Consider the following 57,671-nt stretch of genomic DNA (forward strand, 5'->3'; position numbering starts at 1 on the left):
CGTAATTTCCAGTTCCAGACTGTTACCTGAAATCTGGTGGTCTGCAATGGCCTGATCCAGATCATCCAGCAACTGACCGCGACGCAACTGCTGGGCCACGACATTGACTGATACACAAATATGATTAAAGCCCAGATCATTCCATTGGCGAATCTGTTTAGCAGTCTGCTGAATGACCAGACGGCCAATATCTGAAATCAGGCTGGTTTGTTCGGCTAAAGGAATAAATAAATCGGGTGCAATAATTCCTTTTTCTGGATGGGCCCAGCGAATCAGCGCTTCAAAGCCATAAATGCTGTGATCACTGAAATTGATTTTTGGCTGATAATAGACAATCAGTTCATTATTCTGGATTGCTTTACGCAGATCCCGTTCCAGGAAGATTCCATTTTTCTGCAAGGCATCATTTTCACTTGAATAAAAATGAATGGTATTGCCGCCTAGGTTCTTGGCTTCTTTTAATGCCTGTTCAGCACAGTTATTTAAATAATCCAGCTGGCGGCCATGATCTGGATAAAATGCCACGCCCATAGACAGGGTAATTACATGATCCTGACCGTAAATATTAAACGCTTGGCTAAAGGCTTGGGCAATGCGTTCACAATGGTGCTGAACAGAAGGACGAATATGTGAAATTTCATAGAGAATGGCAAAATCATCACCATTCAGATGGGCAACAAACAATGCTTCTGCATTGGTCATGCGCAGGCGCTGTGCCACCTGACGTAAAAGTTCATCACCGCCATTATTGGACAGGTATTCATTCAACGGCCGGAAACGGTCGATATTAAGTCGAATCACAGCCATCTGCTTAAGAGAGTCTTTTTGTGAAACCAGATATTGGTGCAGCTGATAGTTATAATAGAAACGGTTGGGCAAATCGGTCAAGGTATCGTAATTTTCCAGATAGGACAGGCGCTGTTCCTGTAATTTGCGTTCAGTCAGATCCGATACGATGCCAATGTAATGGGTAATCCGGCCTTCATCATCGGTAACGGCATTGATGTGCAGCCATAAGGTTGACTCCTTGCCAGACAGAAATTTTGCGTTGACCTCTCCATCATAAGAGCCAATTTTCTGGATCTGCTTGACGATGCTGGCCTGAAAAGCGCGTTGCTGGGATTTATTTTTCGCTACAATATCAAATAGGGATTTACCAATAATCTGATGTCGCTCAAAACCGCTCAGGTATTCGTAGTGAGGATTCACATCGATATAATCTAAATCAGGATTCAAAATGAAAATCCCTTCTGCGGCCTGTTCCAGTACACTGGCTACCAGCTTTAAACGCTCTTGAGACAGCCGTTCCTGTTGAATATCACGACGGATACCAACCATTCTTAAGGGCTTATTATTGTTAGGGTCGCGGCTGATTACCCGACCAATGTCATGTACCCAGCTCCAGCCACCTTCACTGAGCCTGATCCGGTAGGTAGCATCGTAGCGTTCAGTCTGACCGCGTAGGTGCTGTTTCATATTGCGTTTAAAATGGTCCAGGTCGTCCGGGTGGATCAGATGCTGTAATTGCAGATGATGATCTTTGGAATCACGCAGAATCTTTTCATCTTTATGATTGGTGAGGGTGATGTTGCGTGCTTGAATATTCCAGTCCCAAGGGCGGATACCGGCAATTTTATGTGCCAGTTCCAGATCTTGCTGCTTATTCTTCAGATCCTGATTGATCTGCTCGATATCATAGGTGCGTTCCCGTACTTTCTGTTCCAGCAACTGATTGCTGAGCTGTAATTGAAGTTCAATATCTTTAGATTTATTAACTTCAGTTTTGAGTTGCTGACAAAGTTCATCCGTCCAATGAATCTGCTGTTCTGCATTTTTTACCAGAATATCATTTTCTACATACAGACGTGAGGTACGGCTATGAATACGGTAGCTGCTTGTTGCACATAGCAAAATCACAATCATGGAAAAATTTAAAGCCAGTGCAAAGAAAGGATTGGAATCACCTGTCGGATAAATTTGCGACAGTAAAAAGGGCAGTAAAGACGGAAAAAATGCCAGACAGAAATAGCTCAGTTTCTGGGTTAAATAGGTTAAACCGAAAGCTTGGGTAACAATCAGCAACAAGGCGGACAAGGTCAGTGCTTCAATATCGTTAAAGGCTGGGTTGGCTTGAGGCAAATAATAGTAAATGGTAAAAATACCTGCCGCGATACAGATCCCCACAGCCAGACTTTGAAACTGTAACCAGCGATGCGCATTCTTCTGGTTATAGTGCTCAGGTTTAAAGTACAGCGTACTCGCCAGCCAGCACATGCTGACAAGGAGCTCTGTCAGAATAAACCAGATATTAAAATAGGTATTAGAAGGTCTGTATTGAATGTGATAAATACAAAAAATATAAAGACAGATCACCATTATGCTGAGCAAAAAATAGCGACTATGACGCAGCGTGTTCGCAATCTGAGCATCATGTAGGTGCTGCTGAATATAATCGTCTGGATTATCAACCATGTGAGTCAATGCCTGTATTCATCCTATACGGTTTTCGTCCTTGTGCATTGTTATTATAAAAACCCCCAGGAAATGTGTGAAAATCAATTAATAAGTAGTTGTTATTCTTTAGTCGAGATTAGTTGTCTTAAAAATAAAAATCAACAAAATTAAAGACAAAATTTTACCTACCCGATGAACTAAAGTACATAATTTAAAATAGACAGGGCTACAACAGGGGCAGTTTCAGTACGCAGTACACGCTCGCCTATACACCAGTTACGAAAACCTTTGTGGTTGGCGGCATTAATTTCCGCTTCACTCAGACCTCCTTCGGGACCAATCAATAAGGCAAGATCCAGGGTCGCCTCTGCCAGTACATCTGTTTCATCTTTATTAGGTGCTAAAACCAGTTTGGTGTCTGGCAATTCATTTTCCAGCCATCTTTCAAGGGAAATGGGTGCTAAAATCTTGGGTACAATATTTAGACCACACTGTTCACAAGCGGCAATAGCAACACCTTGCCAATGTTCCAGTTTTTTCTGGTCGCGATCATACTTTAAACGCATTTCGCAACGTTCCGAGGTCAACAGCTGAATCTCGGATACGCCCAGTTCGACAGCTTTCTGAATTGCATAATCCATACGGTCGCCTTTGCTCATGACCTGACCGAGCAAAGCCTGAAACTTGGGTGTGCGATTAGCGGGATTGAATGCATTGACCGAGACCGTAGCTGATTTTTTAGCAACTTCAGTAAGGGTCACGTCATATTCGCCACCCTGCCCATTAAACAATGTTGCAGTTTCGCCCACTTGAGCACGTAATACCTTCACCCAATGATGAAAAACGGTTTCTGTTAACTCGACCGCAGTATCAACATTTAAGTCTGCTTCAATAAAAAAACGTGGCATGGGGTGATTACTCTCAGGTAGAACAAAACAGGACTGCATTGCTGTTTTCCCTCTTTGAATTTCTTCCAGAGAAAGAAAGAGTGGGGAAGCTCAATGCAGCCTAGAAACTTATGCGAGACCTAAGTCTTTCACAAGCTTGCGTGTAGGATCAGTAGTATTCATGGTGTAAAAGTGCAGGCTTGGCGCCCCACCTGCAAGCAGGCGCTCACAGAATTTCACCACAACTTCGTGGCCAAAGGCTTTAATACTGGCCGTGTCATCACCATAGGTAGCCAGTTGTTTGCGAATCCAGCGTGGAATTTCAGCACCAGTACCATCAGCAAAACGAATCAGATTACTGGCATTGGTAATTGGCATGATGCCAGGGGCAACCGGAATATCGATTCCTGCTTTCTGGATACGATCTACAAAATAGAAATAAGCATCTGGATTGAAGAAGAACTGGGTTAATGCCGCATTGGCGCCCGCATTGACTTTATCAACAAAGTGCTGAATGTCTTTGTCAAAGCTTTCAGCCTGTGGATGCATTTCCGGATAAGCTGCCACTTCAATCTTGAAATGATCACCTGAATGTTCACGGATAAAGCGGACCAGATCCTGTGCATAAGGTAATTCACCCAAACCGACCTGACCAGAAGGTAAGTCACCACGCAGGGCAACAATACGGTCAATACCTTGAGATTTGTACAGGTCTAGAAGTTCTGCAATACGTGCCTTATCATCGCCAATACAAGACAGGTGAGGGGCAACAGGTGCACCTTTGCCATTAAAGTCATTGATGGTAGACAGGGTGCGTTCACGGGTTGAACCGCCAGCACCATAGGTCACAGAAAAGAATTCTGGATTTAAGAGTTGTAACTCTTGATGTACAAGCTTGAGTTTTTCCGCGCCTACATCTGTTTTGGTTGGGAAGAATTCAAATGAAATTGGAATCTGTTTAGACATGTTCAAATCCTTTTTTTATAAATACTTGTAATTTTGGATTGCCCTCATCCTAACCTTCTCCCAAAGGGAGAAGGGACTTCCATTATGATAGTTAAGGTCTTTAAGGCTTACCCTCTAACTATTTTCACAATAGAAGTTTCCCTCTCCTTTTAGGAGAGGGCTAGGGAGAGGTAAAACAAAAATTAGTATTTATAAGCATCCGACTTGAATGGGCCTTCAACAGGTACACCTAGGTAGTCTGCCTGTTCTGGAGTCAGTTGAGTCAAGACACCACCGAAACCAGCAACCATCGCAGCAGCAACCTCTTCATCTAATTTCTTAGGAAGAAGTTCTACACGAATTTGTGCAGCTTTTTCAGATTCTGGAAGGTCAGCAAATTTCTCAGCGAACAAATGCATTTGGCCCAATACCTGGTTGGCAAATGAACCATCCATAATGCGTGATGGGTGACCAGTCGCATTACCAAGGTTCACCAGACGGCCTTCAGAAAGAAGGATCAGGTAATCATTTTCATTTTCTGAACGATACACTTGGTGTACTTGAGGTTTAACTTCAACCCACTTGTAGCCACGTAGGTAAGCTGTATCAATTTCAGTATCGAAGTGACCGATGTTACATACAACAGCGCCTGCTTTTAATGAATCAAGCATTGCTGAATCACAAACGTGGTAGTTACCCGTAGTCGTTACGATCAGGTCAGTGTTTTGAAGAAGATCAATATTGATGTCTTCTTTCTTGCCAGTTTGCACGCCATTTTTGTATGGAGATACAACTTCATAACCGTCCATACATGCTTGCATTGCACAGATTGGGTCAACTTCAGTTACGCGTACAATCATGCCTTCTTGACGAAGGGATTGAGCAGAACCTTTACCTACGTCACCGTAACCGATTACCAGCGCACGACGGCCAGATAAAAGCATATCTGTACCACGTTTGATTGCATCATTTAGTGAATGGCGGCAACCGTATTTGTTGTCGTTTTTAGACTTGGTTACTGAATCGTTTACGTTGATTGCAGGAACTTTTAAAGTGCCATCACGAAGCATTTCGTACAGACGTTGAACACCTGTCGTTGTTTCTTCAGTTACACCGTGAATTTTTGCAATCACTTCTGGGTATTTTTCGTGAACAAGTAGCGTTAAGTCACCGCCATCGTCAAGAATCATGTTGGCATCCCAAGGTTTGCCATTTACATTGATTTGTTGTTCAAGACACCACATGTATTCTTCTTCAGTTTCGCCTTTCCAGGCAAATACAGGAATGCCCGCAGCAGCGATAGCAGCAGCAGCATGGTCTTGAGTAGAGAAAATGTTACATGAAGTCCAGCGAACTTCAGCGCCTAATTCAACCAGTGTTTCAATAAGAACAGCAGTTTGAATGGTCATATGGATACAGCCGAGAATTTTCGCGCCTGCCAGTGGTTTTGCTGCTGAGTAGCGTTTACGCAGACCCATTAGGGCTGGCATTTCAGCTTCAGCAAGTTTGATTTCTTTACGGCCGTAATCAGCAAGTGAAATATCAGCAACTTTGTAATCTGTAAATGAAGCAGTAACCGCGTTCATCAGGATCTCCTAGGAAAAAATAGATTGGATCGTTCTGTTCGCGGATGCCGTTGTTGATCAGAACGAATGTCTGACCGATGGTCGAGCCTAGCGATTTTACATTTAGTGCCTGTAAAACGTCGCAGCATCCCTCGACTAGCGCAGTATTGTACTTGGAATCTAAACATGAGCCAAGTTGAAAAAGATAATATTATTTATTTTCTGTATTTTGAGCTTTTAATTGATCAAAAGCCTATCAATATAAATACGGTAAATTAAATGTTTTCTTTTAAGATTCTTCTGCATCATGTAGGAGGGAGTATGAGAGTTAAATAAAAAGCCTATCATTTGACGGGCTTTTCGTTTTATTTAGCTTCTTGCTCAGCAGCATCCGCTTTTTGGGTCCAGAACTCAGCTAGTTCTTCATCACCATCTACACCTAAACCATTGGCATAAATAAAAGCAAGATCGCGCATGGCCTGAACTTCACCCCATTCCGCAGCCTGTTTCACTAAAGAAATTGATTTCTCTACATCTTTTTCAATCACATCACCGCGACGGTAGAAACCCGCCAGCTCTAAAGTCGCAGCAGGGTGCTTCTCGATATTGGCCTTGCTTAACCAGTAATAGGCTAACTCAAAGTGAGCTTTGGATTCTTCCGGATCTTCTTCTGCTAGTTCTTTGGCATAAACGGTATAACCTTCACCTAACCAGTACATTGCATCCACCAGCCCGCCGTTGGCAGCTTTCAACGCCCATTCTTCAGCAAGAATGATGTCATCATCATGCTCGCTTTGCATATACAGTTCAGCCAGTTCAAATTGCGCTTCAGCATTGCCGGCTAAGGCAAGATTAGTCAAGGCAGCAGGGGGAGAAACACGCTGGGTCATATCAACATCTCAAAAATATTGTGCGTAGACTAAAAGGTTTAAAGCAAAAAAGCCAATCCGAAGGTCAGCTTTTTAAAGAGATTGGTCAATCCAATGATTAGATTAAGCAAATAATCCCTGAGATCGAGGCGATGAACACACAGAACATTACGATCACTTTAATTTTACTTGCCAGATAACTCAGGCTTAAGCCGACCACCAGTGCTGCAAAAGTCAGACTACCCAGCCAGTAACTGATCATATTGCTGACAGCTCCTGTTAACAGACACAGAATCAGGGAAATTATTAACAATATCCAACCGAGAATAGTCGCAAGTTGTGTTTTTGCAGGGTCAAGTTCTCTGTCAAAAATCTGTTTTTGATGTTTGGACATCGACGTGGCAAGCGCAAAGAAACCCAGTGAAGTTAAAGCCCAAATCATTAAGAAGAACATCATGCGTGATTCTCCTTGAGAGCAGCCTTGGCTTTTTTAGACGGCAAACCTTTATGGTTTTTTACTTTTTTAAATGAAAACCAGAACAGGATTGCAACAACCCACATCGCCAGATCAAAAGAAGCAATGACCCATTGACCATGCAAGATGCTATTCCAGATCGCCTGACCGCCGGTCATGAAATTCACGATTGGGAGCAAGGTAAATGCGGCAGTGGCGAGCAGTAATAGTTCCAGCCAGGCCTGACGATGACTGCGAATCATGGCATAAAGCAACGTCAGCAACCAGACAATAAAGAAGCTACGAATTTCCCAGTTCAAACGCATCTCCATGTCTGCCGGAATAAAGCGGTTGGCATAGAAATAGGCAGCACAGGCAATAGGTAAACCAATAATGGCAGCGATATTGGTGACTTCAACCACGCGATAGCCAAAGGATTTATAGCCTTGCTTCTGTTGCTGTGGTGCACGTTTAACACACCATAGAATCAAACCAGTCGCAATCATCAAGGTGCCGACCACACCTGACATGAACAATAACCAGCGTAAAGCCAGATCCACGCCACGTGCTTCATGCAATGTGGTGAATACATTATAAATACCATTTGCAACCGAAGGTGTTTTCAGTGTGGTTTGATCCGACTTTAATTCACCTGTTACGCCATTGAAAGCAAGGCTCGGATAAACATTGCGATAAGCTACGCTGACTCCGTTTAAAGCACGAAGTTCAATTTCAGCTTTTACGGTATTTGGCTGGATGATAGTTATCGTACCCACTGGATTATTTTTCCATTCTTTTTCGGCTATTGCCAAGATCGGAGTCAAATCGGTTAATGGTGCAGGAGGTGCAGCTTGCATTTCATCACGAGAGTGGCGACCTGTACCACGTGCAGACATTTCACCGCGCTCGTCACGATTTTCTCTCTCAGCTTGCGGTCGACGTTCTTTACTCTCACTACGGCCTTCACGGGATTCAGCTTGAATACTGGTGTTCTGAATCAAACTTTTACGTTGATCTTGAAGGAAAGCACCACGATTTTCATAAATCTGGTTTACGCCCCAAGGCATCAGGGTAAAGAGCAATAGTAATAAACCACTGAAGGTAATCATGATATGAAAGGGCAGGGCAAATACCGCAGTAGCATTATGTGCATCCAGCCAGGAACGCTGACCTTTGCCGGGACGAAAAGTAAAAAAATCCTTGAAAATTTTCTTATGGGTAATTACACCGCTGATGATTGCCACCAGCATGAGCAGGGTCGCAATGCCGACAATCCAGCGCCCCCAGATCCTTGGCAAACCATACAATTCAAAATGGAAGCGGTATAGGAAGGAGCCACCGCGTGTTTCACGCGCTTGCAAAACTTCGCCCGTGGCGCTGTCAATCGTCACGCGGGTACCGCCACGACGGGCACGCGGATCTTCGCCGGTACTACGAATAGTCAGGGTGGTGGTATTTTGGCGTGTGGTAGGAAGCTGGATCGCCCAGCTGCCAGCATTCCGATGGTGCTGTTGCAGATAAGCCAGTGCCACACGGGTTTGTTCGATTTGAGTCTTTGGTGGAACTGACTGATGAAATTCTGGTTTCATCCAGACGGTAATTTCGTTCTGGAAAAAACTTAAGGTTCCCGTTAAAAATATCGCATATAAAAGCCAGCCTAAAATCAGACTGGCCCAAGTATGCAACCATGCCATCGACTGGCGCGGCCCTTCGGGTTTTGCATCTATTCTCATTTTAATTTCCTAAAAGCTTATAGGCGATATAGAGCAAAACACCGGGAATCGCGATCCCGAGCGTAGCTTTGAGCGTTTTATTCACCATAAATACCCAAATAAATGCAGCGGTATTCAAGCTAAAGCCAATCAGGGTCGCGGACATGGCAGCACTGCTTCCACTGTCGATAAAAAGTTGGGCAATCACGATCGTTGCCAGTGTAGCCAGTAGATAACCGCCCACACCCGCCAGAATAAAGCGATATAAAATCATCCCACGGTAAGCCTGCATATTGGCTTTGACTTTATTTTTGCTTGATGGTTTCGGTGCAGTGACTGTTTCAGTCGCTATAGCTTGCATATTCGGACTATTCATCATCGAAAATTCTGTCTGTATACTTAAGAAAGTTATTTTATGAGAATGATAACAATTATTGTTTAGATTTTAAATATAGGTTGCTGAACTATTTATATGAAAAATAAGTAAAACTGGAAGTTGGGTTAAAAAGAGAGAAGGGAATAGAGTTAAAATAGATCAAAATATAAGGCTTAAAAATAAAAACAGCGGCTCGAGGGCCGCTGTCTACACTTCATTTATTCACGATTAGTCTTGCTGAATACCTGCAACCACCCAGTCCTGATTTGAACCTGCTGGTTTGGTGAAATGCCAGATTTCTGCGAACGGTTGCGGCAAGCTGTTTAAGTCTTCGCTTACCGTACCGGTAAAGCGTACGCTGACAATATACTGGCCATTGTCAGTCGATGAGTCGACGACCATCGCATTCAGATTTGAAAACTCGGCAACATCCTGATCCTGATTGCTCATGATGTCGTTATACATTGACTGATAAAGATCAGGAGTCAGATAACGCTGAATTTCAGAAATGTTGCTTGCTGTATTCATGGACTGAATATGGTTAAAACGCTGACGCGCTACACGCAAGAATGCAGCAGGTTCAGTACCATCCGGTAACTGGCTGCCACTTTGGGTATAAGCTGCACCAAAAGGCGCATTATTTACCGGAGCGGAACCAAGCGGAGCATTATTGCTTGACGTTTGACCACCCACGTTCTGGCCAAAAATATTGGTACTGTCACCACCGCGAGGTGCAGTCGGTGCCTGACCAAAAGGTGCTGTATTACCAGCACCGCTATTTGGTGCAAAAGGGTTAGAAGCTACTTTTTTTTTTGCGCTCATTTTACGGAAAATGAAGAAGGCAACAGCAGCAGCAAGAAGGATCCAGATCCAGCCCGGAATACCACCTTTTTCCTCTTCTGCTTGAGCAGCCTGAGCTTCAGATGCTGCTACACTTTGATCATCCGCCAAGGCATTGGCAGCAACTGCACCAATCGCAGCACCGGCTACACCCGCGGCCACCATACCGCCGACACCCGGACCAGATTTTTGCTGGGTTGCAGCACCGGCAACTGGCGCTTGTTGAGCAGGCGCAGTTTGACGAGGTTGTTGATAAGATTGAGTAGGTTGTGCAGAACGTTGCATGCCGTGACTTTTACCGCCACCGGCACGTTTTGCTTCAGCTGCAAAAGGCGCAACCAATAAAACTGCTGTCAAGAGACCTGTGATCAAACCGCGCTGTCGAACTTCCATTCATTTTTCCTATGAGAATAAAACCTGTTTGTACAGTCTATTTATATAGGCTTTGTGTGGAATTTCAATCAAAAATCTGTATTTTTTTGCTCTTTGTACCAAATAGGCCAGTTTACAGTTAGTTGAGTTCATCACTCAGCGCCATCGCCTCGCTTAAGGCTTCATGTAAACGCGCAACTGCAATAATTTGCACGCCTTCAATGGGTTTTTGCGGTGCATTGCCGCGAGGGACAATAATATATTTAAACCCATGTTTAATCGCTTCTTTTAGGCGTTCCTGGCCGTTCGGCACAGGACGAATCTCTCCAGACAGGCCGACTTCACCAAAAACCGCCAGCTGTTGCGGTAAGGCTTTGCCACGAATGCTGGAGGCGCAGGCGAGAAGTACCGCCAGATCCGAACCGGTTTCGGTGATTTTCAACCCACCGACGATATTGACATAAACATCCTGGCCGGAGGTTTGCACACCACCATGCCGATGCATGACTGCAAGGAGCATATTCAAGCGATTCTGATCCAGGCCAAGCGCTACACGTCGTGGTTGGCCATGTGCATCATCGACTAGGGCCTGAACTTCAACCAGGAGCGGGCGCGTACCTTCCCGGCTGATCATTACAATTGAGCCGGGAATCGCTTCATCATAACGGCTTAAAAAGATGGCTGAAGGATTGGAAACTTCGCGTAGACCTTTGTCGGTCATGCCGAACACACCGAGTTCATTAACCGCACCAAAACGGTTTTTGACCGCTCGGATCATCCTGTAACGTGAATCCGACTGGCCTTCAAAATACAGTACACAGTCGACCATATGTTCCAGTACACGTGGGCCGGCCAGTGCGCCTTCTTTGGTTACATGACCGACCAGAAACAAAGACGTGCCACTGTTTTTGGCAAAACGGGTCAATAGGGCCGCTGATTCACGAATCTGTGAGACACCACCCGGTGCAGATTGCAGGGTTTCGGTATACAAGGTTTGGATCGAGTCCAGGATTGCCACCGCAGGACGTTGCTGGGCCAGCACTTCACAAATACGTTCGACGCAGGTTTCTGCCATGACTTTGAGCTGGTCGGTCGGCAGATCCAGACGCTGGGCACGTAAAGCCACCTGAGACAAGGATTCCTCACCTGTCACATACAGGGCCGGATTTTTGGCAGATGCCATGTGCGTGGCTGTTTGTAGCAAGATGGTAGATTTACCAATCCCGGGATCACCGCCGATCAGGACCACCGAACCGGTCACCAGTCCGCCACCCAAGACCCGGTCAAATTCGCTGATACCCGTCGGAAGACGGGTTTCATGAGAGACTGAGACCTGATTTAAGGTAGTAATGCTAGACGCCTGGCCGGCGTATCCACCACCAATTTTTGGCTGGGCGCGATGCGTCACTGCCGGTGCAATGGTCACCTCAACCAGGCTGTTCCATTCCCCGCATTCAGAACACTGCCCCGACCATTTGGGATGATCGGCACCACATTGTTCACAACGATACACACTTTTTGCTTTAGCCATATTTGAAGATGAAGCGATTGAAATTGAGTGACAGCATAGCGGTGAATGCTATCGAAAACCAAGCCTTTCACCTGAAAAATCATGGTTTTTACGACAAGGTTTGTCGCTTTTATTTATGCTGATTTGAATACTGTGCGGTAACGCCGTCTATAATGCCCGTCTTGTTATGCTGGAATGGAACAGATCTTGTCACAATTGCTGAAACATATTGATGCGATCGCACGTGAAAAAAACCGTGATGTGTTATTTGTGCATTTTGATCATTATATACATCCAGATCGGAACGCAGACTCGGTTCGCCAAATGTTGATCGGCTGGCTAGAGCAACAGGGGATTGCCTATATGCCGTGTTTAGGTCTGGATCAAACCGTCCATAGTGAAATCTACCTGGGTGGGCTTTATCTGGATGTACCTTTTGATCTGCATCATAAAACCTATCAAAAACTGAGTGGATATCTGGAAGATGAACAGGGCAATATGAAAATTGAAGGCATTCAGTTCTTTGTTTTATCTTTAGGACTGGCACTGGAGCTTGAATCTGAGCGGGACAAGCTCGCCTGTAGTGGTTTACGTTGCTAAAATTTCATAATGAAAAATGGGAAAACTGAAGTATAAAAAAGCCACGATTTACGTGGCTTTTTTATATGTGAATTGAGTATTTACACAACTTATCTATTAATACAGCTCACCAGATTTACGTTTTGCAATGAAGTCTTTCGATTCTTTGACAATGACACCAGACAGTAATAATAATGCGATTAAGTTCGGCACCGCCATGAGGCCATTAAAGGTATCGGCGAATAGCCAGACCAGATCCAGGGTTGCAATGCAGCCGATAAACACTGAGGCAATATAAATAATGCGATAGGGCAAAACGAATTTTTCGCCAAGTAAATAGCTGGTACATTTTTCGCCATAGTAGCTCCAGCCCAAAATGGTGGAATAAGCGAAGAAAATGATCCCGAAAGTAACCACCCAGCCACCAATACCGGGTAGCAGCTTGTCGAATACACCGATGGTCAATACGGCACCGGTTTGGCCTCCGAATGAATTGCCTGCCATGATATAGCCCATGACCAGAACAATACCAGTGATTGAACAGACAATAATAGTGTCAATAAACGTACCGGTCATAGACACTAGACCTTGACGGGCCGGATGATCAGTTTTTGCTGCTGCGGCCGCAATTGGCGCAGAACCCATACCCGCTTCGTTGGAGAATACGCCACGTGCTACACCATAACGAATCGCCGCACCAATTGCACCGCCTACTGCAGCCTCTCCAGTAAAGGCATAGGTAAAGATGATTTTAAGCGCAGGAACGACCAGTTCGAGATTATTAAAAATAATAATTAATCCCCCTGCCACATAGCCTATAGCCATAATAGGAACAATCAGTGATGCTGCTCTGGAAATTGATTTAATCCCGCCCAAAATCACCAGTGCCGAAAAAGCGGTAATAATAATACCTGTCATCCAGGTTTCGATGCCCAAGCTGTTTTGCACTGCCAATGCTACGGTATTGGACTGTACGGAGCTACCAATACCAAAAGAGGCGATTGCCCCGAAAAAAGCAAAAATCAGCGCCAGCCATTTCCATTTCAGTCCGCGTTCGATGTAGTACATCGGGCCACCGGACATTTCACCTTTCTCATTTTTAATTCGGTATTTGACTGCCAGAACACCTTCACCGTATTTGGTCGCCATACCAAAAAGGGCCGTCATCCACATCCAGAACACAGCCCCTGGACCACCAAGAACACAGGCAGTGGCCACGCCGGCAATATTACCGGTACCAATCGTGGCAGAAAGTGCGGTCATGAGTGAAGCAAATTGGGAAATATCACCTGCGTGGTCTGGGTGCTTGCCAAAGACCTGTTTAAAAGCCAGTGGCAACATGCGGAACTGCCAGAACAATAAACGGAAGGTGAGGAATACCCCGGTACCGACAATCAGTACCAACATATAAGGGCCCCAGACCCAGCCGCTTAAAGTTTCCATTAAACTTTGTAAATTTTGCATAAAATTCTTCTTATGGATCCATGTTTGCGTCGTTCGAGATATTGATTAAAAAGCAATTGCTATGCCAGATGCCTTCATCCTGAGTGCATAAAATGGCTGAATAGTGTTCTATTTTTTACATAATTTTAGGGGTTTGACAAGAAATTACTGAAATCTTGCAGGTCGAAAATAAGGTAGAAATGGGTTTGGAGGGCGATATAAGAAAAATAAATTAACTTCTTCAATTAATCAGGAAATACAAATGATGTGATTTTTATTTTTGTATTCAGCATTTTTTACGTTAATTTGTCGCAAGTAAAATTCGAAGTTGTAATTAATAATGTCAGAAAACTATAACAATTCGTCGGCGGAGCACGATGAATTAAAGCGGAGTCTATCCAACCGGCACCTACAGCTAATTGCCATTGGGGGTGCCATCGGAACCGGCCTGTTTATGGGATCGGGTAAAACTATCAGTCTCGCAGGACCTTCGATTCTGGTGATCTATATGATCATCGGTTTTATGGTCTTTCTGGTGATGCGTGCACTGGGCGAGCTGTTACTTTCCAACTTGCAATATAAATCATTTATTGATTTTGCCACGGATCTGATTGGGCCTTGGGCGGGATACTTTGTTGGCTGGACCTACTGGTTGTGCTGGATCACCATCGGGATCGCAGATCTGTCCGCCATCATTTACTATCTGCAATTCTTTAATAATGGCTTGCCCTTTAGTCCTGAAGAGGGGGTAATGATCAGTATTGCCTCGATTGTGTTTATCATAGGCCTGAATCTGGTCACGGTAAAACTGTTTGGTGAAATGGAATTCTGGTTTGCCCTGGTCAAGATTATTGCCATTGTGGTGCTGATTGCCGTCGGCCTCTGGATGATCTTTACCGGATTCACTTCTGATGCTGGAACGGTCGCTTCATTTAGTCATATCTGGGATCATGGTGGGATATTCCCTACAGGTGCCATGGGCTTCCTTGCCGGTTTCCAGATTGCCATCTTTGCCTTTGTCGGGGTGGAGCTGGTGGGGACTACTGCGGCTGAAACCAAAGATCCAGAAAAGAACCTGCCAAAAGCGGTGAATTCTATTCCGATCCGTATCATTATTTTCTATGTTTTGGCATTGCTGATTGTGATGTCAGTGACACCCTGGAACCAGATTGACCCGAATGTTTCGCCCTTTGTAAACCTGTTCAGTCAGGCTGGCATTGCAGCGGCTGCGATTATCATGAATCTGGTGGTGTTGTCCTCGGTAATGTCATCAATGAACAGTGGCGTATTCTCGACCAGTCGTATGCTGTTTGGCCTGTCACGTGAAAAGCAGGCACCGGTGGCTTTTGGTCGCCTGAACCGTCGTGCGGTCCCTGCCAACGCCCTGTATTTCTCAGCGGTATGTTTGTTGCTGGGAGCAGCACTGCAGTATTTTGTTCCAAATACTGTCCGGGCATTTACCTTGGCCACGACTTTGTCCACGATTCTGTTTATCTGTGTCTGGATCATTATTATCTGGAGCTATATCGTGTATTACAAAACACGTCCGGAACTGCATGCCAAATCAACCTTTAAGTTGCCGGGCGGTCTGGTGACATGCTGGATGGTAATTATCTTCTTCCTCAGCATGATTGTGGTCTTGGCGCTGGAAGAAGATACCCGCCAGGCCCTAATGGTCAGCCCGATCTGGTTTATTTTGCTAGTCATTGGCTATTTTGGCTTCTATAAACAGAAACATAAATAAACCTTATCAATAAAAACGTCAGCGATCTGCTGGCGTTTTTTTTTGTCTAAAGATACTCTCTAGCGTTTAACGCTTGGGTCATGCTGAATGATCGCGTTATACTTCATCGAAACTATTACATTAGGTGGTCAGATGCGCCAAGTCATTTGCTACATCAGTATCTTAGCGACAGGTCTCGTTCTTGCAGGTTGTGGACAGTCAGGTGCTTTGCACTTGCCAAATGATCCGAATTACGACAAGCGGACCAAGTATCTGCTATACAAAAATACTGAAAATGAGTCCAAAGCGTCCGATGAAGAACGCGAGATACCCATGCCACAACAGTTTGCTGCACCTGCCGATTCAGACGTTAAAACCACACCATAACGCTTTCACAGAAAGGATACCTTCATGAGTTTCACCCGCATTAATGGGGTATTGCACGCTGAGCAATGTTCATTACAACAGCTCGCGGAGCAATTTGGCACACCACTCTATGTTTATTCCAAAGCCACTTTGGAAAAACATTTTTTAGATATGGACCGTGCTTTTAACTTTATCGATCATCAAATCTGTTTTGCGGTAAAGTCCAACTCTAATCTTGCGGTATTGAATGTATTGGCAAAGCAAGGTGCAGGTTTTGATATTGTGACCGGTGGTGAATTGGCCCGTGTGCTAAAAGCCGGTGGTGATGCATCGAAAATTGTATTTTCCGGTTTGGGTAAAACTGAAGCAGATATCAAAAAAGCTTTGGAAGTCGGGATCGCGTGTTTCAACGTAGAATCTTATGCCGAGCTGGATCGTATTCAAAAGGTGGCGGCTGAATTGAATGTCAAAGCACCGATTTCATTGCGCGTGAATCCGGATGTCGATGCCAAAACCCATCCTTATATTTCAACCGGTTTAAAAGAAAATAAATTCGGTATTCCATCGGATAGCGTGTTTGAAACCTATCAATATGCGGCATCATTGCCAAATCTGGATGTGGTCGGAATTGACTGCCATATCGGTTCACAGCTGACCGAAACCCAGCCATTTGTCGATGCACTGGATCGGGTTATTGTCATGATTGAGCAGTTAAAAGAGCTGGGCATCCACCTTAAGCACATCGATATTGGTGGCGGTCTGGGCGTGACGTATAAAGATGAAACCCCGCCGTCGGTTGAAGAATATGCCAACGCACTGCGTCCAGCTTTAGAAAAACTGGGCTTGAAGGTGTATATGGAGCCGGGACGCAGTATTTCTGCCAATGCGGGGGTGCTACTGACCAAAGTGGATCTACTCAAACCGACCAGTCACCGCAATTTCGCGATCATTGATGCAGCGATGAATGACCTGATTCGTCCAGCTTTGTATGAAGCATGGATGGACATTCAACCTGTTAGGCCGCGTACTGATGTCGAAAGCAAAGAATGGGATGTCGTGGGTGCCATCTGTGAAACTGGTGATTTCCTGGGTAAAGAGCGCAAGCTTGCGATCAAGGAAAATGATGTGCTGGCAGTGCTTGGTGCGGGTGCATACGGCTTTGTCATGAGTTCAAACTATAACAGCCGTGGCCGTGCTGCTGAGGTGATGGTCGACGCCGATCAGGCGCATCTGATTCGTGAACGTGAAACGATTGAATCCCTCTGGGAACGTGAGCGTTTATTGCCTTAAGGAGTAAATCAGGATGTTATTAGAATTTACCAAGATGCATGGCTTGGGCAATGACTTTATGGTAGTGGACCTGATCAGCCAGCGTGCTTATCTGGATACCCTGACGATTCAACGCCTGGCCAACCGTCACTTTGGGGTTGGTTTTGATCAGTTATTGATCGTTGAGCCGCCTGATATTCCGAGTGCAGACTTTAAATACCGGATTTTTAATGCTGATGGTTCGGAAGTGGAACAATGTGGCAACGGTGTGCGCTGTTTTGCCAAGTTTGTGCATGATCGGCAGTTGACCGCCAAAACCAAAATCAAGGTACAAACCAAGTCAGGTATTGTAGTACCAGAATTGGGCGCGAATGGCTGGGTGCGTGTGAATATGGGCTATCCAAAATTCCTGCCTCAGGAAATTCCATTTGTGGCTGATGCGCCGGAGAGCCTGTATGACATCGATCTTGCTGGCGGTGAAAAGCTGACGATTGATGTGGTGAATATGGGTAATCCGCATGCGGTGACGATTGTACCGGATGTGATTACTGCAGATGTCGCACGTATTGGTCCGCAGGTCGAGTCGCATGCGCGTTTCCCGGCACGGGTCAATGCCGGATTTATGCAGATTATTGATGAGAAACATGCACGTTTACGTGTATATGAACGTGGTGTAGGCGAGACCTTGGCCTGTGGTACAGGTGCCTGTGCAGCCGCAGTGTCTGGTATGCGCCGTGGTCTGCTGTCGAGCAAAGTCGAAATCGAACTTGCAGGTGGAAAGTTGCAGATTGAGTGGAAAGAAGGTGATGTGGTCTGGATGACTGGACCAACGGCTACCGTGTATGAAGGTCGTCTGGATTTACGTTATTTCCAGAGTTAAATTTCGTGCCGCTTGAGAAAAAAGCACTGTCTGATCGACGGTGCTTTTTTTATGCTAGGATGGGAAAAACCTTAGAATTTGAATGAGATGAATAAGCTTGTTTTCCTGCCGGGTGCCTCAGGAAGCCAGCACTTTTGGCAGCCATTAAAGGCAGCATTAACCGAATATACAGATCAGCAAGTCATTGCCTATCCAGGCTTTGATGGTGTAGCACCAAATTTAGCTATTCAAAACCTGCATGATCTGCAAGAATTCGTGAAAAAGCAAATTGAAGATGATTCCATTCTGATTGCCCAGTCTATGGGCGGGGTCTTGGCCATTGGGTTGGCACTTAAGCATCCACAGAAAGTCAAAGGGTTGGTATTGTTGGCGACATCTGGTGGTCTGGATTTAAAAACATTTCATTGTGCAGACTGGCGAACAGATTATCGTGAACTGTTTAAAACAGCACCGGACTGGTTTGAACAAGACCAAACTGAATTTAGCCGCCTTCAGCTCGCAAGTCTGGACGTTCCGATCTTGCTGATCTGGGGCGATCATGATCCTTTAAGCACTGTTCAGCTTGGACAATACTTGGCAGGAATTTTTAAAAATGCAAAATTGCATATTATTAAAGGTGGAGATCATTTCTTTGCTAGCACTCATGCAGATCAGGTTGCAATGCTGATTCAAGATTATCTGGAGCAACTCTAAATGGAGCAAGCAGTGATTGTCCCACCTCAACTCTTGCTTAACATGTGGCTGAAAGAACGTGAAATTCAAAACCAGTCCAAACATACCTTGCAAGCTTATGGGCGTGATGTCTCGGATTTTTTAGAGTTTTGCCAGCGTGAACAGCTCAATTTAAACGATGTGGAAGCCACCGATTTACGCCAGTTTCTGGCTGAGAAAGTCGAACAGCATCAACTGAGTCCCAGCAGCATGCAACGTATGCTTTCGGCCATTCGCCAGTTTATGAAATGGGCCGAGCAGGCTCAGCATATGGCTTTTAATCCTGCGGATGATTTTCAGTTAAAACGTCAATCGCGCCCTTTGCCGGGCATGGTGGATATTGAAACCGTCAACCAGATTATTGATCAGCCTGCGCCTGACAATGAAATACAGCAGCAAATGTGGCTCCGGGACAAAGCGATTTTGGAATTGCTTTATTCGAGTGGGTTGCGTCTGGCAGAACTGCAAAGCCTGAGAATTAAAGATATTGATTTCAACCGGCAGTTATTACGCATTACTGGTAAAGGCAATAAGACCCGGATTGTGCCTTTTGGCTCCAAGGCCAAAGACAGCGTGATGGCCTGGTTGCAAGTCTATCCCTTATGGAATGGTGATTTTGTGCCGGAGGCGAACGTATTTATTACCCAGAAAGGCAATCCGCTCGGTGCAAGACAGATTGAGAATCGGGTCAAATTTCAGGCGCAGCGTGCAGGCGTCAATGTGGATCTGCATCCGCATTTGTTAAGACATTGTTTCGCGAGTCACATGTTATCCAATAGCCGGGACTTACGCGCCGTGCAGGAAATGCTGGGTCACAGCAATTTAACCACTACGCAAATTTATACCCATGTCGATTTTGATCATCTGGCTCAAATTTATGATCAGGCTCATCCGCGTGCGCAACATAAAGAAGATTGATCATATGCCAGGTTTTAAGGAATAGAGATCATAAAAAATGTATTTTTGGCACAAAACTTTCATATATAAACCTTAAAATGGAATTCAACTGAACATTGGCGTTGGGATGGGCATTTCACTATTGTCTTATTCGTTAAATGCGCCATTTCAGGTATAACAATAAATACTATTTAATATTTAAAATGAAATATTACTGAGCAGAGTCTCAGTATTTGACCGATGGGAGGCAATATGGATACACTGGTAATTGCGGACATAGAACAAAAATATGCACAGTTAAGTGAGGCTCAAAAAGAAATGTTTGCCGGTTATGGTTTGCGGCAAATCAAGCATTTTGTGGACATTAGCTTACCCAATCTTGAAGCGACTTTGCCTGAAGGTGCCATTATTCAAGGCATTAATGCCGATGGTAAAGTTCAGGCATTTAACGCGAGCACCGGACAATACTATTTATGGATTTCTGACCTGCAATGGCAATTGTCGAATCGTGCGACACAGGCAGTCGACTTAAAAGAAGATGCAGTTGCGATTTGGCAAATTTTTGAGTTGGCAAACTATGAACTGGTGGATTTAAGCCATGTACATCGTGATTTTTTGGCACAAGAAACTCATTAAATGTTCCTACAGCTACCATAATATAAAAAATTAAGACTCGGGCTGTATTCTGGTTTTGCTCAAGAGGAGAGGGTTGTCTTTAAGCATATAAGCCCAGGCAACCTCACTTTTATCTTTTAATAAAACTTGCAGCTTAGTTAATTTCAGTCCAGCTTCGGATTAAAGATACTGTTCAGAATTAAAATTAAACCTATGCCAGCGTCGCTACTTGTAATTCATTCTTTTATAGATCTTCTAAAGGCAGCTGGAAACTCTGTTTGATAATCTGGCTGGGTAAATCCGTTTTGACACTGGTAATGCCATTTTTTTTGGTCAGATGAGTCGACTGGAATTTCCGGTAACTTTCCAGATCAGGCACCACGACTTTCAGCATCGCATCACTTTCCCCCAGAATAATGTAGCACTCCATCACTTGCGGCAGTTCTTTCATTGCTTCAATAAAGGTGTCGATGGTTTCGGCATCCTGACCGACCAGCCAGATGCGCGAAAATAGGATCAACTGAAACCCAATTTTTTGTTGATCAACGATAGTGGTGTAATTCTGAATGACACCTGCATCTTCCAGTAATTTTACCCGGCGCAAACAGGATGATGGTGAAAGTCCGATTTCCCGTGCCAGATCATTATTCTGAATACGGCCGTTGGCTTGTAAGTAACGAATGATATTTTTATCAATCCGATCAAGTTTTACCCGCACAGACTTGGTGGATATTTTCATAAATTAGAATAATATTCGAAAAATGAAATTTATTATAGAATAAAAAGAAAGCCAATTTTATAAAAAATCACAGATACTTATTGCATTTTCTGGAGTTTGAAAGGAAAAGGAAATGTCTGTATTTGCACTCTTTGCACTGACCGTGCTTCCCCTGGTTTTTACGCCTGGACCCGATATGTTGTTTATCCTGTCTCAAGTGATGGGTAAAGATGCAAAAGCAGGCATGATGGCAACCGTAGGAGTGTGTTGCGGTTATCTGGTGCATTCGATCCTGGTAGCGCTAGGTATTGCCGCCATCATTGTTTCTTTTCCTGTACTGTTTGAAACCATTCGCTGGCTCGGGATCGCGTATCTGTTGTATCTGGCTTTTGGTTTGCTTAAATCGGTATTCAGTAAAAATGCGCTAAATATTGAGAAAAAAACTTCGCCCAATCCGATTCAAAAAGGATTTTTTACTGCCCTGTTAAATCCAAAAGGCATGCTAATCTATTTTGCAATTTTACCGCAGTTTATTGATAAGTCGGCCAATACAGTGAGCCAGGGTTTGATTCTTTCTTTTATTTTTATCAGTCTTATTTTTGTGGTGTATTGTGGCTTAAGTATTCTATTCAGCAAAATCAGCCAGAAAACTCAAATAGATGAACGTAAACAAAAATGGGTGGATGGAACTTCGGGTGGTTTACTGGCACTTGCCGCAAGCTGGCTCATCATCAATTAATTGGATCCCGAAAAGCATACTGTTCGCAGTATGCTTTTTTATGATTGAGAAAATTTGAAAAGAAGTAATTACTTTTGTCAGAGTCGGATGAATGTACTGGTTTATTATTTATTCAATTTGTCTATATATTGGGTTTAATTCGCTCTCAATAAGATTTCTGTCTAAAGTGACAAAAGCTGACCTATCTATATTCCGGCTGTTTTGCTTCAAGCGCCTTTAAATCAATTTAAATTTAAAATCATCAATCAAAACTTCTGATGTGATTAATCAGATAAAAAAATAATATAAATCAATGGTTAAATTTTAAGTAAATATCGATAAATTTCATTGTAATAAAACGATAACAATTAATTGTGAACGCATCGTTCAGGGAAAATTACGCATTTTTACAGCTCTTTGTTGAATTGTGACTTGACCGAAATGCCGTACACATTGCAAGATAGGGCACCTAAAAAAATTTAAGTGAAGAGTTACACTAACTTTTCTCAACATTTACATTTGCTAAAACAGCCGAGGATTACATGAAGGCTCTTGTTGCTGTAAAACGTGTGGTTGATGCCAACGTTAAAGTTCGTGTTAAACCGGACAACAGTGGTGTTGACTTAACTAACGTTAAAATGTCAATTAATCCATTCTGTGAAATCGCAGTGGAAGAAGCGGTTCGTTTAAAAGAAAAAGGAACTGTTTCAGAAATCATTGTTGTTTCTATTGGTCCTAAAGAAGCTCAAGAACAAATCCGTTCTGCAATGGCGCTTGGTGCTGACCGCGGTATTCTGGTTGAAGCTGATGACAGCCAACTAGGTGCGCTGGAAGTCGCTAAAATTCTGAAAGGCGTTGTTGATGCTGAGCAACCACAATTGATCCTTCTAGGCAAGCAAGCGATTGATGACGACTCTAATCAGGTTGGTCAGATGCTGGGTGCTTTATTGGGTGCAGGTCAGGGTACATTCGCTTCTGAAGTGAAAGTAGACGGCGATAAAGTACAAGTAACACGTGAAATTGACGGTGGTTTACAAACTGTTGAGCTGACACTTCCAGCAATCATTACCACTGACTTGCGTTTGAATGAGCCACGTTATGCGGCACTTCCAAACATCATGAAAGCGCGTAAAAAACCGCTTGATACCAAGTCACCTGCAGATTTCGGTGTAACCACTACAACTAAACTGAAAACAGTGAAAGTTGAATCTCCTGCAGAGCGTAAAGCTGGCGTACAAGTGAAGTCTGTAGACGAACTTGTAGAAAAATTGAAAAACGAAGCGAAAGTGATCTAATACAGAAGGATAAAAATCATGAGTATTTTAGTTATCGCTGAGCACGACAACAAAGCATTAAACGCTGCTACTCTAAACGTTGTTGCTGCGGCGCAAAAAATCGGTGGTGATATCACTGTATTGGTGGCTGGTTCTGGCGCTCAGGCAGTTGCTGACCAGGCGGCTAAAGTTGCAGGCGTAAGCAAAGTATTGCTTGCTGATGATGCGGCTTATGCAAACCAGTTAGCGGAAAACGTAGCAAAACTGATTGCAGAATTGGGCAAAGATTATAGCCATATCCTTGCTGCTTCTACCACGACTGGTAAAAACATTTTGCCGCGTGCTGCTGCGCTTCTTGATGTAAGCATGATTACTGACATCATTGCGGTAGATGGTCCTAAGACTTTTAAACGCCCAATCTATGCCGGTAATGCGATTGCGACTGTAGAATCAGGCGAAAACATCGTATTGGCGACTGTTCGTGGTACGGCATTTGATGCTGTAGCTGCTGAAGGTGGTTCTGCTGCGGTTGAAGCTATTGCTTCTACTGGTGATGCCGGTATTTCTAAGTTTATTAACGAAGAAATCGTAAAATCTGAACGTCCTGAACTGACAGCTGCACGTATTGTCGTTTCTGGTGGTCGTGGTGTAGGTTCTGGCGAAAACTATCACAAAATCCTTGATCCGCTAGCTGATAAGCTTGGTGCTGCTCAAGGCGCGTCACGTGCTGCAGTAGATGCCGGCTTCGTACCAAACGATATGCAAGTGGGTCAAACTGGTAAAATCGTTGCACCTGACCTGTACATCGCTGTAGGTATTTCTGGTGCGATTCAGCATTTGGCTGGTATGAAAGAGTCTAAAGTGATCGTTGCGATCAACAAAGATGAAGAAGCACCAATTAACGCAGTTGCTGACTACTGGTTAGTAGGTGACTTGAATGCTGTTATTCCTGAATTGGTTTCTAAAATCTAATTTCTGAATTAGCTTCAAAAAAACGCTTTTGTGCGAATAGTGAAAGTAATCTTTTACTGTTTTGTGCAAGGGCGTTTTTTATTGATTTTTTAAAAATACTCGGCAGTCGAAACTAGAGTATGTCATTTGGATGAAAAGTGATAAAATCCCGGTTTGATTTTTCTCCTGTTTCTCATCATGTCCTTTTCTAAAACCGCACATATCCTGTTCATTAGTTTCCTGCTGATCGCGCTTTATCTGGGGATCTGTATTCATACCGCCTTGAATGCACCGATTCCGGTGACCCAGTATTTGTTTAGTGAATCAGGTGCTTTTGAAGTTATGAGCCCATGGCTCTGGTACTTGCTGGCAGTGCTATGTTTGCTGAATGTTGAAATCAAGCCTGATACCCGGGTGTTTGCAGCTTTAGCGGCAGTATTGCTGGGGTTACGGGAAATGGATTTTCACAAGCGCCTGTTCGACATCAGCTTCATCAAAACGAATTTCTATCGCAGTGCTGAAATTCCGCTCATGGATAAGCTGCTTGGATTTATTTTGTTGCTCGGAATTATTTTTGTCTTTCTGGTGCTGGCGAAAAAACTGGTGCAAACCGTACGAAGTATGAAAGATTCCTTAAATATTGCACATTTTTTTATCTTTCTTACCATTGTCTGTGGTGGACTGAGCAAGGTGCTGGATCGTACGACCTCAACCCTGAAAGAAGAGTTTGGAATCGAGTTGCTAAAACATAGTCAAGTCATGATTATGACGATCGAGGAAGGGGTGGAGATGTTGTTGCCAATTCTATTGATTGTTGCAGTTTTAAGCTACCGTAGAGTATTGAATCAGCCTCACTAAAAAACATATAAAAAAACGCTAAAGATACGCCAGTAAATTGGCGTATCTTTTTTTGTATTATTCTATTTTTGCACAATTTAAAGATTAAAAAGAAGTGGATCGGACTGACTGATTTTTGCTTTTTAAATAATAAGAAAATGATCACTAAAATGAAGATAATTAACAAGGTTAAGCCGAATATTTCGACACAAAAATACAAGTGTGTATGCTATAATTTAGGGCTGTATTTTAGTTTTTAACTCAGTCGTTTGAGTTAATGATTTTGCTAGTTTTACGACATATAAATACAAGCCAAAATTGGCTTGTAGAATAAGGAGTATGCATGAGCGTATCGGAAATTAGACCGATTGCCATTGAGGATGAACTTAAAAGCTCATATCTCGATTATGCGATGAGCGTGATTGTGTCACGTGCATTGCCCGATGTACGAGATGGTTTGAAACCTGTTCATCGTCGTGTGCTTTTCGCAATGCACGAATTAGGCAATGACTATAACAAAGCTTATAAAAAGTCTGCACGTGTAGTCGGTGACGTCATCGGTAAATATCACCCGCATGGTGACTCTGCCGTATATGAAACGATTGTACGAATGGCGCAAGATTTCAGCTTGCGTTACCAGTTGGTAGATGGCCAGGGTAACTTTGGCTCAGTCGATGGCGATAGCGCAGCAGCGATGCGTTATACCGAAGTGCGTATGCGTAAACTGACCCACGAACTGTTAGCGGATCTTGAAAAAGATACCGTCGAGTGGGAAGACAACTACGATGGCTCTGAGCGTATTCCTCAGGTCATGCCAACCCGTGTTCCGAACTTGTTGATTAACGGTGTGACCGGTATTGCAGTCGGTATGGCGACCAATATGGCGCCGCATAACATGACTGAAGTGGTGAATGCATGTCTGGCCTATGCCAATGATCCCCAGATCAGTATTGAAGGGTTGATGGAACATATTTCTGGTCCGGATTTTCCGACAGGCGGCATCATTTACGGTAAATCAGGTATCGTCGATGCTTACCGTACCGGTAAGGGCCGTTTGCATATCCGTGGGAAGTACCATTTCGAAGAAGACCCGAAGAATGGCCGCACCACGATTGTCTTCACTGAAATTCCGTATCAGGTCAATAAAGCAAAAACTATTGAGCGCATTGCTGAACTGGTCAAAGAGAAAAAGCTCGAAGGCATTTCAGAGCTTCGTGATGAGTCTGACAAAGACGGTATGCGTATCGCGATTGACCTGAAGCGCGGTGAAAACGCAGAAGTGATCGTGAACAACCTGTTCCAGAACACGCAACTTGAAAACTCTTTCAGCATCAACATGGTCTGTCTGGACAATGGCCAGCCGAAGCTGATGAACCTGAAAGACATCATTGCGGCATTTATCCGTCACCGTCAGGAAGTGGTCACCCGCCGTACCATGTTCGAATTACGCAAAGCGCGTGAACGTGGTCATATCTTGGAAGGTTTGACAGTTGCACTTGCCAATATCGATCAGATTATTGAAACCATCAAAACATCTGCAAACCCGGCTGAGGCGCGTGAGCGTTTACAAGCGGGCGAGTGGGCAGCAGGTGGTGTAGCAGCTTTACTTGAAAAAGCCGGTGCTGTTTCTGTACGTCCTGACGAAATTGAAGGCGAAGATCCTAGCCGTCCATTTGGTATTGATGGCGATGTATATCGCTTATCACCGACGCAAGTTAACGCGATTATGGAACTGCGTCTACATCGCTTGACTGGCCTTGAGCAAGATAAACTTCAAGCTGAATATTCTGAAATTCTTGCGCAGATTGCTGAATACACGGCTATCTTGAATGACTTTAACTTATTGATGAACGTGATTCGTGAAGAGCTAGCCTTGATTCTGCAGCAGTATGGCGATGCTCGTAAAACGTCAATTGTCGAGTCACGTATCGATTTCTCTCGTGAAGATCTGATTCCTGAAGAGCAAATGGTGCTGACGGTTTCAAAAACAGGTTATGCAAAAACTCAACCATTGTCTGACTACGCTGCACAGCGTCGTGGTGGCCGTGGCAAGTCTGCAACCAGCATGAAAGAAGATGATTACATCCAGCATATGGTGGTCACTTCGAATCATGCAACCGTGCTTTGCTTCACCAATGTCGGTAAGGTTTACCGTCTGAAAGTCTACGAAGTGCCACAAGCCTCACGTGGTGCCAAAGGCCGTCCAATGGTGAACTTGTTGCCACTAGACGAAAACGAGACGATTACAGCCATCTTGCCTGTGATTGATGCACCGAAGAAATTTAAAGAACGTCTGGCGGACTTCAAGGCATTTGTAAAAGCAAATGCAGCACAATTGCAAAGTAATGAAGTGATCAATAGTCATTTTGCTGCACTTGAAGCTGCATTGGCTGAATCTGAAGATGGCGCAGATGATATTTCTGATGCACTTCGTGCGCAGCTGAAAGAGTTAGGACAAGCACTTTCAACAACTGATCTTGATGATGACATCATCAATGAGTTTGTACAGCAGGTGGAAGCTGTACGTAAGAATTTCTATGTGTTTATGGCAACCGAATACGGTACGATTAAACGTGTAGAGCTTGAACAGTTCTCGAATGTTCGTTCAAACGGTTTACGTGCGATTGAACTTAATGGTGATGACACCCTGATTGGTGTGGCGATTACTGACGGCGAACAGCAAATCATGTTGTTCTCAAACGAAGGTAAAGCCATTCGCTTCGCAGAAACTGACGTGCGTTCAATGGGTCGTTCGGCCAAAGGTGTACGTGGTATGCGTGTGACCATTGGTGCAGCAGCGCAGCTTGAAGATCAGGACGATAATGACGTTGATTCTGATGATGAAGATGGTTCAGATTCAGCAATTGTCAGCCGTATTGTGTCACTGGTAGTTGTGCCTGAAACAGGTGAAGTACTGTGTGCTTCTGAACATGGTTACGGTAAACGTACCCCAGTAGATGACTTCCCAACCAAAAAACGTGGCGGTAAAGGTGTTATTGCACTAAAAACTTCTGAGCGTAATGGTCAGTTAGTCGGTGCAGTGGCAATTGATGCGACTAAAGAATTGATGCTGATCTCTAATGGCGGTACGCTGGTTCGTACACGTGCATCAGAGGTTGCGCAAACAGGTCGTAATGCACAAGGTGTTCGTCTGATCCGTTTAGGTAATGACGAATTGCTGGTGGGTGTAGTTTCTATTGAAGCTGTGGAAGAAGACGAGTTTGTTGAAGCGATTGAAGGTGAAGACGCTTTAGTGGCAGAAACAAATTTAGTGACTGAAGCTGAACAGCTTGAAAAAGACGGTGAAAATTCAGTAGAAGAATAATTTTCCTACTGATAAAAAGGGCGCTTCGGCGTCCTTTTTTATAAACCTTGACGAGATAGAGGTAAGCGATGAAAACCAAATTAATGTCATTAGCAGCAGTGCTTGCATTGACTGGCTGTAATTCAATGGAGAATATTCCAAATCCGAGTCCTGAGCAGGAAAAGGCGGCACAGCTGGCTTATGAGGATTTGCGTGACGGGAAGTATGATGAGTTTCTGGATCAACTCGAACCACAATTACAGGCTTATTTTAAGGACAATGAAAAGTTGATGAAACGCTTTTCACGTTCAATTCCTCAAGGTGAATACAAGTCTAAAACCTTAATGACCAAGCAGATTGAAGAAGCGACCAATCAGCCGAGCCAGTATAAGGTCAGCTATGAAATTGCTTATCCGAATAATCTGGTTCAGTATGATGTGAGTTTTGACAAGCCGAATGGCAGTGCCAAGATCCGTAATTTTAATATTCAAGTGTTTGGCGAATCCAATCCTTAAAATCTGAACAGGCCTTAATGGTGATGCCGGTCAGTTTTTAGGAAGCTGAATCAGGCGTTGATAGCCCAGCAAGAAACACAAGCTACCGAATACTCCAAGATAAATTAGTTTGGGTACCACTAGTGCGGTAGGAACCCCCATCTGGTTAAGCTGAATGAACATCTGCACAATTTGGGTAGAGGGCAGGATTTCGGCCAGGATTTGCATCCAGACTGGCATAGAAGAGTGGGGCCATGCGATACCCGAGAGTAAGAACAGAGGAATTGAAGTAAATACAATCACATGGCCTGCCCGTTCTGGCATATCCAGAAAGCTGGCGAGCAACCAGGTCATACCAATAATACAGTAGATAAATACTGGAACGGCAATGAGCATGCCTATAAAATTACCGCCACGCGGATAATCAAATAACCAGAACGTAAAACCGAATAAATAAAGACAGCCCAGACAACCGATCGTAAAGATTGCCAGACAGATCCCGATAAAAGCATTGCGGTTTAACTCTATTTTTCTTTCCCGGTACATCAAAATCAGCATGCTCAAACCTAATAAAATAGTTTGATGAATAATTAAGGGGGCAACTGCAGGAAATACATAACTGCCATAACCAGACAAAGTATTAAACAGGGGAATCTGATGTACGGAGAGTGCAGGAGAAAACTCCGATATATGTTCAAATTGTGCAATGTAGTCAGATAGGGTTTGCTCAACTGAAGCAGCCAGGCCCAGACCAATCTGTTTGGTCGCCAAAAAGTTTGCAGCATTTAAATAGAGACCAATTCCTCCAGATTCACCGTGGATCACAGCTTCAGATAAATTGCCCGGCAGCAGTAAAATTCCGTCTGCCTGTTCAGATTCGACCCATTGCTTGGCTTCCGCGAAATTGCCTGTAATTGCTTTGACATTGACATTTGGGCTTTCCTGCACTTTTTGGATGATCCGCGTGCTTAAATTGCTTTGCTCTTCGTCGACAATAATAATGGGCAAGGATTCTGCTGTCTGAGCCTTATATGCAGTAGGATAAAAAAAACTGTAAAACAGTACAGAAAGAATCAGGGTGGTAAGAATACTTTCGTGCGAAACAATATCTTTAAAGCTGTGCAGATAATAAGACCAGCAGGATTTCATTGGACTATTCCTTTAGCAACTCTTTTTAAAAAAAGATAGGCTAGCAGGGCAAAGATCACGACAAACATGAGCAGGATAAATAAGGGCTGTAGTGAAATATTAACGGGACTACCCATCACCCACTGTTCGGTCTGTAACCTGGCATAGGAAGTATAGGGAATAATGTGAGCCCAGAAATGGGTAAATAAGGGTGCATTATTTAAGGGAAGCGTTACCCCTGCAAAACTTAAAGATGAGCCACCATATACTGCAATAAAACCGAACGATTTGGTCAAATCTTTGGTTACAAGTACGATCACGCTACTCAAGAACGCATAGGCACTATAAAACAGCAACTGCGCCAATAAAATCAGACCAAGAGAGCCAGCTATAAACCAGCCGCGGATCTGAATCAGCCAGAACATCCATATCCAGGTCCATATGCTAAAAATAGCTACATAAACCAGATTTTTCGATAGTAAAGCCATCCAGAGTGACTGATGGCTAATCCAGTCTTGTAAGGTTCGCCGTTTGAGTTCCTGACCCACTGAAAATGCCACGCAACAACAGAGCAGTAAATGTAGAACTGCCGGAATCACAAAAGGTTCTAAATAAAATTCATAGTCAAGATCTGGATTATATAGCGGAGATAATTTGATCTGGGGGATGGGGAAGTCGAGATAAGGCAGCCGGTTTTCCAGATAATGCTTTCCTAAAAAATCAGCTATGGCTTCAATAGTGCTGATCAGCATGGCAGATGAAATAGTATTACCAATACTAAAATAACTCTGATTATAAACAATACTGATGCCCGCATCCTGAGCACGAACCAGACGTTGCTCGGCACCCTGCGGAATATGAATATAGCCCCAAATTTTATTTTTATTTAGCAGAAGTTCAGCTTCTTCAGTTTGTCCAGTGACAAGATCTACTTTAAGTGTCTGATTAAGTGAAATATAGGTATTAATATTCTGACTGAGTGCACTTCGGTCCTGATCAATAATCGCAATAGGTAAATGCTCAGGTTTACCCTGAAGAAACATACTACTGAATATAATAATGACGAAGGCAGGCGCAAGCGTGACCAGACAGAGATCCCATTTTTCCCGGAGCAGATAATGCAGTTCGCGCCCTATCCCCCTCCACATCAGGAACCCTCTTTTAATTTAAACAAGACGCTCATGCCAACTTTAAGTCCGGGTATGGCAGGTACAGGAACAAGATGGACTTTAAAGCTTCTGATATCGTACCCACCAGTCTGACGTGTCGTTTTAATGGTCGCAAATTCACCTTCAGCACTGATATTCTGGATTCGGAATTCAGATTTCTTATCCAAGGCTGGAATATAACCTTCAATTGTGGTCATGTGCTGGAATGGCGCATACTGGTCTTCGCGAATATTCAGACTCACACGCATATCATCTTTAATCAGGCTCACCACAGGGACCGCAGTTGCTACCAGTTCTGACACTTCGCCATAGGTTTTAGAGACCGTGCCATCGATTGGAGCAAGCAGTTTTGTTTCTGCGACCAGTGAATTGGCTTCTTCCAGTGCAGCCTGGGCAATTTCAACCTGTGCATCCGCAGAGGTTTTCTGTTGCGGAGTGCTGCCCCGGTTAGCGCGTAGATACTGTTGATAGGCTGCTTCGGTCATTTGGGCAGCAGACTGACTGGCAGCATAAAGTTCATCACGACGTTGACGGGAAATGACGCCTTCTTTAAACAGATTCTCACCACGTTGAAAGGAGACTCTGGCTAAATTCTGTTGGGCTTTCAACGCTTGCCAGTTGGCATACAGGCTGGCGATATTCTCCTCTTGAGAACCCCGATCAACAGTCGACTGTAAGGCCAAGGCAGATTGTAGGGCAGCAGCAGCCTGCTGTTTTTTGGTTTCCACTTCCGGACTATATAAGCGGACAAGAATCTGACCTTTCTTGACATGCTGGCCTTCCTTTACATAGATTTCTTCAATCCGGCTAGGTACCTTGGTGGCGACCTGTATCGTTTCCGCTTCTACCTGTCCCTGTAATTCAAGTGTCGTCGGGTGATAGCTTTTCCATAGACCAAAGGCAATGATGGCCAGTAAAACAGGTATTGCCGCCAGTAACAGATATTTTATGGGTTTAGAAAGTCCAGAGGATGGTTCATGCTCTGCAGAAGTTGCAGCATTTTTTTCTTTTGGCGATTCGGATTCAAGCTGTGAGGTGGAGGGGCTACTTTTATTGTTTGAGGAGACTGAGCCATTCACAGGATCATCTGGTTTTTGATCTTCGTTCATGTCCGTCTCCTAGCGAATATAGTGGGTATTGGTATGTTGAATATAGTTAGAAAACTCGTTAATCGAGCCATAACTTTGTAAAAGGGTGGCGAGGGACATGACATATTTATAGGCATTCAAGGCAGTTTCTGCTTTTAATCCACTCAATATATTCTGTGCATCAATGACCTGTGTCGCCGTACCCATATCTTCTTTAAAGGATAATTGCTGGATACGTAGATTTTCCTGGGCTGCCTTCATATTTTGTGCCAAAAGCGTATCGCTCTGCTGCGCACTCACTGCTTCGCTATAGGATTTGTAAATCAGGTTTTCAATTTCTTGCTGAGTACGTGCAGTGAGCAGTTCAGCAGCATAACGTTTAAGTTCAGCAGCCTGAATGTTTTTGTTTTTATCAATCCCGGAAAACAGGTTATAACGGGCAGCCACACCTACAATCCAGTTTTCCTTACGATCCAGACTGTATTCTCCAAAAGCAAAGACACTCGGTTTTTTTGCCGCTTCCTGAATTTTTACATTGGTTTGTGCCAATTGAGTATCTAACTGCATTTTTTGAATTAATGGCGAGTTTTGGCTGAAAGTCTTCAGCAAATGATTTAAATCCTGAGATTCGGTCTTATTCACAAATAAAGGCGTGGTCAGTTCAGTCAGGTTGCTTTGCTGAAGCAGGTTATTCAGCTGAAATAGACTCGCATTTAGATTGGCCTGAGTATTTTGCTGGGCACGTTCGGCATCATTGCGTGCCACTTCAAACTGCATGCGCTGGCCTTTGCTGATAAAGCCCTGCTGTTGCATTTTTAAGGCATTCTGATAATGCTGCTGCATGGCATTCAGGTTGAATACAGCCGCTGCATGAAGCTGTTTTTGAAGTTGAACATTAAAATAACTCTGAATGAGTTCAAAACGCTGTATATCTTGCTGTTCTTTGTTGTTTAGCGCACTACGGTTCGCCTGAATGTTGGCAACTTCCTTGGTATTGGCAGTCAGGCCTCCTGTATAAATAGGCATGATGACTGACACTGTAGGGCGAATGACCTGATCTTCAAGGACTACATTGGAAGTGTCCGGAATCAGGCCGACGCCGCTATGAATAGCATTGTTGACTCCTTCCTGAAGAGGGCCGGTAATGTCAGGAGGAAGTACGTTCCCAAGATTATCTTCCCACTGGTTGATCTGCCCCGTGACACCTTGGGACAGTACATTTTCCAGATTGTTTTTAAACTGCTTCAGGGGAATATCTACTTCACTGTGGAAAGCATAGGCACGAACATTGAGATCGACACGAGGCAATCCCAAACCTTTGCTGGCTTCAGCTTCAAGTTGCGAGGCCTGTTCCAGACTTTGATAGGCCTGACTACTATAAGAAGACTGTAATAATTGTTTTTCGGCTTCTTGAAAACTCAAGGCTTGGGCATATAAATTCAGACTCGTACACAACAGTCCTGAAAATAATCCGCACCCCAAAAATAATCTGCTTATATCGTTTATCGTATTCATGAAAGCAAGTTGCCAATTTGAATAAAGTGAAATTTATTTACTGACATTATAAATCAGTGCCTTATAGCTCAGTCAGTGGTATGGTTGTAATATTGTTTATTTTACAGTTGTCTAGGAAAAGTGCAGGTTAGTAGGACCTGAATTAATGTGTTGCTAAACTTTTTAAAATTACCATGATTGATATAAAACGCTCATTACTACTATTTGGCCAGTTTTGCTGAGTTACAGGTTTAACATGCGCAATAGCCAATCTGAAACGATGAACGAAATGATCCATTTTTATCTCACTCATGATTTTCTAATTATTGTGGTTTTATCATAATAGTTTTATTTTTAAACTCAAACATTTAATTAAAATATGCATCATCAGCAGGATTATTCTTATAAATGGTCAACTTATCTTATGAATCTACATTGTTTTTTTGACTGTAATTACAGTTTTGTATTGAAATAATTTTGTGCAAGACCCTGCCAGATATGGTTAAATGCCATCATTTGATTGTGTTTCACTCTGAAAGGAAAAATCATGCGCGCGTACAACTTCTGTGCTGGTCCTGCTGCATTACCGACTGCCGTACTTGAAAAAGCTCAAGCTGAAATGCTCGACTGGCATGGCAAAGGTCTTTCGATCATGGAAATGAGCCACCGTAGTGCAGACTATGTTGCTGTTGCTGAAAAAGCGGAAGCAGACCTACGTAAACTCATGAATATTCCTGAGAACTACAAAGTATTGTTCTTGCAGGGTGGTGCATCACTACAATTCTCGGCAATTCCATTAAACTTGCTCGGCAAAAATAACAAGGCAGACTATATCGATACTGGTATCTGGTCTGAAAAAGCCTTGAAAGAAGCGCAACGTTATGGCGATATCAATGTTGTAAAAGCCGGTATTAAAATTGAGGGCAAACATGCTATCAGCGCACAAAGTGAATGGAACCTGTCTGCAGATGCTGCCTATGTGCACTATGCGGATAATGAAACCATTGGCGGTTTGCAATTCGCATCTATTCCCGAAACAGACAAGCCTCTAGTTTGCGACTATTCATCTAGCATTTTATCTGCACCACTGGACGTATCGAAATTTGGTGTGATTTATGCAGGTGCACAAAAGAATATCGGGCCTGCCGGCTTAACACTTGTGATCATTCGCGAAGATTTACTTGATCAGGCCAAACCTGAAATTCCAAGCATCCTAAGATATGCAGATCAGGCGAAAAACGGTTCAATGGTGAATACACCATCGACCTATGCATGGTACTTATCGGGGCTGGTATTCGAGTGGTTGCTGGACAATGGCGGTGTAGAGGCCATCCACAAAGTGAACCTTGAAAAAGCTAACTTACTTTATGGTTATATTGATCAAAGCGATTTCTACGCTAATCCAATCGCAAAAGCGAACCGTTCGATCATGAACGTGCCATTTACCTTGGCCAATGCAGAGCTAGAGAAACAGTTCCTGAAAGAAGCCGAAGCACAGCATTTATTGAATCTTGCCGGTCACCGTTCAGTAGGTGGTATGCGTGCCAGTATTTATAACGCTGTTCCACTTGAAGGCGTACAGGCACTGGTGAATTTTATGGATGACTTTGCCAAACGCAATGGTTGATTCATGAAACGGAAAAACCCAGCATATGCTGGGTTTTTTATGAATTGAATTACTTTAGAAAATAAAAGTATGCAGGATGAATCCGCAGATGATCATCCCCAACATGAAAAAAAGGCACGACATCATATCAATATTGTAGCGAGAGCTAAGATGATGCTCGGCCTGTTGTAATGTTTCTTCTTGCACGATTTTCATAGATATTTATTGTCCGATCTATTTATCGTTAATACTATTTGTTGTGAGTATTTTTATCATAAAAAATTGATTAAATAAAGTACATTCTTGATTAAAGGTCATAAAGTTTCAATTTTTTTAAAATGTCAGATTTGCACGACAATAAATTATATTGATGATAAATCAATTGCTTATTTTTACGGAATTTTAAAGGTTATTTAAAGATTTAAAATAAGTTATTTGAATTTAAAAATGTGGATAACCGTATTTTTAATCAGTTTAAATAACGGACAGATAAACGAGTAAATCTGTATAAAAAATAGTCAGAAATTAAAGTGACAAATAAAAATATAAATAGATTAAAAGAAGATACGCATCTAAATGAGTATCTCCCTTATAGAGTGAATTCAGGTTACTTTGCTATAGATACTGGCCTGGATCCATAAGTTGCCACGGATATACTGGCCAATTTCAAAATTCTTATACTCTGCGTTGCGTGTTGCAATGCGGATCAGGGCTGCAGGCTGGCCTTCATCATGAATCAGGGTGACATCATACAGGGTATAGTCCTGATCCATAAACTGCATGCTAGTTTTACCGACGATATTGCCCTGGAACCAGGCTTCATCTTCCTGTCCCAGGGTTTCGCCATAAAGATAGGCCACCATTTTAGAAAAATCTACAGTGACAGGTTCTTTATCTTCTTCTGATTGCGGCTGCCAGGCATCAATCTGTTCCTGCAAATTATCAGGGGCTATGCCATTATTGTCGGCCAGAATAGCATTCAAGGCACGGTGATGTTTGATCGAAGCCGGATCATCAACCACCAGATGCTCATGATCTGAGACTGCTTCAAGTTCATAGGCCCAGGCATTCAGGTTTACCACATAGAGCTGATCTTTTTCATAACAGAGATGATTAACGCTATACAGGTTATCGAAAGCATAAATAATGTTGTTAGCACCCAGATTCAAGCGTAATACAGCTTGAGTATTGGATTTACAACTAATAATCCGGTCAATCGTGGCTTTCACCTGATAAGGGCTATCAAAACAGGGGAATGCAGTTTTTACGGCTTGAGGTTTATTATTTTCAACGGCAATCACTTGACTTAATTGTACGGGTGCTTTGCTCGGTCCCTGGATCAGCCAGGTCTCGGTATCCATATCACATTCTTGTGTACAAAGGCCCATCGGCATGACCGGCGCATCAAGAGCTTTGCCTAACCACTGTGGTACATCTGTGCCAGGATTGTCGGTGAGCAAGGTCCAGTGTTCGACATGACTACCGAAATTTTGATCATCAATGGTGATGATCTCTGGGCTATTCTGATTTTTCATATGCACAATTGATCTTGGATGATATATCTGTAGTTAATCGAGGGTCATTGCAATTTTTCAAGTCAATTGAATGAATTTTAAAATAAAATAAGCATCTGATGAATTCAAGCTTTTCCCATATGAATTACAACAGTCTTACCAATCATATACTTATTTAAAATACACAAACCAGATCTCAGGAAAATGAAGTGATTTAATCATCAACCTGACCCTTCCAATTTGCTAGAATAACCATGATTAATACCTTAATGGGAAGCCCTGTGTTGCCATTCAAACTTTGGGTCGATGCCGATGCATTGCCCCGTATGCTGCGAGATGTGATTATTCGTGCTTCGGACCGTTATCAGCTGGAAGTCACTTTTGTGGCTAACCAACCAGTCGGAATCACACCTTCGGTCAGAATCAATTCAATTCAGGTGATGAGTGGGGCGGATGCGGCAGATAAAGAAATTATTCTGCGCATGAAAGAGCATGATATTGTCATGACCCAAGATATTCCCTTGGCTGCGGAAGTCATTGAAAAAGGTGGAATTGCGATTCATCCCCGTGGTGAAATTTATACTACGGCCAATGTCAAAGCGCGCTTACATCTGCGCGATTTTATGGACAGCCTACGCGGTGCAGGCGTGCAAACTGGCGGTCCGCCCCCGATTTCAGAGCGGGATAAACGCGAATTTTCCAGCGCACTTGATCAGACCATTCAAAAACAAAAACGTAAAACTTCCGCGCTTTAAACCTTATTCAGAGTGACTCGCATGCCCACACAAACCAATATGATTGCCACCTATCTTTTATTGGTTTTTATCTGGGCGACGACACCGCTGGCTATCGTCTGGAGTGTGACAGATTTGCATCCGCTCTGGGCTTTGGCACTGCGCTTTTTTCTGGCTTTGCCTTTTGCATTTGCCTTGTTGTGGCTATTTAAAACCCGTTTTCCCTTAGATAAATTATCCATGCACAGTTATCTGGCTGGTGCATGCAGTTTTATCGGATCACAGATTTTCACCTATCTGGCCACGGATTATCTGAGTTCAGGCATTATTGCCCTGATGTTCGGACTGGCGCCAATTATTACCGGTTTGATTGGACGTTTTGTGTTTCAGCTCAAGCTGTATGCTTCACAGTGGAGTGGTATGGCGATTGCCTTGCTGGGTCTGGGGATTATCTGTGTGGGTGGTAAAGACCAGCATGTTCAGCCGATCGGGATTGGCCTGATGTTGCTCAGTGTTTTTATTTACTGTATTTCGATGTTCTGGGTGAAAAAAGTCAATGCACCTCTTGAACCTATGGCGCAAGCTGCCGGTTCTATTGCGGTTTCAGCGGGCATGGCCTGTGCCATGTTGCCATTTATCTGGCAATTTGCACCGACCCAGATTCCGCAGGCTAAGTCGCTGATTGGACTTGGTTATGCTGTCATCATGGCTTCCTTAATTGCTATGTTCTGCTATTTTAAGCTGGTACAGAAAATCAAGGCGACGACTTTGTCATTGACCACCGTGTTGACGCCGATGCTGGCATTAGTTGTCGGCGTGATTTTAAATAGCGAGAAATTATCGGGTGGAGCGGCCTTTGGTATAGTCATCTTATTGGCTGGTTTGTTGCTATATTTTTCCAGAGAAATTAAAGCGAGCTATAATGCTCGCCTTACATCGTCTCATCGTACTGACTAAAGTAACTGACCTGATGATTTAAGCGAGGTGAGCTTTGACGCATTCGCCCAGCTTGACGCGGTCTTGCGGATGCATGGTAATAAAATAAGCACCGATCCGATATTTGCCATTTTCTTCTTCACGACTGTAAACCACCTGGGCAGTGACAGCAATATGGAAGAAATTTTCTGGATGGCTTAAAGTCACATGCAGATAGGTGCCTTCAGCGATAGGGCGGTCATTAAAAAAGCTAAAACCGGTTTCTGAAAAATTCACCTGTTCTGGCACAGGTAACATGCTTTGTACAATTGCGTCATACAAAGACCCGGTAATAAGGTTTAATTTTTGATTAAATAAGGATAAGATTCGAGCAATTTGTTGATCTTTTTCAGATAATTGTTCTAATTCGTAGTTAACCGCATGATCAAATTGATCTAGTTCTGCAAGTAGTAGAAAATAGCGGGGCAAGACGAAATTAGGATCGTAAGGATCATTCAAGGCAACATCATCGGAAATAATCTGATAATTAATTCGTAAGGCAGCATCGATTCGAGACATGACGCGTCTTTCCGCAAATCCGTTTGGATGCTGTACATTTTCCATAATTTATTACCTCGGACTAGATGGTTATGTTCAAACCAATCTCGCTGTATATAGGGTTGAAATATACTCGCGCACGGCGTAGTAACCACTTCATTTCTTTTATCGCATTGGTCTCAATGATCGGCCTCACACTCGGTGTGGCAGTTCTCATTACAGTCTTGTCTGTGATGAATGGTTTTGACCGAGAATTAAAGAATCGTGTCTTAGGAATGATTCCCCAAGCGACTGTTTCCTCAACACAAATTTTAACAAATTGGCCAGAACTTGCAAAGCAAATTGAAGGACATAAACATGTCCAGGGGGTTGCACCTTTTACCCAGTTACAAGGAATGCTGACTGCCCAAGGCCAGGTTGCCGGCATTATGGTCAGCGGGATTGAGCCCGAGTATGAGAAAAAAGTATCAATCATACAAAACCATATGGTTGAGGGCAGTATTGACAGCCTGAAAAAAGGTGAATTCGGTATTGTTTTGGGCAAGCAAATGACTGATGCCATGGGCGTCGGTTTAAACGACAATATTACCTTGGTTCTGCCAGAAGCGACTCCTTCACCAGCCGGTGTCGTCCCGCGTTTTAAACGTTTTAAAGTGGTGGGAATTTTCAGTATTGGGGCTGAAGTTGACTCGATGATGGGTTATATCGCTTTAAATGATGCGTCAACTTTACTACGTCTGCCGGATGGTGCGCAGGGGGTGCGTCTGAAACTGGATGATATTTTCCTGGCACCACAAGTGTCTCAGGAAATCGTGCGCGATTTACCGGCGAATTTTTATGCTTCGGACTGGACTTATACCCATGGTAATCTGTTCAGCGCGATTCAGATGGAAAAGGCCATGGTCAGCCTGCTTTTATTCCTGATTGTGCTGGTAGCGGCCTTTAATATTGTGTCTTCACTGGTGATGGTGGTGACGGATAAGAAATCGGACATTGCTATTTTACGGACTTTGGGTGCTTCACCTGCCACGATTACCAAAATCTTTATGGTACAAGGTACCGTGATTGGGGTGATTGGCACTTGCGCAGGGGCAATCCTCGGAATTATTGCAGCAACCAGTATCAGTAGCTTTATTGGCTGGCTCAACAATACTTTCGGTCTGAATATGTTTGATGCCTATTTTATTAACTATCTACCTTCTTATCTGCGCTGGCAGGATGTTCTGGTGATTGTTGGTTTATCACTGGCCTTAAGTTTTGTCGCAACGATTTACCCCGCTTTACGTGCAGCAAAAATTCAACCGGCAGAGGCTTTGCGTTATGAGTAATCTGATTTTAGATGCCCAGAATATTCACAAGTCCTTTACCGATGGTAAAGCCACGGTTGAGGTGATTCGTGGCTTGTCGCTACAGGTAAAAGCAGGCGAGTTTGTCTCGATTGTTGGTTCCAGTGGATCCGGGAAAAGTACCTTATTACATGTTCTGGGTGGATTGGATCGTCCGACGTCAGGTCGGGTCATGGTGAATGGTCGCCGTTTTGATACCTTGTCTGAAGCAGAACGCGGTTATGTACGAAATGAGCATTTGGGTTTTGTTTACCAGTTTCATCACCTGTTGCCAGAATTTACGGCACTGGAAAATGTGGCCATGCCACTGATGTTACGCGACAGCATAAAGTTTAAGGAAGCCAAACAGCAGGCTGAATATTTACTGGAACGTGTTGGTCTTTCGCATCGTCTCACCCACAAGCCAGGTGAATTATCTGGAGGTGAACGTCAGCGTGTAGCCTTGGCGCGCGCAGTAGTCGGTAAACCTAAACTGATGATGGCCGATGAGCCGACCGGTAATCTGGACCGTAAGACTGCAGCAAAAATTTTTGAACTGCTGACTGAATTACAACGTGAGTTTAATATGGCGATGCTGATTGTGACGCATGATGAACAGCTGGCCCATGCTGCAGACCGGATTTTGCACATGCAAGATGGTCTATGGGTTGCATCCTAAATAACGAGAATATTCGCATTTGATTGAAGCTCACTCCGGTGGGCTTTATTATTGGGCAAAATAATAATAAAGAATACGATTCAATGTTGCAGTGGCTATGTATCGGCTGGATTTTAGGCCTTGCCTGTATGGGGAAAAATTTCCTGTCTGTCCAACTGAGCGGGACGGCAGTTTTGATCGTTGCGCTGCTCTGGTATCTATGTTGCCATAAATTAAAGCTCATCTTGAATACACCGCTGCGAAGCCTGTTGATCACTGGATCCGGCCTGCTTTTGGGACTGTTGTTAGGCCATGCTTATGCCAATCTGCAACTGGCTGAACGTTTATCCAAGCGGGAGCATGAGGTCTCTGAAAAAGAAATCGTGGTGTATATCAAAGAGCTGAATAAACTGGGTGATCAAAATATCCAGCAAGCCCTGCATGTGCTTAATCCTGATGGTACTACAGTTAAGTGGATGGGTTTTCTGCCAGTTTCAGATACTGCTACTTCATCCAGTTTAATTTCTGCTGAGACCAAGCAGCGAACCCTTAAGTTAGGACATTATTATCTATTACAAGGCCAGATTCGTCCGCATCACAGTTATGCCACACCAGGTACTTTTGATGCAGAAAAGTGGGAATTACAGCAAAATGTCATGGCCGGGTTTAGGATTAAACATATCCAAGAGTTGCAACCGCAACAACTCTATGCACTAGGTCATGCTAAGTATCTACGTCAGCAGAAAAATTTGAATCAGCGATTTTTGCTATGGGTAGAACAGCAGCGACTGGCCTTAAGAGAGTTTGTGGCCAGACAACCCGTACAGCAGAAAGGCTTGTTACTGGCTCTATTAAGTGGTGATGAAAGTCTACTGGATCAAGCGACGGAACAGCAATTCCAGCGTTTTGGCATGAGTCATTTACTGGCGATTTCCGGACCGCATGTACTGATCTTTGCCTTTATCGTTTGTGGCACGTTGCAATATTTGATTTCAAGATACGCACCGCAGATTTACCTGAAATGGCCAAGGCAGTATTTTTTGAGTCTGCCTTTTTTATTATGTGTACTACTGTATTGTGCCTTCGTCGGTTTTGAAATTCCGGCGCTACGCACTCTACTGATTTGTGTGATTGTGACTTTTACACTGTTGCTCAGGCAAAGTGTGCAGCCATTAAAATTGCTGATTTTAAGTGCTGCCTTATTGTTGCTCTTTGATCCTTTTAGCATTTTGTCGGCCGCATTCTGGCTGTCTTATGGAGCCTGTTTTGTGTTGCTACGAATCTATCAAACCATTCAGCAGCAATCGAATCAAACAATACAAACAGCATTACAACGGCTGTATTTTGCAATGAAAGTTTTAGTAGAGTCGCAGTGGAAAATTTTTCTGGCCCTGTTTCCCTTAATGATGCTGTTTTTTAAGCAGGTGGCCTGGATTACGCCGCTGAGTAACTTGGTGGCCATCCCGTGGATTGGCCTGCTGATAGTTCCAGTAGATATTCTGGCAGCTTTACTGTTTTTCGTTTCTGAGCCATTGTCAAGTCTGTTGTTTCAGCTCAATGATATTTTTATTCATATGCTGCTAGCATTTCTGAATTTGCTTGATCGGTTGTTTGCACCGCAACTGATTCCAGTCGCGATGAATGTCTGGATGATTGCTCTATGCATTTTGGGTTTGTTAATTGTCTTTTTACCGCGGGGCTTAGTACCCAAAAGCTGGACAGCACTTGCCTGTATACCGCTATGCATTCCTCAGCTCAATCAGCATGCATTTCAGCTGTCTATTCTGGATGTTGGACAGGGACAGGCCATCTTCATTCGTGACGGACAACACAGCATGATGATCGACATGGGTGGTTATTATAATGAGGAAAAATTCAGTATTGGCCGGCAAGTGATTATGCCATTTTTATCTGTGCAAGGAGTGAGAGAGCTGGATCAACTGATTTTGACTCATCTGGATCAGGATCATAGCGGTGCTTATTTCAGCATTAAAGATCTATTGAATATCAAACAAGTATTATCTAATCAGATGCCTGAAACAGCCGGAACTTCTCATTTTCAGTTTTGCTATGAAGGACAGCAATGGCGATGGTCTGAAGAGATTAACTTTAGAATTCTGGCACCCCGGCAGCAGCAGTTAAACACATCAAACTTCAATAAAAATGACCGCTCTTGTGTGGTGTATCTGCAAGTCAAAAATGCCGGACCGTATCAAAACTTTTTATTGATGGGAGATGCGGGCTGGGAGACTGAATATCAGCTGCTTCAAGACTATCCCGAACTTCAGGTCGATGTGCTGGTACTCGGCCATCATGGCAGTCAGCACAGTTCAGCCTATCAATTTTTACAGGTTTTGCAGCCTAAACTGGCGATTGCATCGGCTGGGAAATTTAATCGCTATGGTCACCCAAGCCAACTGACTCAGCAACGGTTAAAAGCTCTTAATATTCCTTTATTGACCACGGCAGAACAGGGCAGCATGCACTTTCAGCAACAAAACTCAAAGCTGGTGCTTTCTACCGAACGACATGGATGGCAATGGCTATATCGTCAGCCTTTAACTGAATGATTCTATTACAGATGAAGCTTCATGAGCATCAGTATCTTGTGTTCTTAAGGCATTTACTTTGCTCAAGGCTTGTTCATGTTCAAGTTTATAAAGATTGCCTAAATCTTGATGTGCGTTAAAGCGTTTATAACTCCAGTGATAATGTTCAGGATGGCGACGAATTAAATTTTCAATACTATTAATAATAACTTGGGTACCCTGATTGGCATTACCACTATAAATTTTTTCATCAACCGTTTCGATAAAGATATCAAATCCATCATCAGTATTACGTAGAGCATATAAAAACAGGGCACGCGCTTTGGTCTTTTGGATCAGCTTAGCACTCAAATTACTCGTAGCCAAGGGTACACCGAAATAGGGAATATATTCACCGCCAATATTCGGAGTATGATCAGGCAGGATCACAGTGGTACCCCCCTGTTTTAAGGCTTTAAAAATCTGACGGACGCCTGATTCATCGGTTGGTACCAAATGTGCTTTTTCCCGGCTACGGGCGGCACGTACAAATTGATCCGCAGCCTGATTTTTCACAGGTTTGTACATGATGGTCATCGAAGTAAACTGGGCAACATAGGCATTCATAATTTCCCAGGTGCCAAAATGCGGCACAATTAATACCAGGCCTTTATTTTGTGCCAGTGCATCATGAAGTAAATCTTCACCAATCACGCGATGAATGCGTTTGATATTTTTTTGATTGCTTGAGCCCCAAATGGTAAAGAACTCGAAATATGACATTAATTCATTACGCACTGCAGCACGGTTAATCTGTTCACGTTCCTGATCGGGCAGGTCGGAGAGACTGATTTCAAGGTTCAGGCGAATAACTTCCGAAGTTTTAGTGACTTTAAAACTGTTCACAATAAAGGCCAGCATACGGGCCATCCATCGAGAAACCGGAAGCGGTTGGCGGCTAATATATTTGAGTAAACCGTAAGCTGAATTCCGTGAGCCCTGTTTCGTCATTGATTTAGTCTAAGTACAAAAAAAGAGAACAAAATTTATTATAGGCGAAAACGTTTTGTTTAGACAGAATTACCCGATTCAGTGTATATAATGGGTTCAATATAAATCAATTTATTGGATTATTTATGTCCGATTGGCCACCAAAACCTGAAAATCAAATACAAAATACGCAACAGCCAATTCAGCCGACTGGTCCTGAGTGGAAACTACTGGAAAAAGCAGTTTTAGCTTCGGTTGAAGAACAGCGTCGTGCACGTCGTTGGGGGATTTTCTTTAAATTTCTGACGTTTGCGTATCTACTTGTCGTTATTCTGGCATTAGGTAAAAGCTGTAGTTCTGTTTCTTCAGATGCCAGTGCTGGTGCAGGTTCTCATATCGCAGTCGTGGACATTGTGGGTACGATTGCAGCCGACAAACAGAGTGTGAACAGTAGCAATACCATTAAATCACTGAAAAAAGCCTTTGAAAATAAACAAAGTAAAGCGGTGGTGCTGAATATCAACTCACCTGGCGGCTCACCGGTACAGTCCGATGAAATCTGGCAGGAAATTCAGTATCTTAAAAAACAGCATCCCGGTAAAAAGCTTTATGCTGTGATCGGTGATACCGGTGCATCAGGTGCCTATTATATTGCCTCGGCTGCAGATGAAATTATTGTCAATCCTTCCAGTTTGGTGGGTTCTATCGGTGTCATCATGCCAAATTATGGTGTGAGCAATTTAATGAAAAAACTTGGTGTTGAAGACCGCACCATGACTTCAGGCGACAATAAAGCCTTGCTGTCGATGACCCAGCCGATTGATCCTGCACAAAAAGCACATGTACAGGGTGTTCTGGATGATGTACATCGTCACTTTATTAATGCCGTGAAAGAGGGCCGTGGCAATAAGTTGAAATCAAACGACCCTGCGATTTTCTCTGGCTTGTTCTGGACGGGCGATCAGGCAGTAAAACTTGGCATTGCTGACCGGATCGGAAGTTTAAATACCTTGAAGCGTGAACTTAAAACGGATAAAGCCTTGAATTACACGATTGAATATAGTCCATTCGACTCAGTACTGGGCCGTATGGGAGCATCGATTGGTAATGGAATTGCTACTTCGGTTGCACAGAAACTTCAGTCAGAAAACAGTACGACACTGCAATGAAACCATTGATTCATTTCGCGCACGCCAATGGCGTGCCATCAAAAGTCTATCAAAAACTATTTGATGGACTGCAAGAGAATTACGATATTATCTATGTGCCGTTATTAGGGCCTGATAAGCGTTATCCAATTGATAATCATTGGAAAAGCCTGACCCAGCAAGTGATCGATAGTATTGTACGCCAGTCTCAAGGCCGACCCGTGATCGGTTTGGGACATTCGTTGGGTTCCGTATTAACGTTTCAGGCTGCTTTACAGCGTCCGGAACTGTTTTCACAAATGATCATGCTGGACCCGCCGATGATTATGGGCAAAGAAGCCTTTGCCTTGCATATTGCAAAGACTTTTCGCTTAAAAGCATTGGATAAAATGTCTCCGGCCGGTCTGTCCAAACGCCGCCGTGATCATTGGGACTCACGTGAGCAGGCAGCGGAATTGTTGCGCCCTAAAGGCTTTTATCAGGATTTTGATGCGGATTGCTTCCAGGCTTATATTGATTATGCCTTGCGGGAAGATCCCATCCGGGGTGGCGTAGAGCTTACTATCCCTAAAAGGGATGAGGTCGCAGTCTTTAGAACCAATCCGTCACTCTGGTGGTTGCCTCAGGCCAAACCAAAAGTCCCGGTGCATCTGGTCGTTGCCGAGAAAGGTCCATTTCTGGCTCGCAAGTTCCCACAGCAAGTGCAAAAGAAATTTGGTATTCCTTTTACTGTGGTCGATGGGGGGCATATGTTCCCATTAGAACAACCCAATCAAGTAGCGGACTTGGTCAAACAGCTAATTCAGCAACAGTCTGCCTGAGTCATTGGGGTATTTTGGAAATAAAAAAACGCATCCGAGGATGCGTTTTTTTATATCTAATTTTTTTTTAGAACTTGCAGAATTGAACAGGCGCTTGCATTTTCTCATTCCGATACAGTACACCATCGTCAGTATGTTGGATCGTACCGCTACAAATCCATTCTACAACTTGTGGATAGATTACATGCTCGAGATTATGCACACGCATTGCCAAACTTTCTACCGTATCATGGTGAGAAACCTTGAGAACACCTTGAGCAAGCGCTTGGCCTGCATCAAGCTCAGCCGTGACATAATGCACTGTACAACCGTGCAGAACATCACCGGTATTGAGTACACGCTGATGCGTATGCATGCCTTTATAATGAGGCAATAGGGAAGGATGAATATTCAACATTTTCCCTTCCCAGGCTTTCACAAACTTTTCACTTAAAATTCGCATAAAGCCGGCAAGTACCACCAGATCTACATCCCAGTCCAAAAGCTGTTGATGCATCACATCATCAAAAGCCTCTCGGTTTGGATATTGCTTGTGTTCAATAACTGCAGTCTGAATGCCTGCGTGCTGTGCACGCGTTAAAGCAAAGGCTTCAGGCTTGTTGGAAATCACGCCCACAATTTGCCCCGAAAGATTGGCATCAATCAAGGCTTGCAGATTTGATCCGCTACCTGAAACAAGTACAGCAATTTTAATCATGCGAAATTACGCGAAGATCACACGAATTTTTTCGTCTGCACCTGCAATCGATTCAGCATTGTCTTGAATCTGACCCATTGCCCATGCTTTTTCGCCAAGCTTGTTGAGTAATTCAACGGTTTTGTCTGCATCAGCTGCATCAACCACCAGCACCATACCGACGCCACAGTTGAAAGTACGATACATTTCAAACTGTTCTACGCCGCCTTCGCGTTGTAGAAGCTTGAATAGCTCCGGCCATTCCCAAGAAGATTCATTTACCAGCGCTTGAGCACCGTTTGGAAGTACGCGCGGTAAGTTACCTGGTAAACCACCACCGGTGATGTGTGCCATCGCATGTACATCAACGTGTTTTAACAGTTCAAGAATTGGTTTTACATAAATGCGTGTCGGTTCCATTGCAACATCTGCAAGTGGGCGACCATCCACGATTTGATTTAGATCAACGTTTTTTACGTCCAAGATTTTACGAAGCAGTGAGTAGCCATTTGAGTGTGCACCTGAAGAGGCCACACCAATTAAAACGTCACCCGCTTTGACTTTAGAGCCATCAATAATTTTGCTTTGCTCAACAACACCGACACAGAAACCTGCAAGATCGTAATCTTCGCCTTCATACATGCCTGGCATTTCAGCAGTTTCACCGCCGACCAATGCACAGCCCGCAAGCTCGCAACCAGCGCCAATACCAGTAACTACATTGGCAGCAACCTCAACATTTAAATGACCAGTTGCGTAATAGTCGAGGAAGAACAGTGGTTCAGCACCACAAACAAGAAGGTCATTCACACACATTGCAACCAGGTCTTGACCAATCGTGTCATGACGGTTCAAATTCAGTGCCAGACGTAATTTTGTACCAACACCATCTGTGCCAGATACGAGAACAGGTTCTTCATAACCTTTAGGAATTTTACAAAGTGCACCAAAGCCACCTAGACCGCCCATGACTTCAGGACGTGAGGTACGCTTGGCGACAGATTTGATACGATCGACTAACGCGTCGCCCGCCTCAATGTCGACACCTGCATCTTTGTAGCTTAAACCAGTGTTTGGGGTAGAAGTTGAGTTGCTCATAATGAAGTCTCCGCATTCGCGGGTGCGATTATAACCTGAATATGAAAAACTCTTATGGTATTTGTGGCCTAAAATGCTATCTTTATTAAAATATTTTAATTTTTATAATGATTAATAGAGAAAAGGCGAAACTTTATGGTAGATCGCACATTGCGTCGCGTGTTTATCCTGGCTGGGATAGCTTTATTGCTATGGATTTTATATTTACTAAAACCCGTTGTAATTCCATTTGTTGCAGCATTTTTAATGGCGTATCTGTTCAGTCCTCTGGTAGATAAACTGCATGATATGGGTTTGCCGCGCTGGCTCTCTATTAGTATTGTTTTTATCGGGATCGGGGTTATCCTGATCCTGGCGACCTGGTATCTGATTCCGCTAATCTGGCAGCAGCTGGTGTATGCACGTGACAATATACCCGCGATAATTGGATGGATTAATTCAACCTTTTTGCCTTGGTTGTCTCATACTTTTAATGTCGTCGAAATGGAAATTGATACCAATCAGATTTCTGATGTAGTCATGGATTATGTACAAACCAATTATAGTGCAGACAGTATCCAGACATTCTTGCTACGTCTTGCGCAATCTGGCATCAACTTTCTCCAGATTGGCGGTACAATTGTCTTAATTCCGATCATTGCCTTCTATTTTCTGCTGGATTGGGATCGTATGCTGGAAAGCTTGCGTCGCCTGATTCCACGTCCTTATGAAGACAGCACCTTAAGAATCGTAGGTGAATGCCACAGTGTGCTGGGCGCCTTTGTTAAAGGACAGTTTCTGGTGATGATTCTATTGGGAATTGTTTATGCAGTGGGCTTACAACTGATTGGTCTTGAAGTCGGTTTGATTATCGGTATGGTGGCAGGCCTGGCCAGTATTATTCCTTATCTGGGCTTTGCTGTCGGTATTATTGCGGCTGTGATTGCAACTTTCCTGCAGTTTGGGATTGACTGGTGGCAACTGGTTCTGGTGGGTGTGGTCTTTATGGTCGGTCAGGCTGTAGAAGGTTATGTACTGCAGCCATTCCTGCTTGGCGATAAAATTGGCTTATCACCAGTAGCGGTTGTATTTGCGGTACTGGCGGGTGCTCAACTGGCGGGTTTCATGGGGATGCTGATTGCATTGCCGGTTGCAGCCGTCATTGTGGTTCTATTGCGACATGCACGTGAATATTACGAACACACACACTTTTATGGAAATCAGGCTGTCATTATGAATGATCCGGCAACGGGTTCGATCAGTGTAGAAACAGAAGACTTAGATGTTGATATTGAAATGAAAAGGCCAAGAGTAAAACCCCTGCAAGAGGAAGAGAAATCCAGTAAGATTCATGATCCTCATCGTAAAGACTGATAAGGTCCAAGAATTCCTATGCGTCAATTACAGTTAGATATAGAACCTCAGCTTGATGCCCGAATCAGTGATTTTTCAGGGCCGGGCTGGGGACATGTGATTGATGCTGTCCGTCAATTACATGCAGGGCTGATCAGCCGTTTTTATGTCTATGGAGGAGCCGGCACAGGTAAGAGTCATTTGTTGTCTGCCATTTGTGACTCTTATTTGGAAGTAGGTAAATCTGCGATTCAGGTATCCTTGCTTGAACTTCTAGATGCACCGACCGAGGCGATTACTTCGCTGGATCGTTTTGATCTGGTCGCACTTGATGATATTGAGGCAATTAGTGGGGTACCACATTGGCAACGCGCCGTCTTTCACCTGATTAATTATAATAATGAAGGGGGTGGCCAGTTGGTATTTTCCTCACGCTTTGCCCCTATCGAACTGAAGCTTGAATTACCTGACTTGCAATCCCGCCTCACTCAGGCGGTTAGTACCCGGGTTCCGAGCGGCAGTCTGTATGCTGATCGTTATGCCTTGATTTCATCAGTTTTAGATCGTCGTGGTATTCATCTAGATCCTCAAATTTTTGATTATTTACTGAATCATGGACCACATCAAACTTCGGTACTTTTACAGAGATTAGAGCAGATTATTCAATTGCTTAAAGGGGAAAAACTGAAGGTCAGCAATGCCAATTTGCGACAGATTTATGCCTTGATTGACGAATATCGGTAAACTATAAAAAATCTTGAGTAATTACTCAGTCTATGCCACAGTAAGGCAAAATAATTCGTTGTTGCAAGGATTCTGCAACTTTAGAAGAAAAAGAAAGAGATAAAAATTAAGGAGAAGGTTATGCTCAAGAAGAGCATAGGCATAGCTTTGCTATGTATAGCGGGGCAGGCATATAGTGCAGATATTATTGTAACTACTACAGAAGATATTGAAAAAGATGACAAGGAATGTTCACTTCGAGAAGCGATTGAATATGTTAATCGTGGCTTAGCCAAAGCCGGTTTTATGGGGTGCGGCGGGGAAAACTCATCCAGTACTATTATTTTAAAAGAAAAAAATACCTATGTGCTAAACAAGCATATTGCGATTAAAAAATCTCTTACAATCCGTGCGCTCGCAGAAGTTGATGGGGAATTCAGTACGGAAGAAAAAGCATTAGGCTTACATAATGCTCATATTCAAATGAAAGGGACTGATAACCTATTTAGGGTCAACAGTACAGACACACTGATTCAGTTAAACTTGAAAGAACTGGATCTTGAAGGTTGTGGGAAGGCCAGTTGTACTGAACAAGGCGGCTTGATTTATAATAAAGGACAGTTGATTTTAGAATATAGTCGTCTTTTTAATGCTGCTGCCAACTTGGGTGGCGCAATTTATAATGCTGGAAAGTTTGGCCAGAACCTAACCAGCCGTGTAGAAATTAAAAACAGCCTGATCGAAAATAATAAAGCGCAACGAGGCGCGATCCTGTATAGCGAACTACCGGCATTCCTTATTTCTCAAAGTGTACTTAAAAATAACCAGACACTAGATAATTCAGCGACCAATATTTTTAGTGCTGGACAATTTGCTAACACCAGTAAAGAGCAAAGTATTAGTGGAGAAGTATTAAGTAGCACCATACTCAAAAATAAAGGGATACTCATCAATGTCATGGATGGAATGGGGCTAAATAATCTCACCATGGTTGACAATGAAGATACTGCTTTGCGTATCCATGCCCCGAATGGTAGAGCCTATGTCGCTAACAGCATTATTTTAAGAAATGGCACACAGGATTGCCAAATAATAAATGGTGATAAGGCCTTGTTGCAAAACAATCTTCTAAGCTCATCCTGTGGTTTGGGGGATGCCGTGGCACCGAATCAGTTCTGGAATGATAGGCAACTTTTTGCGGAGTCTTCGGATAAAAGTGAAGGTATGTGTCAAACCCTGAATGAAAATAGTACAGCTATCCTTTGTCCATATAGCGTGCCTAAAGGACAGTTTCTCGGATATATGCGTCCCCGAATTTTATTGAACTATATTCTTGTGAACGAATCACCGATCGTAAATAGAGGCACAGTACTGAATCTGGCAAATCCTACCGTTGCATGTGAGGCTGCTGATCAACGCGGGATCAACCGTTTGATGGATAATTTATTTTGTGATCGTGGAGCTATTGAAATCACGATTCCAACCTCGGGCAGTCTGGTTGGACAAGACCTGTTAAAGGGAGAAATTGCCAAGTTTTCAATTGAACCTTATCTGGGAGATAGTGATTTAATTCCAAAACAGTACTGTAATGCGATTGTGGGGCAGAATCCTGATGATCAGTCTTGGCAAGACGGCTGTTTGAAAGTAGTGCAAACCAAAACAGCCTCAAAGGGTAAAACAGTCATCGATATTCATGGCAATGTTGTTTATACCCCGAATTCTACCTGGCATGGAGCAGATATTTTCGAACTACAAGTGGTGACCTCCTCGACACGGTTTAATAAAACAAAACCTTATCTGACCATTATTACTCAAGTTGTTCAGGCGCCGAAAAATGAAATGGAAGACAAAGCAGTCAAAACGTCAGGCGGCTCATGGGGGGGGGGTGGACTGTTGATATTACTCGGCTTAATGGGTTTACGCCGTAAACTAAAAGATTAAGGAAAAATCATGAAAAATTATAAAAAAGGACTGCTTGCGGCCATGATTTTATCTGCCATGAGTTTGATGGCAGCCGAAGATAAAACAATATATGTCACTACTTTTGTCGATGAAGACGGCGAGAATAATGAAGCCTGTTCTTTACGAGAAGCAATTAAAACTGCAAAACTGGATAAATCTTATGGTGGCTGTAACGTAGGACGTACGCTTCGACTGGACGGTTCGGCCCCAGATGTAATTCAGCTTGAAGCAGGTGAGTACAAACTGGATCGAGAGCTTATCGTAGAGTCTGCCCTCAAAATTTATGGAAAAACACCATTTAGCTATACCCGTCGTAGTCCGATTACGAATTTATACCCAACTCGAGAAGCTTTAAAAACTACAATTTCAGGCCAGAAAAAAACCCGATTATTTAATAGTATGGCCAGTCAGTCTAGCTTGGAGATTCATCATCTGATTTTAAAAGATGGCTATGCAGCAATAAATGGATTGGATAAAGGCAATGGTGGTACTTTCTATGTAGCGGGACCTCTAAGCATTAATACCAGTGAAATAGTGAATTCCCGAGCAGCCGCAGAAGGGGGAGCTATTTATAGTGTGGCAATGAATACAGAAAAAAATATTACCATTCAGGATTCTTTGATTCACCAAAATCAGGCGAATTCATATGGTAGTGTTCTGGCGATGGACTGTCAGGCAAATTTAGGTGCGACTCAAACCAATGTGAAAATCAATTCTAGTAGTATTACTCGAAACGGTTCAAGTCTTACGAACAGTATTCTTGATTTTTGTGGCTATGCGACAGTAGAAATGGTGAACTCAACTATTGCGAAAAATACTGCGAGTGCCACTGGACATATTGTGCGTATGACGAATCAGGTTAATCGTCCGCTCAGTGCCTTTTCCAGTTTAACAGCCGCGAGTAATACCATTGTCGAAAATACAGCCAAATCTACGCTATTTTATGACAATGTAGGCTCTAAAGTTTTTGGGTTTAATGTCCTGGCATTCAATCAGGGCTTATCTTGCGAATATGGCTTGAATCAGGGGAATCCAACCAAAGAACAACAAGTCAAATTTTACACAACACAAAATGCAATTCAAAGCACTGGCCCTTCGCGTTGTGTACTACCTCCCTTAGAAGAAAATGCCACTTCAAATAATCTGGATGTCTCGAGTAGTACGTTCAGCAGTTTATTAACCGATTATCTTGAGCCTGCGATTGATAATCGCTATTTGGGGCTGTATTACCCGCGGGATAATAAGACGGCAACAGATTTGGTAGATATTGGTGAAAGTGGCTGTATCGAACAAGACCAGCGTGGTGTTGATCGTGTGATTGGTTCCACATTAACATTTGATCCAGATGCAAAAAATACCTGTGAGATCGGCTCAGTTGAAATCCGACGTTTGACGGCCGCAGATATTACCGATTTGAAAAATACAAATTTGGTGGGACTTAATGATTTTTATCAAACAAATATAGATGATATTAAGAAGATTATTGCGGATAAAAATACACCGGCAGATGAGTTGCCCGGTTTAAAGGAAGAATTAAAAGAGTACGAAGACCTGCTTAAATATACCAAGCAATATCAGAAATATCGTGCAATTTATATCAATCCATTTGTTTTGGCTATGCCGCAGGAAACCTTATCTGGCAATATCATTCAAACTAAAATATTTAACTCAAAAAATTACGATATTAGTGTGAGAGCTCTGGGTGTGGGTAAATTAACTGGTACTGGTAATTCGGCCAGTGTAGAGGGAAACCCCAATGATCCAAATCTTAAATGTGAATGGAAACCAGATTTGAACCGCATCATGATGTATCGTACTGATGCTAAGGACACCAGCTCGGTGGATATGGAGTTCTGTAGTTATACTATTAAAGACCGAGCAACGGGTGCGAGCAGTACAGGTCTTTTAAGAGCAGCTTTTACCAATATTGCACCTATTGCAAAGAATGATGAATACCGGATTAGCCCAGAGAATAATCTTACGGTGACTGTAAATCCGCTTGAAAATGATAGTGATGACGGGGACGGACCATTACCATCAGGAAAGTCGGCTTTTTATCATGATAAAGATGGCAAAGAGATTCCGATTCGTATTCTCAAGCTTCCTGCAGGAGTTTCACTTAAAGCTGAGCGACAAGGAGCTTGTCCGGATCCCTATCAGAACCAGACTTGTTATGGTGGAAAGCTGACATTTAGCGTGAGGAATAACTTAAGCCAGGCAAATTACAGCATGGAGTATGCAATTTTTGACGCAGATGCAAAAATCTCAGAAACAGCCACGATCTTGTTAGGTAATACAGTTAAAAATACCAATACTTCCTCAAGTGGTGGGGGAGCAAGCGGTATTTGGGCGCTACTGGGATTATTGGGACTGGCAGCTTATCGTCGTTTAAGAAAATAAAATACGATTGAAGTTATAAAAAAGCCTCTATTCTATATGGAGGCTTTTTTTATCTATATCGCTTAATGTGAGGGAGGTTGTTGAGTCACTTGCTGATATTTGAGAATGTATTCTTCCCGAATGGCGAGACGCTCTTCCGGTGTCGCTTTTTGCATACGTGTACCCAGTTCCTTACGCTCTTGGCTGCTCATCATTTGCCAAGTTTCACGCATTTTTTGTTTTTCTGCATCAGGAAGTTGGGTAAACCAGTCCATACGCTGCTGTAAGCTGACACGCTGTTGTTCTGGGATTTCTTTTAGGGATTGATAACGTTTAATGAGTGCCAGTTGTTCGGCATCAGAAAGATTATCCCAAGTATCGGTAACTTGGGAATTAGCATCTTTGGAAAATAGCCAAAAACGTTCAAATCCTGCAAAGCTAGTTTGTAGAAAGCCGAGTGCACAAAAAACAATTGTCAACTTTTTAGCTGCCATGTGGAACTTTGTCCTCACCTAAAACCATTAACATTTCTAAATCTTCAAGCATTTGCGGAGACAGTTTTGGTACTGAAACCATTTGAGTTTGCGGCTCGTTGTGGTCCGAAAGATTCGGTAACACCACCACCCCTGCAATTGCAGCTGCCAACGCAAATCCGGACATTTTTAGAAAGGCAAAGCGTGAATGTTTTGCATCCTGAATTTCTTCAAGAACATGATGCATGACCACAGGTTTATCTTTATGTTGCTGTGCCAGCCCGTCAAGTTTGGAAGTTACTTGTTTTAAGAAATCATCTTGATTCATTCTGATGACCCTCCCAGATATGGATTTAAATGTGCTAAATAGGCACGTAAGCCTTGAATGGCACGGTGATAATGGGTTTTTACACTGCCTTCGGTGCAGTTCATAATTTGTGCGGTGGTATGGGTGTCGAATCCTTCCCAGGCTCTTAGCATAAATGCCTGTTGCTGACGCACTGGCAATTTTGCAATCGCTTCCTGGATTTCTTCAGCAGTCACTGCCTGATCGAGAAATTCCAGAGGTGTAGGTGTTGATTCATCGACAACATCATCAAATTCAATTTCGTCATCATCGAGGCTGACTTTTTTGAAAAATGAAAACATTTGACCACGTCGTGCTTCTTTGCGACGCCAGTCCTGTAACTTGTTGTTCAGGATCGTATAAAAAAGCGGATACCATTCTTCAGTCGTCTTTTCTGCATAGGATTTATGCAAGGAAATGAAGGCTTCCTGAACCAGATCCATGGCAATACCATGCTGACCTTGGGTTGCACTTTCCATCATCACCAAAGCCCGTCCCGTCACATCCTGCATGAAATTCTTCAGACGTGCTTCGGCCGTACTCTTTAGAATACTTACATCCTGTGACTGCAACTGTTTTGGTGCTAAATCCATAGAGATGGAAAATCCTGTCATTGGACACCCACCATTATTCCCAAGTTCATGATCACATAACGTTGGGAGTAACGGTTTGGTTGACAATTAAGTTTATTATTTTTGTAGTTTAATCTATTTTATACACGGGCAGGGTCGTATTAAAACACTGTAACCTAAATCCCTAATTAGATACGTTGACGAACCATTTCAAAGAAGCAGATCGAACCTGCAACAGCGACATTAAGCGATTCCTGGCCCCCTGGTTGCGGAATCGTCACAGCTTCAGCATGCTGCATGGCATAATCCGATACACCTTGACCTTCATTACCCAGGATCCACACACAAGGTTTACGTAAGTCTTTTGAATACAGGCTTTCAGCGCGATGTGAGCTGGTTACATAAACCGGGATCTGAAATTGCTCAAGAATTTGTTCGAGGGCAATATTTTCAAAAGTTTGCAGTGTGAAGTGCGCACCCATGCCGGCACGTAAGACTCTTGGAGACCAGAGAGACGCAGAGCCTTTGGTACAAACAATCTGTTCAATACCGGCTGCTGCTGCAGAACGAAGCAGAGTTCCAACATTTCCTGGATCCTGTACATTTTCCAGAATCAAGGTATCTGCCTTGAAATCAAGAGCGTAGTTTGCTGTGGGTAGAGTCACCACAGCCAAACAGGCCAATGATGTTCCTAAAGTACTTAAATCTTTGTACAAGGATTCGCCCAGAACAAAGACTGTACCTGTATATTTTGCAAGAATTTTCTCGAAATCAGGGTGGGAAAGTGCTTGTTCAGTGGTGAAAATCGAATCAATTTTACGGTTTTCATGCAGCCAGGCGAGAGACAGATGTGTACCTTCCAGGACAGTCTGGCCCTGTTTTTTACGATAGGTATTCTGTTCAATCAAACCACGTAAGTGTTTAATCTTCGGGTTGTCTTTAGAGTCAAGAAAAAAAGTTGCCATGGGAGATATAATCCACGGCAGCCGATTCAATATCAGCCGCCGCTATAAAAAATTAGTTGTGGTAGCTGGTCACAAGATCAACTTCGTTTTTAGAACCAATGATCACAGGAACACGCTGATGTAAATCAGTCGGTTCGATCTCAAGAATACGCACGCGACCTGTAGTTGATGCACCGCCAGCCTGTTCCATCAGCATACTCATTGGGTTAGCTTCATACATTAAACGCAGACGGCCTGCTTTAGCCGGATCTTTAAGATCATATGGATACATGAAGATACCGCTACGGCAAAGAATACGGTGAATATCGCCCACCATACAGGCAACCCAGCGCATATTGAAGTCTTTTTCACGAGGACCGGTTTTACCAGCTAACAATTCATCAATATAACGCTGTACTGGTGCTTCCCAATGACGTTGATTCGACGCATTGATCGCATATTCTTTGGTATCTGCAGCAACCTGAATACCTTCAGAAGTCAGCAGGAATTCTTTGGTTTCAGGATCAAAGGTAAAGAACACTACGCCTGCACCTACTGTTAATGCCAGCATGGTAGATGGACCATAAAGCACATAACCGGCAGCCACTTGGTTTACACCAGCCTGCATGAAATCTTCTGCCTGAGTCACAGCATTTTTCGCAGGAAGAATCGAGAAAATAGTGCCGACACACATATTGATGTCGATATTGCTAGAGCCGTCTAGTGG

General features: G+C 43.4%; 52 protein-coding genes (2 of these 52 cut by a window edge). 26 read left to right on the forward strand and 26 right to left on the reverse strand.

Going from position 1 to position 57,671, the window contains the following annotated elements; genetic code table 11:
* The 10 genes from VXQ92_RS05530 to radA all read right to left on the reverse strand — a co-directional run.
* Positions 1–2,472, reverse strand: the 5' portion of a protein-coding gene (locus VXQ92_RS05530) for an EAL domain-containing protein (RefSeq protein ID WP_416680783.1). 405 nt of this gene lie to the left of the window's left edge; 2,472 of the gene's 2,877 nt are visible here — the first part of the coding sequence; it begins with the start codon at positions 2,470–2,472; its stop codon lies off the left edge, out of view.
* Between the two features lie 179 nt (positions 2,473–2,651).
* Positions 2,652–3,362 (reverse strand): 16S rRNA (uracil(1498)-N(3))-methyltransferase, encoded by a 711-nt coding sequence (locus VXQ92_RS05535; RefSeq protein WP_064102837.1) that lies wholly within the window; start codon positions 3,360–3,362, stop codon positions 2,652–2,654.
* A 108-nt stretch (positions 3,363–3,470) separates the two neighbouring features.
* Positions 3,471–4,307 (reverse strand): methylenetetrahydrofolate reductase [NAD(P)H], encoded by an 837-nt coding sequence (gene metF, locus VXQ92_RS05540; protein ID WP_064102836.1) that lies wholly within the window; start codon positions 4,305–4,307, stop codon positions 3,471–3,473.
* Between the two features lie 182 nt (positions 4,308–4,489).
* Entirely contained in the window at positions 4,490–5,872 is a 1,383-nt protein-coding gene (ahcY, locus tag VXQ92_RS05545; protein WP_416680784.1) for an adenosylhomocysteinase, read from the reverse strand.
* Positions 5,873–6,216: 344 nt separating this feature from the next.
* On the reverse strand, positions 6,217–6,741 hold the full coding sequence (locus VXQ92_RS05550) for a tetratricopeptide repeat protein (protein WP_213687532.1): 525 nt from the start codon (positions 6,739–6,741) through the stop codon (positions 6,217–6,219).
* Positions 6,742–6,838: 97 nt separating this feature from the next.
* Positions 6,839–7,177, reverse strand: a complete 339-nt coding sequence (locus tag VXQ92_RS05555) for a DUF3325 family protein (protein ID WP_416680785.1) — start codon at positions 7,175–7,177, stop codon at positions 6,839–6,841.
* On the reverse strand, positions 7,174–8,907 hold the full coding sequence (locus VXQ92_RS05560) for a PepSY-associated TM helix domain-containing protein (RefSeq protein WP_416680786.1): 1,734 nt from the start codon (positions 8,905–8,907) through the stop codon (positions 7,174–7,176). Before VXQ92_RS05560 ends, VXQ92_RS05555 begins: the two co-directional genes overlap by 4 nt.
* A gap of 1 nt (position 8,908) precedes the next feature.
* Complete coding sequence (locus tag VXQ92_RS05565; RefSeq protein ID WP_416680787.1) at positions 8,909–9,265, reverse strand: hypothetical protein; 357 nt, start codon at positions 9,263–9,265, stop codon at positions 8,909–8,911.
* A gap of 225 nt (positions 9,266–9,490) precedes the next feature.
* Positions 9,491–10,495, reverse strand: a complete 1,005-nt coding sequence (locus VXQ92_RS05570) for a Tim44 domain-containing protein (protein ID WP_416680788.1) — start codon at positions 10,493–10,495, stop codon at positions 9,491–9,493.
* A gap of 118 nt (positions 10,496–10,613) precedes the next feature.
* Positions 10,614–12,005, reverse strand: a complete 1,392-nt coding sequence (gene radA, locus VXQ92_RS05575) for a DNA repair protein RadA (protein WP_004645722.1) — start codon at positions 12,003–12,005, stop codon at positions 10,614–10,616.
* 174 nt (positions 12,006–12,179) lie between these two features.
* On the opposite strand from radA, the gene VXQ92_RS05580 reads away from it, so the two are divergent.
* Positions 12,180–12,584: a hypothetical protein gene (locus tag VXQ92_RS05580; RefSeq protein WP_064096295.1), complete on the forward strand. Its 405-nt coding sequence runs from the start codon at positions 12,180–12,182 to the stop codon at positions 12,582–12,584.
* Positions 12,585–12,680: 96 nt separating this feature from the next.
* On the opposite strand, the gene VXQ92_RS05585 is transcribed toward VXQ92_RS05580, so the two are convergent.
* Positions 12,681–14,027, reverse strand: a complete 1,347-nt coding sequence (locus VXQ92_RS05585; protein WP_064102830.1) for an alanine/glycine:cation symporter family protein — start codon at positions 14,025–14,027, stop codon at positions 12,681–12,683.
* Positions 14,028–14,346: 319 nt separating this feature from the next.
* Here VXQ92_RS05585 and VXQ92_RS05590 point away from each other — a divergent pair, with 319 nt between their 5' ends.
* The 7 genes from VXQ92_RS05590 to VXQ92_RS05620 all read left to right on the forward strand — a co-directional run bounded on the left by VXQ92_RS05590 (position 14,347) and on the right by VXQ92_RS05620 (position 20,488).
* Positions 14,347–15,750: an amino acid permease gene (locus tag VXQ92_RS05590; protein WP_064102829.1), complete on the forward strand. Its 1,404-nt coding sequence runs from the start codon at positions 14,347–14,349 to the stop codon at positions 15,748–15,750.
* A 132-nt stretch (positions 15,751–15,882) separates the two neighbouring features.
* Complete coding sequence (gene lptM / locus VXQ92_RS05595; protein ID WP_144724626.1) at positions 15,883–16,116, forward strand: LPS translocon maturation chaperone LptM; 234 nt, start codon at positions 15,883–15,885, stop codon at positions 16,114–16,116.
* Positions 16,117–16,140: 24 nt separating this feature from the next.
* On the forward strand, positions 16,141–17,385 hold the full coding sequence (gene lysA, locus VXQ92_RS05600; RefSeq protein ID WP_416680789.1) for a diaminopimelate decarboxylase: 1,245 nt from the start codon (positions 16,141–16,143) through the stop codon (positions 17,383–17,385).
* A gap of 13 nt (positions 17,386–17,398) precedes the next feature.
* Positions 17,399–18,244, forward strand: coding sequence for a diaminopimelate epimerase (gene dapF, locus VXQ92_RS05605; RefSeq protein WP_416680790.1), 846 nt, complete (start codon positions 17,399–17,401; stop codon positions 18,242–18,244).
* A gap of 87 nt (positions 18,245–18,331) precedes the next feature.
* On the forward strand, positions 18,332–18,937 hold the full coding sequence (locus VXQ92_RS05610) for an alpha/beta fold hydrolase (protein WP_416680791.1): 606 nt from the start codon (positions 18,332–18,334) through the stop codon (positions 18,935–18,937).
* On the forward strand, positions 18,938–19,873 hold the full coding sequence (xerA, locus tag VXQ92_RS05615; protein ID WP_416680792.1) for a site-specific tyrosine recombinase/integron integrase: 936 nt from the start codon (positions 18,938–18,940) through the stop codon (positions 19,871–19,873).
* Positions 19,874–20,104: 231 nt separating this feature from the next.
* A complete protein-coding gene (locus VXQ92_RS05620) occupies positions 20,105–20,488 on the forward strand; it encodes a hypothetical protein (RefSeq protein WP_064096288.1) in 384 nt (127 codons plus the stop codon).
* A 223-nt stretch (positions 20,489–20,711) separates the two neighbouring features.
* Here VXQ92_RS05620 and VXQ92_RS05625 read toward each other — a convergent pair whose 3' ends face one another.
* Entirely contained in the window at positions 20,712–21,206 is a 495-nt protein-coding gene (locus VXQ92_RS05625) for an Lrp/AsnC family transcriptional regulator (RefSeq protein WP_064096287.1), read from the reverse strand.
* Between the two features lie 112 nt (positions 21,207–21,318).
* Between VXQ92_RS05625 and VXQ92_RS05630 the strand changes: the two genes are divergently transcribed.
* The 6 genes from VXQ92_RS05630 to VXQ92_RS05655 all read left to right on the forward strand — a co-directional run bounded on the left by VXQ92_RS05630 (position 21,319) and on the right by VXQ92_RS05655 (position 28,784).
* Positions 21,319–21,924, forward strand: a complete 606-nt coding sequence (locus tag VXQ92_RS05630) for a LysE family translocator (protein WP_416680793.1) — start codon at positions 21,319–21,321, stop codon at positions 21,922–21,924.
* A gap of 521 nt (positions 21,925–22,445) precedes the next feature.
* Positions 22,446–23,198: an electron transfer flavoprotein subunit beta/FixA family protein gene (locus VXQ92_RS05635; protein WP_064096285.1), complete on the forward strand. Its 753-nt coding sequence runs from the start codon at positions 22,446–22,448 to the stop codon at positions 23,196–23,198.
* A gap of 18 nt (positions 23,199–23,216) precedes the next feature.
* Positions 23,217–24,149: an FAD-binding protein gene (locus VXQ92_RS05640; protein ID WP_064096284.1), complete on the forward strand. Its 933-nt coding sequence runs from the start codon at positions 23,217–23,219 to the stop codon at positions 24,147–24,149.
* 177 nt (positions 24,150–24,326) lie between these two features.
* Positions 24,327–24,986 carry a hypothetical protein gene (locus VXQ92_RS05645; RefSeq protein ID WP_416680794.1) on the forward strand — a complete coding sequence of 220 codons (660 nt, stop codon included), beginning with the start codon at positions 24,327–24,329 and terminating at the stop codon, positions 24,984–24,986.
* A 322-nt stretch (positions 24,987–25,308) separates the two neighbouring features.
* A complete protein-coding gene (gyrA, locus tag VXQ92_RS05650) occupies positions 25,309–28,290 on the forward strand; it encodes a DNA gyrase subunit A (RefSeq protein WP_416680795.1) in 2,982 nt (993 codons plus the stop codon).
* 68 nt (positions 28,291–28,358) lie between these two features.
* Entirely contained in the window at positions 28,359–28,784 is a 426-nt protein-coding gene (locus tag VXQ92_RS05655) for a DUF3887 domain-containing protein (RefSeq protein WP_416680796.1), read from the forward strand.
* Positions 28,785–28,814: 30 nt separating this feature from the next.
* Here VXQ92_RS05655 and VXQ92_RS05660 read toward each other — a convergent pair whose 3' ends face one another.
* From VXQ92_RS05660 to VXQ92_RS05675, 4 genes are read right to left on the reverse strand one after another with little or no spacing between them, the layout of a single operon-like run.
* Positions 28,815–29,912, reverse strand: a complete 1,098-nt coding sequence (locus tag VXQ92_RS05660) for an ABC transporter permease (protein ID WP_416680797.1) — start codon at positions 29,910–29,912, stop codon at positions 28,815–28,817.
* Positions 29,909–31,039 (reverse strand): ABC transporter permease, encoded by a 1,131-nt coding sequence (locus VXQ92_RS05665; RefSeq protein ID WP_416680798.1) that lies wholly within the window; start codon positions 31,037–31,039, stop codon positions 29,909–29,911. Before VXQ92_RS05665 ends, VXQ92_RS05660 begins: the two co-directional genes overlap by 4 nt.
* Positions 31,039–32,169, reverse strand: coding sequence for an HlyD family secretion protein (locus VXQ92_RS05670; protein WP_416680799.1), 1,131 nt, complete (start codon positions 32,167–32,169; stop codon positions 31,039–31,041). The genes VXQ92_RS05665 and VXQ92_RS05670 overlap by 1 nt, the downstream gene beginning before the upstream one ends.
* A 9-nt stretch (positions 32,170–32,178) precedes the next feature.
* Positions 32,179–33,663, reverse strand: coding sequence for a TolC family protein (locus VXQ92_RS05675; protein WP_416680800.1), 1,485 nt, complete (start codon positions 33,661–33,663; stop codon positions 32,179–32,181).
* A 526-nt stretch (positions 33,664–34,189) separates the two neighbouring features.
* Between VXQ92_RS05675 and serC the strand changes: the two genes are divergently transcribed.
* Positions 34,190–35,269, forward strand: a complete 1,080-nt coding sequence (gene serC, locus VXQ92_RS05680; RefSeq protein WP_144724610.1) for a 3-phosphoserine/phosphohydroxythreonine transaminase — start codon at positions 34,190–34,192, stop codon at positions 35,267–35,269.
* A gap of 581 nt (positions 35,270–35,850) precedes the next feature.
* Here the strand turns inward: serC and VXQ92_RS05685 are convergent.
* Entirely contained in the window at positions 35,851–36,783 is a 933-nt protein-coding gene (locus tag VXQ92_RS05685; protein ID WP_416680802.1) for a hypothetical protein, read from the reverse strand.
* Positions 36,784–37,031: 248 nt separating this feature from the next.
* Here VXQ92_RS05685 and VXQ92_RS05690 point away from each other — a divergent pair, with 248 nt between their 5' ends.
* Both VXQ92_RS05690 and VXQ92_RS05695 read left to right on the forward strand, forming a co-directional pair.
* Positions 37,032–37,517: a YaiI/YqxD family protein gene (locus VXQ92_RS05690; RefSeq protein ID WP_171054293.1), complete on the forward strand. Its 486-nt coding sequence runs from the start codon at positions 37,032–37,034 to the stop codon at positions 37,515–37,517.
* A gap of 21 nt (positions 37,518–37,538) precedes the next feature.
* Positions 37,539–38,453, forward strand: coding sequence for a DMT family transporter (locus tag VXQ92_RS05695; protein WP_416680803.1), 915 nt, complete (start codon positions 37,539–37,541; stop codon positions 38,451–38,453).
* Between the two features lie 18 nt (positions 38,454–38,471).
* On the opposite strand, the gene VXQ92_RS05700 is transcribed toward VXQ92_RS05695, so the two are convergent.
* Positions 38,472–39,035 (reverse strand): PilZ domain-containing protein, encoded by a 564-nt coding sequence (locus tag VXQ92_RS05700; protein WP_416680804.1) that lies wholly within the window; start codon positions 39,033–39,035, stop codon positions 38,472–38,474.
* Between the two features lie 26 nt (positions 39,036–39,061).
* On the opposite strand from VXQ92_RS05700, the gene VXQ92_RS05705 reads away from it, so the two are divergent.
* The 3 genes from VXQ92_RS05705 to VXQ92_RS05715 all read left to right on the forward strand — a co-directional run bounded on the left by VXQ92_RS05705 (position 39,062) and on the right by VXQ92_RS05715 (position 43,522).
* Positions 39,062–40,297 (forward strand): lipoprotein-releasing ABC transporter permease subunit, encoded by a 1,236-nt coding sequence (locus tag VXQ92_RS05705; protein ID WP_144724614.1) that lies wholly within the window; start codon positions 39,062–39,064, stop codon positions 40,295–40,297.
* Positions 40,290–40,973, forward strand: coding sequence for a lipoprotein-releasing ABC transporter ATP-binding protein LolD (lolD, locus tag VXQ92_RS05710; RefSeq protein WP_416680805.1), 684 nt, complete (start codon positions 40,290–40,292; stop codon positions 40,971–40,973). Before VXQ92_RS05705 ends, lolD begins: the two co-directional genes overlap by 8 nt.
* An 83-nt stretch (positions 40,974–41,056) precedes the next feature.
* Positions 41,057–43,522 carry a DNA internalization-related competence protein ComEC/Rec2 gene (locus tag VXQ92_RS05715; protein ID WP_416680806.1) on the forward strand — a complete coding sequence of 822 codons (2,466 nt, stop codon included), beginning with the start codon at positions 41,057–41,059 and terminating at the stop codon, positions 43,520–43,522.
* Here VXQ92_RS05715 and VXQ92_RS05720 read toward each other — a convergent pair.
* Positions 43,511–44,491, reverse strand: a complete 981-nt coding sequence (locus VXQ92_RS05720; RefSeq protein ID WP_416680807.1) for a lysophospholipid acyltransferase family protein — start codon at positions 44,489–44,491, stop codon at positions 43,511–43,513. The genes VXQ92_RS05715 and VXQ92_RS05720 overlap by 12 nt on opposite strands.
* Before the next feature lie 125 nt (positions 44,492–44,616).
* On the opposite strand from VXQ92_RS05720, the gene sppA reads away from it, so the two are divergent.
* Together sppA and VXQ92_RS05730 are read left to right on the forward strand one after the other, a co-directional pair.
* Entirely contained in the window at positions 44,617–45,639 is a 1,023-nt protein-coding gene (sppA, locus tag VXQ92_RS05725; RefSeq protein WP_416680808.1) for a signal peptide peptidase SppA, read from the forward strand.
* Positions 45,636–46,439 (forward strand): alpha/beta fold hydrolase, encoded by an 804-nt coding sequence (locus VXQ92_RS05730; RefSeq protein ID WP_416680809.1) that lies wholly within the window; start codon positions 45,636–45,638, stop codon positions 46,437–46,439. Before sppA ends, VXQ92_RS05730 begins: the two co-directional genes overlap by 4 nt.
* A 67-nt stretch (positions 46,440–46,506) precedes the next feature.
* On the opposite strand, the gene purN is transcribed toward VXQ92_RS05730, so the two are convergent.
* Both purN and purM read right to left on the reverse strand, forming a co-directional pair.
* Positions 46,507–47,136, reverse strand: a complete 630-nt coding sequence (gene purN, locus VXQ92_RS05735; protein ID WP_416680810.1) for a phosphoribosylglycinamide formyltransferase — start codon at positions 47,134–47,136, stop codon at positions 46,507–46,509.
* Positions 47,137–47,142: 6 nt separating this feature from the next.
* On the reverse strand, positions 47,143–48,213 hold the full coding sequence (gene purM, locus VXQ92_RS05740; RefSeq protein ID WP_416680811.1) for a phosphoribosylformylglycinamidine cyclo-ligase: 1,071 nt from the start codon (positions 48,211–48,213) through the stop codon (positions 47,143–47,145).
* A 135-nt stretch (positions 48,214–48,348) separates the two neighbouring features.
* Here purM and cxpE point away from each other — a divergent pair, with 135 nt between their 5' ends.
* From cxpE to VXQ92_RS05760, 4 genes are all read left to right on the forward strand, one after another.
* Complete coding sequence (gene cxpE / locus VXQ92_RS05745) at positions 48,349–49,566, forward strand: chloramphenicol efflux transporter CxpE (protein ID WP_064096263.1); 1,218 nt, start codon at positions 48,349–48,351, stop codon at positions 49,564–49,566.
* 18 nt (positions 49,567–49,584) lie between these two features.
* Positions 49,585–50,289, forward strand: coding sequence for a DnaA regulatory inactivator Hda (gene hda / locus VXQ92_RS05750; protein ID WP_064096262.1), 705 nt, complete (start codon positions 49,585–49,587; stop codon positions 50,287–50,289).
* A gap of 120 nt (positions 50,290–50,409) precedes the next feature.
* Positions 50,410–52,209 (forward strand): rhombotarget A, encoded by a 1,800-nt coding sequence (rbtA, locus tag VXQ92_RS05755; protein WP_416680812.1) that lies wholly within the window; start codon positions 50,410–50,412, stop codon positions 52,207–52,209.
* Positions 52,210–52,218: 9 nt separating this feature from the next.
* Positions 52,219–54,630 carry a CSLREA domain-containing protein gene (locus VXQ92_RS05760; RefSeq protein ID WP_416680813.1) on the forward strand — a complete coding sequence of 804 codons (2,412 nt, stop codon included), beginning with the start codon at positions 52,219–52,221 and terminating at the stop codon, positions 54,628–54,630.
* A 62-nt stretch (positions 54,631–54,692) separates the two neighbouring features.
* Here the strand turns inward: VXQ92_RS05760 and VXQ92_RS05765 are convergent, their stop codons facing one another.
* From VXQ92_RS05765 to VXQ92_RS05785, 5 genes are all read right to left on the reverse strand, one after another.
* Positions 54,693–55,103 carry a DUF3106 domain-containing protein gene (locus VXQ92_RS05765; RefSeq protein WP_416680814.1) on the reverse strand — a complete coding sequence of 137 codons (411 nt, stop codon included), beginning with the start codon at positions 55,101–55,103 and terminating at the stop codon, positions 54,693–54,695.
* Positions 55,093–55,410, reverse strand: coding sequence for a hypothetical protein (locus tag VXQ92_RS05770; RefSeq protein WP_064096258.1), 318 nt, complete (start codon positions 55,408–55,410; stop codon positions 55,093–55,095). The genes VXQ92_RS05765 and VXQ92_RS05770 overlap by 11 nt, the downstream gene beginning before the upstream one ends.
* Positions 55,407–56,021 (reverse strand): RNA polymerase sigma factor, encoded by a 615-nt coding sequence (locus VXQ92_RS05775; RefSeq protein WP_416680815.1) that lies wholly within the window; start codon positions 56,019–56,021, stop codon positions 55,407–55,409. The genes VXQ92_RS05770 and VXQ92_RS05775 overlap by 4 nt, the downstream gene beginning before the upstream one ends.
* A gap of 167 nt (positions 56,022–56,188) precedes the next feature.
* A complete protein-coding gene (locus VXQ92_RS05780) occupies positions 56,189–56,965 on the reverse strand; it encodes a TrmH family RNA methyltransferase (RefSeq protein WP_064102805.1) in 777 nt (258 codons plus the stop codon).
* Positions 56,966–57,017: 52 nt separating this feature from the next.
* On the reverse strand, positions 57,018–57,671 hold the 3' portion of the coding sequence (locus tag VXQ92_RS05785) for a class 1 fructose-bisphosphatase (protein WP_416680816.1). It continues 321 nt past the right edge of the window; 654 of the gene's 975 nt are visible here — the last part of the coding sequence; its start codon lies beyond the right edge, outside the window — the gene reads right to left on this strand; it ends in the stop codon at positions 57,018–57,020.

The organism is Acinetobacter sp. 228 (genome assembly GCF_048147885.1).

Coding starts and splice junctions, on each gene's coding strand:
- VXQ92_RS05535 (WP_064102837.1), bottom strand. CDS start 3,362: ATGCCACGTTTTTTTATTGAAGCAGACTTAAATGTTGATACTGCGGTC.
- metF (WP_064102836.1), bottom strand. CDS start 4,307: ATGTCTAAACAGATTCCAATTTCATTTGAATTCTTCCCAACCAAAACA.
- ahcY (WP_416680784.1), bottom strand. CDS start 5,872: ATGAACGCGGTTACTGCTTCATTTACAGATTACAAAGTTGCTGATATT.
- VXQ92_RS05550 (WP_213687532.1), bottom strand. CDS start 6,741: ATGACCCAGCGTGTTTCTCCCCCTGCTGCCTTGACTAATCTTGCCTTA.
- VXQ92_RS05555 (WP_416680785.1), bottom strand. CDS start 7,177: ATGATGTTCTTCTTAATGATTTGGGCTTTAACTTCACTGGGTTTCTTT.
- VXQ92_RS05560 (WP_416680786.1), bottom strand. CDS start 8,907: ATGAGAATAGATGCAAAACCCGAAGGGCCGCGCCAGTCGATGGCATGG.
- VXQ92_RS05565 (WP_416680787.1), bottom strand. CDS start 9,265: ATGATGAATAGTCCGAATATGCAAGCTATAGCGACTGAAACAGTCACT.
- VXQ92_RS05570 (WP_416680788.1), bottom strand. CDS start 10,495: ATGGAAGTTCGACAGCGCGGTTTGATCACAGGTCTCTTGACAGCAGTT.
- radA (WP_004645722.1), bottom strand. CDS start 12,005: ATGGCTAAAGCAAAAAGTGTGTATCGTTGTGAACAATGTGGTGCCGAT.
- VXQ92_RS05580 (WP_064096295.1), top strand. CDS start 12,180: ATGGAACAGATCTTGTCACAATTGCTGAAACATATTGATGCGATCGCA.
- VXQ92_RS05585 (WP_064102830.1), bottom strand. CDS start 14,027: ATGCAAAATTTACAAAGTTTAATGGAAACTTTAAGCGGCTGGGTCTGG.
- VXQ92_RS05590 (WP_064102829.1), top strand. CDS start 14,347: ATGTCAGAAAACTATAACAATTCGTCGGCGGAGCACGATGAATTAAAG.
- lptM (WP_144724626.1), top strand. CDS start 15,883: ATGCGCCAAGTCATTTGCTACATCAGTATCTTAGCGACAGGTCTCGTT.
- lysA (WP_416680789.1), top strand. CDS start 16,141: ATGAGTTTCACCCGCATTAATGGGGTATTGCACGCTGAGCAATGTTCA.
- dapF (WP_416680790.1), top strand. CDS start 17,399: ATGTTATTAGAATTTACCAAGATGCATGGCTTGGGCAATGACTTTATG.
- VXQ92_RS05610 (WP_416680791.1), top strand. CDS start 18,332: ATGAATAAGCTTGTTTTCCTGCCGGGTGCCTCAGGAAGCCAGCACTTT.
- xerA (WP_416680792.1), top strand. CDS start 18,938: ATGGAGCAAGCAGTGATTGTCCCACCTCAACTCTTGCTTAACATGTGG.
- VXQ92_RS05620 (WP_064096288.1), top strand. CDS start 20,105: ATGGATACACTGGTAATTGCGGACATAGAACAAAAATATGCACAGTTA.
- VXQ92_RS05625 (WP_064096287.1), bottom strand. CDS start 21,206: ATGAAAATATCCACCAAGTCTGTGCGGGTAAAACTTGATCGGATTGAT.
- VXQ92_RS05630 (WP_416680793.1), top strand. CDS start 21,319: ATGTCTGTATTTGCACTCTTTGCACTGACCGTGCTTCCCCTGGTTTTT.
- VXQ92_RS05635 (WP_064096285.1), top strand. CDS start 22,446: ATGAAGGCTCTTGTTGCTGTAAAACGTGTGGTTGATGCCAACGTTAAA.
- VXQ92_RS05640 (WP_064096284.1), top strand. CDS start 23,217: ATGAGTATTTTAGTTATCGCTGAGCACGACAACAAAGCATTAAACGCT.
- VXQ92_RS05645 (WP_416680794.1), top strand. CDS start 24,327: ATGTCCTTTTCTAAAACCGCACATATCCTGTTCATTAGTTTCCTGCTG.
- gyrA (WP_416680795.1), top strand. CDS start 25,309: ATGAGCGTATCGGAAATTAGACCGATTGCCATTGAGGATGAACTTAAA.
- VXQ92_RS05655 (WP_416680796.1), top strand. CDS start 28,359: ATGAAAACCAAATTAATGTCATTAGCAGCAGTGCTTGCATTGACTGGC.
- VXQ92_RS05660 (WP_416680797.1), bottom strand. CDS start 29,912: ATGAAATCCTGCTGGTCTTATTATCTGCACAGCTTTAAAGATATTGTT.
- VXQ92_RS05665 (WP_416680798.1), bottom strand. CDS start 31,039: ATGTGGAGGGGGATAGGGCGCGAACTGCATTATCTGCTCCGGGAAAAA.
- VXQ92_RS05670 (WP_416680799.1), bottom strand. CDS start 32,169: ATGAACGAAGATCAAAAACCAGATGATCCTGTGAATGGCTCAGTCTCC.
- VXQ92_RS05675 (WP_416680800.1), bottom strand. CDS start 33,663: ATGAATACGATAAACGATATAAGCAGATTATTTTTGGGGTGCGGATTA.
- serC (WP_144724610.1), top strand. CDS start 34,190: ATGCGCGCGTACAACTTCTGTGCTGGTCCTGCTGCATTACCGACTGCC.
- VXQ92_RS05685 (WP_416680802.1), bottom strand. CDS start 36,783: ATGAAAAATCAGAATAGCCCAGAGATCATCACCATTGATGATCAAAAT.
- VXQ92_RS05690 (WP_171054293.1), top strand. CDS start 37,032: ATGGGAAGCCCTGTGTTGCCATTCAAACTTTGGGTCGATGCCGATGCA.
- VXQ92_RS05695 (WP_416680803.1), top strand. CDS start 37,539: ATGCCCACACAAACCAATATGATTGCCACCTATCTTTTATTGGTTTTT.
- VXQ92_RS05700 (WP_416680804.1), bottom strand. CDS start 39,035: ATGGAAAATGTACAGCATCCAAACGGATTTGCGGAAAGACGCGTCATG.
- VXQ92_RS05705 (WP_144724614.1), top strand. CDS start 39,062: ATGTTCAAACCAATCTCGCTGTATATAGGGTTGAAATATACTCGCGCA.
- lolD (WP_416680805.1), top strand. CDS start 40,290: ATGAGTAATCTGATTTTAGATGCCCAGAATATTCACAAGTCCTTTACC.
- VXQ92_RS05715 (WP_416680806.1), top strand. CDS start 41,057: ATGTTGCAGTGGCTATGTATCGGCTGGATTTTAGGCCTTGCCTGTATG.
- VXQ92_RS05720 (WP_416680807.1), bottom strand. CDS start 44,491: ATGACGAAACAGGGCTCACGGAATTCAGCTTACGGTTTACTCAAATAT.
- sppA (WP_416680808.1), top strand. CDS start 44,617: ATGTCCGATTGGCCACCAAAACCTGAAAATCAAATACAAAATACGCAA.
- VXQ92_RS05730 (WP_416680809.1), top strand. CDS start 45,636: ATGAAACCATTGATTCATTTCGCGCACGCCAATGGCGTGCCATCAAAA.
- purN (WP_416680810.1), bottom strand. CDS start 47,136: ATGATTAAAATTGCTGTACTTGTTTCAGGTAGCGGATCAAATCTGCAA.
- purM (WP_416680811.1), bottom strand. CDS start 48,213: ATGAGCAACTCAACTTCTACCCCAAACACTGGTTTAAGCTACAAAGAT.
- cxpE (WP_064096263.1), top strand. CDS start 48,349: ATGGTAGATCGCACATTGCGTCGCGTGTTTATCCTGGCTGGGATAGCT.
- hda (WP_064096262.1), top strand. CDS start 49,585: ATGCGTCAATTACAGTTAGATATAGAACCTCAGCTTGATGCCCGAATC.
- rbtA (WP_416680812.1), top strand. CDS start 50,410: ATGCTCAAGAAGAGCATAGGCATAGCTTTGCTATGTATAGCGGGGCAG.
- VXQ92_RS05760 (WP_416680813.1), top strand. CDS start 52,219: ATGAAAAATTATAAAAAAGGACTGCTTGCGGCCATGATTTTATCTGCC.
- VXQ92_RS05765 (WP_416680814.1), bottom strand. CDS start 55,103: ATGGCAGCTAAAAAGTTGACAATTGTTTTTTGTGCACTCGGCTTTCTA.
- VXQ92_RS05770 (WP_064096258.1), bottom strand. CDS start 55,410: ATGAATCAAGATGATTTCTTAAAACAAGTAACTTCCAAACTTGACGGG.
- VXQ92_RS05775 (WP_416680815.1), bottom strand. CDS start 56,021: ATGGATTTAGCACCAAAACAGTTGCAGTCACAGGATGTAAGTATTCTA.
- VXQ92_RS05780 (WP_064102805.1), bottom strand. CDS start 56,965: ATGGCAACTTTTTTTCTTGACTCTAAAGACAACCCGAAGATTAAACAC.